Annotated in this window: 49 protein-coding genes (1 of these 49 only partly in view); 25 read left to right on the top strand and 24 right to left on the bottom strand. The window is 64.8% G+C overall.

Annotated features, from left to right (window positions below; genetic code table 11):
* Positions 1–163: 163 nt before the first annotated feature.
* The 8 genes from RFM52_RS11335 to RFM52_RS11370 all read right to left on the bottom strand — a co-directional run bounded on the left by RFM52_RS11335 (position 164) and on the right by RFM52_RS11370 (position 7,078).
* A complete protein-coding gene (locus RFM52_RS11335) occupies positions 164–328 on the bottom strand; it encodes a hypothetical protein (protein ID WP_320297586.1) in 165 nt (54 codons plus the stop codon).
* Between the two features lie 56 nt (positions 329–384).
* Entirely contained in the window at positions 385–792 is a 408-nt protein-coding gene (locus RFM52_RS11340) for a F0F1 ATP synthase subunit epsilon (RefSeq protein ID WP_320297585.1), read from the bottom strand.
* Between the two features lie 110 nt (positions 793–902).
* A complete protein-coding gene (atpD, locus tag RFM52_RS11345) occupies positions 903–2,468 on the bottom strand; it encodes a F0F1 ATP synthase subunit beta (RefSeq protein WP_320297584.1) in 1,566 nt (521 codons plus the stop codon).
* A gap of 65 nt (positions 2,469–2,533) precedes the next feature.
* Entirely contained in the window at positions 2,534–3,418 is an 885-nt protein-coding gene (locus RFM52_RS11350; protein ID WP_320297583.1) for a F0F1 ATP synthase subunit gamma, read from the bottom strand.
* A 34-nt stretch (positions 3,419–3,452) separates the two neighbouring features.
* Positions 3,453–4,982, bottom strand: coding sequence for a F0F1 ATP synthase subunit alpha (gene atpA, locus RFM52_RS11355; RefSeq protein ID WP_320297582.1), 1,530 nt, complete (start codon positions 4,980–4,982; stop codon positions 3,453–3,455).
* Positions 4,982–5,542, bottom strand: coding sequence for a F0F1 ATP synthase subunit delta (locus tag RFM52_RS11360; RefSeq protein WP_320297581.1), 561 nt, complete (start codon positions 5,540–5,542; stop codon positions 4,982–4,984). Before RFM52_RS11360 ends, atpA begins: the two co-directional genes overlap by 1 nt.
* 350 nt (positions 5,543–5,892) lie before the next feature.
* Positions 5,893–6,288 carry an AGROH133_08824 family phage infection protein gene (locus RFM52_RS11365; RefSeq protein WP_320297580.1) on the bottom strand — a complete coding sequence of 132 codons (396 nt, stop codon included), beginning with the start codon at positions 6,286–6,288 and terminating at the stop codon, positions 5,893–5,895.
* A 94-nt stretch (positions 6,289–6,382) separates the two neighbouring features.
* Positions 6,383–7,078 (bottom strand): aspartate/glutamate racemase family protein, encoded by a 696-nt coding sequence (locus tag RFM52_RS11370; protein ID WP_320297579.1) that lies wholly within the window; start codon positions 7,076–7,078, stop codon positions 6,383–6,385.
* A 66-nt stretch (positions 7,079–7,144) separates the two neighbouring features.
* On the opposite strand from RFM52_RS11370, the gene RFM52_RS11375 reads away from it, so the two are divergent.
* Together RFM52_RS11375 and RFM52_RS11380 are read left to right on the top strand one after the other, a co-directional pair.
* Positions 7,145–7,390, top strand: coding sequence for a type II toxin-antitoxin system Phd/YefM family antitoxin (locus RFM52_RS11375; protein ID WP_320297578.1), 246 nt, complete (start codon positions 7,145–7,147; stop codon positions 7,388–7,390).
* A complete protein-coding gene (locus tag RFM52_RS11380; RefSeq protein ID WP_320297577.1) occupies positions 7,387–7,842 on the top strand; it encodes a type II toxin-antitoxin system VapC family toxin in 456 nt (151 codons plus the stop codon). Before RFM52_RS11375 ends, RFM52_RS11380 begins: the two co-directional genes overlap by 4 nt.
* A 10-nt stretch (positions 7,843–7,852) precedes the next feature.
* On the opposite strand, the gene RFM52_RS11385 is transcribed toward RFM52_RS11380, so the two are convergent.
* On the bottom strand, positions 7,853–10,036 hold the full coding sequence (locus RFM52_RS11385) for a primosomal protein N' (RefSeq protein WP_320297576.1): 2,184 nt from the start codon (positions 10,034–10,036) through the stop codon (positions 7,853–7,855).
* A 90-nt stretch (positions 10,037–10,126) separates the two neighbouring features.
* On the opposite strand from RFM52_RS11385, the gene fsa reads away from it, so the two are divergent.
* The gene (fsa, locus tag RFM52_RS11390) at positions 10,127–10,783 is read left to right on the top strand and encodes a fructose-6-phosphate aldolase (RefSeq protein ID WP_320297575.1); all 657 of its coding nucleotides are present in this window, start codon (positions 10,127–10,129) and stop codon (positions 10,781–10,783) included.
* A 317-nt stretch (positions 10,784–11,100) separates the two neighbouring features.
* Here fsa and lptE read toward each other — a convergent pair whose 3' ends face one another.
* Positions 11,101–11,682, bottom strand: a complete 582-nt coding sequence (gene lptE / locus RFM52_RS11395; RefSeq protein ID WP_320297574.1) for an LPS assembly lipoprotein LptE — start codon at positions 11,680–11,682, stop codon at positions 11,101–11,103.
* The gene (leuS, locus tag RFM52_RS11400) at positions 11,669–14,296 is read right to left on the bottom strand and encodes a leucine--tRNA ligase (protein WP_320297573.1); all 2,628 of its coding nucleotides are present in this window, start codon (positions 14,294–14,296) and stop codon (positions 11,669–11,671) included. The genes lptE and leuS overlap by 14 nt, the downstream gene beginning before the upstream one ends.
* Positions 14,297–14,586: 290 nt before the next feature.
* Between leuS and RFM52_RS11405 the strand changes: the two genes are divergently transcribed.
* The 4 genes from RFM52_RS11405 to RFM52_RS11420 all read left to right on the top strand — a co-directional run bounded on the left by RFM52_RS11405 (position 14,587) and on the right by RFM52_RS11420 (position 17,178).
* A complete protein-coding gene (locus RFM52_RS11405) occupies positions 14,587–15,249 on the top strand; it encodes a YggS family pyridoxal phosphate-dependent enzyme (protein ID WP_320297572.1) in 663 nt (220 codons plus the stop codon).
* 82 nt (positions 15,250–15,331) lie between these two features.
* Complete coding sequence (locus RFM52_RS11410; protein WP_320297571.1) at positions 15,332–15,586, top strand: type II toxin-antitoxin system Phd/YefM family antitoxin; 255 nt, start codon at positions 15,332–15,334, stop codon at positions 15,584–15,586.
* The gene (locus tag RFM52_RS11415) at positions 15,586–15,987 is read left to right on the top strand and encodes a type II toxin-antitoxin system VapC family toxin (protein ID WP_320297570.1); all 402 of its coding nucleotides are present in this window, start codon (positions 15,586–15,588) and stop codon (positions 15,985–15,987) included. The genes RFM52_RS11410 and RFM52_RS11415 overlap by 1 nt, the downstream gene beginning before the upstream one ends.
* Positions 15,988–16,128: 141 nt before the next feature.
* On the top strand, positions 16,129–17,178 hold the full coding sequence (locus tag RFM52_RS11420) for an aldo/keto reductase (protein ID WP_320297569.1): 1,050 nt from the start codon (positions 16,129–16,131) through the stop codon (positions 17,176–17,178).
* A gap of 64 nt (positions 17,179–17,242) precedes the next feature.
* On the opposite strand, the gene RFM52_RS11425 is transcribed toward RFM52_RS11420, so the two are convergent.
* Positions 17,243–18,148 (bottom strand): LysR family transcriptional regulator, encoded by a 906-nt coding sequence (locus RFM52_RS11425; RefSeq protein WP_320297568.1) that lies wholly within the window; start codon positions 18,146–18,148, stop codon positions 17,243–17,245.
* Positions 18,149–18,326: 178 nt separating this feature from the next.
* On the opposite strand from RFM52_RS11425, the gene RFM52_RS11430 reads away from it, so the two are divergent.
* Both RFM52_RS11430 and RFM52_RS11435 read left to right on the top strand, forming a co-directional pair.
* A complete protein-coding gene (locus RFM52_RS11430; RefSeq protein ID WP_320297567.1) occupies positions 18,327–19,514 on the top strand; it encodes an MFS transporter in 1,188 nt (395 codons plus the stop codon).
* Positions 19,515–19,548: 34 nt separating this feature from the next.
* On the top strand, positions 19,549–20,583 hold the full coding sequence (locus RFM52_RS11435; protein WP_320297566.1) for an aldo/keto reductase: 1,035 nt from the start codon (positions 19,549–19,551) through the stop codon (positions 20,581–20,583).
* A gap of 175 nt (positions 20,584–20,758) precedes the next feature.
* On the opposite strand, the gene RFM52_RS11440 is transcribed toward RFM52_RS11435, so the two are convergent.
* Positions 20,759–21,031: an usg protein gene (locus tag RFM52_RS11440; RefSeq protein WP_320297565.1), complete on the bottom strand. Its 273-nt coding sequence runs from the start codon at positions 21,029–21,031 to the stop codon at positions 20,759–20,761.
* Between the two features lie 303 nt (positions 21,032–21,334).
* On the opposite strand from RFM52_RS11440, the gene acs reads away from it, so the two are divergent.
* Both acs and RFM52_RS11450 read left to right on the top strand, forming a co-directional pair.
* Complete coding sequence (acs, locus tag RFM52_RS11445) at positions 21,335–23,290, top strand: acetate--CoA ligase (RefSeq protein ID WP_320297564.1); 1,956 nt, start codon at positions 21,335–21,337, stop codon at positions 23,288–23,290.
* Complete coding sequence (locus RFM52_RS11450) at positions 23,290–24,048, top strand: MOSC domain-containing protein (protein WP_320297563.1); 759 nt, start codon at positions 23,290–23,292, stop codon at positions 24,046–24,048. The genes acs and RFM52_RS11450 overlap by 1 nt, the downstream gene beginning before the upstream one ends.
* Positions 24,049–24,060: 12 nt before the next feature.
* Here the strand turns inward: RFM52_RS11450 and RFM52_RS11455 are convergent, their stop codons facing one another.
* From RFM52_RS11455 to RFM52_RS11465, 3 genes are all read right to left on the bottom strand, one after another.
* Positions 24,061–25,329 (bottom strand): cyclopropane-fatty-acyl-phospholipid synthase family protein, encoded by a 1,269-nt coding sequence (locus RFM52_RS11455; RefSeq protein ID WP_320297562.1) that lies wholly within the window; start codon positions 25,327–25,329, stop codon positions 24,061–24,063.
* A 527-nt stretch (positions 25,330–25,856) separates the two neighbouring features.
* Positions 25,857–27,218 (bottom strand): pilus assembly protein, encoded by a 1,362-nt coding sequence (locus RFM52_RS11460; protein ID WP_320297561.1) that lies wholly within the window; start codon positions 27,216–27,218, stop codon positions 25,857–25,859.
* Between the two features lie 333 nt (positions 27,219–27,551).
* The gene (locus tag RFM52_RS11465) at positions 27,552–28,421 is read right to left on the bottom strand and encodes a transglutaminase-like domain-containing protein (protein ID WP_320297560.1); all 870 of its coding nucleotides are present in this window, start codon (positions 28,419–28,421) and stop codon (positions 27,552–27,554) included.
* 12 nt (positions 28,422–28,433) lie between these two features.
* On the opposite strand from RFM52_RS11465, the gene RFM52_RS11470 reads away from it, so the two are divergent.
* Together RFM52_RS11470 and RFM52_RS11475 are read left to right on the top strand one after the other, a co-directional pair.
* Positions 28,434–28,772 carry a hypothetical protein gene (locus tag RFM52_RS11470; RefSeq protein WP_320297559.1) on the top strand — a complete coding sequence of 113 codons (339 nt, stop codon included), beginning with the start codon at positions 28,434–28,436 and terminating at the stop codon, positions 28,770–28,772.
* 242 nt (positions 28,773–29,014) lie between these two features.
* Positions 29,015–29,680, top strand: coding sequence for an HAD-IA family hydrolase (locus RFM52_RS11475; RefSeq protein WP_320297558.1), 666 nt, complete (start codon positions 29,015–29,017; stop codon positions 29,678–29,680).
* Here RFM52_RS11475 and RFM52_RS11480 read toward each other — a convergent pair.
* Positions 29,677–29,898: a DUF1674 domain-containing protein gene (locus RFM52_RS11480; protein WP_320297557.1), complete on the bottom strand. Its 222-nt coding sequence runs from the start codon at positions 29,896–29,898 to the stop codon at positions 29,677–29,679. The genes RFM52_RS11475 and RFM52_RS11480 overlap by 4 nt on opposite strands.
* A 105-nt stretch (positions 29,899–30,003) precedes the next feature.
* Between RFM52_RS11480 and htpX the strand changes: the two genes are divergently transcribed.
* From htpX to RFM52_RS11495, 3 genes are all read left to right on the top strand, one after another.
* Positions 30,004–31,038 (top strand): zinc metalloprotease HtpX, encoded by a 1,035-nt coding sequence (gene htpX, locus RFM52_RS11485; protein WP_320297556.1) that lies wholly within the window; start codon positions 30,004–30,006, stop codon positions 31,036–31,038.
* Positions 31,035–32,411 carry an RsmB/NOP family class I SAM-dependent RNA methyltransferase gene (locus RFM52_RS11490; protein ID WP_320297555.1) on the top strand — a complete coding sequence of 459 codons (1,377 nt, stop codon included), beginning with the start codon at positions 31,035–31,037 and terminating at the stop codon, positions 32,409–32,411. Before htpX ends, RFM52_RS11490 begins: the two co-directional genes overlap by 4 nt.
* A gap of 126 nt (positions 32,412–32,537) precedes the next feature.
* Positions 32,538–34,283 (top strand): heparinase II/III family protein, encoded by a 1,746-nt coding sequence (locus RFM52_RS11495; protein WP_430699283.1) that lies wholly within the window; start codon positions 32,538–32,540, stop codon positions 34,281–34,283.
* Positions 34,284–34,294: 11 nt separating this feature from the next.
* Here RFM52_RS11495 and RFM52_RS11500 read toward each other — a convergent pair whose 3' ends face one another.
* Entirely contained in the window at positions 34,295–34,597 is a 303-nt protein-coding gene (locus RFM52_RS11500) for a putative quinol monooxygenase (RefSeq protein ID WP_320297553.1), read from the bottom strand.
* 178 nt (positions 34,598–34,775) lie between these two features.
* Between RFM52_RS11500 and purH the strand changes: the two genes are divergently transcribed.
* Positions 34,776–36,392, top strand: a complete 1,617-nt coding sequence (gene purH, locus RFM52_RS11505) for a bifunctional phosphoribosylaminoimidazolecarboxamide formyltransferase/IMP cyclohydrolase (protein WP_320297552.1) — start codon at positions 34,776–34,778, stop codon at positions 36,390–36,392.
* A 205-nt stretch (positions 36,393–36,597) separates the two neighbouring features.
* Here the strand turns inward: purH and RFM52_RS11510 are convergent, their stop codons facing one another.
* Both RFM52_RS11510 and RFM52_RS11515 read right to left on the bottom strand, forming a co-directional pair.
* Positions 36,598–37,971 (bottom strand): MFS transporter, encoded by a 1,374-nt coding sequence (locus RFM52_RS11510; RefSeq protein WP_320297551.1) that lies wholly within the window; start codon positions 37,969–37,971, stop codon positions 36,598–36,600.
* 260 nt (positions 37,972–38,231) lie between these two features.
* Positions 38,232–43,004, bottom strand: a complete 4,773-nt coding sequence (locus tag RFM52_RS11515) for an NAD-glutamate dehydrogenase (RefSeq protein WP_320297550.1) — start codon at positions 43,002–43,004, stop codon at positions 38,232–38,234.
* A 129-nt stretch (positions 43,005–43,133) separates the two neighbouring features.
* On the opposite strand from RFM52_RS11515, the gene RFM52_RS11520 reads away from it, so the two are divergent.
* The gene (locus tag RFM52_RS11520) at positions 43,134–43,697 is read left to right on the top strand and encodes a peroxidase-related enzyme (RefSeq protein WP_320297549.1); all 564 of its coding nucleotides are present in this window, start codon (positions 43,134–43,136) and stop codon (positions 43,695–43,697) included.
* A 267-nt stretch (positions 43,698–43,964) separates the two neighbouring features.
* Positions 43,965–44,288, top strand: coding sequence for a YciI family protein (locus tag RFM52_RS11525; RefSeq protein ID WP_320297548.1), 324 nt, complete (start codon positions 43,965–43,967; stop codon positions 44,286–44,288).
* Between the two features lie 61 nt (positions 44,289–44,349).
* Here RFM52_RS11525 and RFM52_RS11530 read toward each other — a convergent pair whose 3' ends face one another.
* Positions 44,350–44,961 (bottom strand): LysE family translocator, encoded by a 612-nt coding sequence (locus RFM52_RS11530; RefSeq protein ID WP_320297547.1) that lies wholly within the window; start codon positions 44,959–44,961, stop codon positions 44,350–44,352.
* A 344-nt stretch (positions 44,962–45,305) separates the two neighbouring features.
* The gene (gene typA, locus RFM52_RS11535; protein WP_320297546.1) at positions 45,306–47,135 is read right to left on the bottom strand and encodes a translational GTPase TypA; all 1,830 of its coding nucleotides are present in this window, start codon (positions 47,133–47,135) and stop codon (positions 45,306–45,308) included.
* 203 nt (positions 47,136–47,338) lie between these two features.
* Here typA and RFM52_RS11540 point away from each other — a divergent pair, with 203 nt between their 5' ends.
* Positions 47,339–47,620, top strand: a complete 282-nt coding sequence (locus tag RFM52_RS11540) for a hypothetical protein (protein WP_320297545.1) — start codon at positions 47,339–47,341, stop codon at positions 47,618–47,620.
* A 210-nt stretch (positions 47,621–47,830) separates the two neighbouring features.
* Here the strand turns inward: RFM52_RS11540 and RFM52_RS11545 are convergent, their stop codons facing one another.
* Positions 47,831–49,405, bottom strand: a complete 1,575-nt coding sequence (locus RFM52_RS11545; RefSeq protein ID WP_320297544.1) for an alkaline phosphatase D family protein — start codon at positions 49,403–49,405, stop codon at positions 47,831–47,833.
* A 309-nt stretch (positions 49,406–49,714) separates the two neighbouring features.
* A complete protein-coding gene (locus RFM52_RS11550) occupies positions 49,715–50,998 on the bottom strand; it encodes an MFS transporter (protein WP_320297543.1) in 1,284 nt (427 codons plus the stop codon).
* 78 nt (positions 50,999–51,076) lie between these two features.
* Between RFM52_RS11550 and RFM52_RS11555 the strand changes: the two genes are divergently transcribed.
* The 5 genes from RFM52_RS11555 to RFM52_RS11575 form a co-directional block, all read left to right on the top strand.
* Positions 51,077–51,685: a TetR/AcrR family transcriptional regulator gene (locus tag RFM52_RS11555; RefSeq protein ID WP_320297542.1), complete on the top strand. Its 609-nt coding sequence runs from the start codon at positions 51,077–51,079 to the stop codon at positions 51,683–51,685.
* Positions 51,686–51,730: 45 nt separating this feature from the next.
* The gene (locus RFM52_RS11560) at positions 51,731–52,321 is read left to right on the top strand and encodes a hypothetical protein (RefSeq protein WP_320297541.1); all 591 of its coding nucleotides are present in this window, start codon (positions 51,731–51,733) and stop codon (positions 52,319–52,321) included.
* Between the two features lie 103 nt (positions 52,322–52,424).
* The gene (locus tag RFM52_RS11565; protein WP_320297540.1) at positions 52,425–54,485 is read left to right on the top strand and encodes a 3-hydroxyacyl-CoA dehydrogenase NAD-binding domain-containing protein; all 2,061 of its coding nucleotides are present in this window, start codon (positions 52,425–52,427) and stop codon (positions 54,483–54,485) included.
* Between the two features lie 339 nt (positions 54,486–54,824).
* Positions 54,825–55,850 carry a BMP family protein gene (locus RFM52_RS11570; protein ID WP_320297539.1) on the top strand — a complete coding sequence of 342 codons (1,026 nt, stop codon included), beginning with the start codon at positions 54,825–54,827 and terminating at the stop codon, positions 55,848–55,850.
* A 231-nt stretch (positions 55,851–56,081) separates the two neighbouring features.
* Positions 56,082–57,150: the 5' portion of an ABC transporter ATP-binding protein gene (locus tag RFM52_RS11575; RefSeq protein WP_320297538.1), read on the top strand. 452 nt of this gene lie beyond the right edge of the window; 1,069 of the gene's 1,521 nt are visible here — the first part of the coding sequence; the start codon lies at positions 56,082–56,084; its stop codon lies beyond the right edge, outside the window.

Here is a 57,150-nt window from a genome sequence, read left to right on the forward strand (position 1 = left end):
GATTCCAGGGTCTGCGCGCGTCGCTTCGCTCCTTGCTCCGCCCTGGAATGACGAGGTTCAGGAGCCTCCAGTTCGTCACCAGCGTTTGCGCTGAATACTCCGAGCGGACGTTGATAGCCTTGCCCGACAAGCCTGCAATCTTCAAAATCACTGTGTTGAGGAACTAGTCGCCCGAACCGTTCACGACCTGGCGCGCGGCACAGTCGACCGCGTTTGAATTCCAGAACAGGCGCACCGCTTTGCCGACCACGTTTGCGTAGGGGACCGTGCCCACGGTGAAGCGGCTGTCGGGCAGGCGGACTGTCCCCCAAACGAAAAAGCGGGGCAAGGCCCCGCTTTCAATATCACGCCCGAGACGGCTCGACTTGCCGCCTTAAGCAAACGTCAGGCTGGCAGCAGCGCGCCTTCCAGCGTGGTGAGCTGGCTGAGGAACTGCTCGGCGCGGCTGCGCGCCACGTCGTCCTTGGCGTCTGCGGCGTCTTCCTTGGCGTCCTGGATGCGACGGGCAAGGTCCGCGCGGTCGATGTCGTTCACATGCACGGCCGATTCGGCAAGCAGCGTGCAGCCCGACGGCAGGATGTCGGCGAAACCGCCGAACACGACAAAGCGGTCTTCCTTGCCGGACGCGGCCTTGATCGTGACGACGCCGGGCTTGATCGTCGTCATGACCGGCGCGTGCTGCGCCATCACCGTCATTTCGCCTTCGGCGCCCGGGATGACGACGGACTCGACCTGCTCGGAAACGAGCAGCCGCTCCGGCGAGACCAGTTCGAACTTGAAAGCTTCAGCCATGATCAAATTAGTGAGTAGGGAATAGTGAGTAGGGAGTAGGGCTAGGACATTTGTCCTGATCACCCAGCTGCTATTCACTACTGACTACTGACTACTCCCTATTGCCTCAATTACGCTGCTTCAGCCGCCAGGCGCTGCGCCTTCTCGACCGCTTCGTCGATGCCGCCGACCATGTAGAAGGCGGCTTCCGGCAGGTGATCATAGTCACCGGCGCAGAGGCCCTTGAAGCCCTTGATGGTGTCGGCGAGGTCGACCAGCTTGCCCGGCGCGCCCGTGAACACTTCGGCGACGAAGAACGGCTGCGACAGGAAGCGCTCGATCTTGCGGGCGCGGGCCACCGTCTGCTTGTCCTCTTCCGACAGCTCGTCCATGCCAAGGATGGCGATGATGTCCTGCAGCGACTTGTAGCGCTGCAGGATCGACTGCACCTGGCGGGCGACCTGGTAGTGCTCTTCGCCGACGACCATCGGGTCGAGCATGCGCGAGGTGGAATCCAGCGGATCGACGGCCGGATAGATGCCCTTTTCCGAGATCGCGCGGTTCAGCACGGTCGTGGCGTCGAGGTGGGCGAACGAGGTTGCCGGCGCCGGATCGGTCAAGTCGTCAGCCGGAACGTAGATGGCCTGCACCGAGGTGATCGAACCCTTGGTCGTGGTCGTGATGCGTTCCTGCAGCGCGCCCATGTCGGTGGCCAGCGTCGGCTGGTAACCCACGGCGGAAGGAATACGGCCGAGCAGCGCCGACACTTCCGAGCCCGCCTGCGTGAAGCGGAAGATGTTATCGACGAAGAACAGCACGTCCTGGCCCTGGTCGCGGAAATATTCGGCGACCGTCAGGCCGGTCAGACCGACGCGGGCGCGCGCGCCCGGCGGCTCGTTCATCTGGCCGTAGACCAGCGCGGCCTTCGAGCCGGCGCCGCCACCCTTCTTGTTGACGCCCGATTCGATGAACTCGTGATAGAGGTCGTTGCCCTCGCGGGTGCGCTCGCCGACGCCGGCGAACACCGAGAAGCCGCCGTGAGCCTTGGCGACGTTGTTGATCAGCTCCTGGATCAGCACGGTCTTGCCGACGCCGGCGCCGCCGAACAGGCCGATCTTGCCGCCGCGGGCGTAAGGCGCGAGCAGGTCGAGAACCTTGATGCCGGTGACCAGGATCTGCGCTTCCGTCGACTGATCGACATAGGCCGGAGCGGGCTGGTGGATGGCGCGCATCTCGACGCCGTCGACCGGGCCTTCCTCGTCGACCGGCTCGCCGATGACGTTGATGATGCGGCCGAGCATGCCCGGACCGACCGGAACCGAGATCGGCGCGCCGGTGTCGTAGACGTTCTGGCCGCGGACCAGGCCTTCGGTCGAGTCCATGGCGATGCAGCGCACGGTGTTCTCGCCGAGATGCTGGGCGACCTCGAGCACCAGGCGGTTGCCGACATTTTCGGTTTCAAGCGCGTTCAGAATGGCGGGCAGATGATCTTCGAACTGCACGTCGACGACGGCGCCGATGACCTGGCGGACCTTGCCGGCGGCGCCGACCCGCTTCGTCGCTACGCTCGCCGCCTTGGCCGGAGCGGCTGCCTTCTTCGCCGGAACGGCGGCCTTTTCGGCTGCTTCCGGGGCCTTCGCCGCCTTGGGGGCCGGTGCCGCCTTGGCGGCGGTCTTCGGGGTAGCTGCTTTCGCCATCGTCTTTGCCCTTTTCGTCTATCCGTTGTTCACGCTGGCCGCCGGGTATCCCGCGCGGCGCGTGATTAGAGCGCCTCGGCGCCCGAAATGATCTCGATCAGTTCCTTGGTGATCTGCGCCTGCCGCTGGCGGTTGTAGGTGATCGACAGCTTGTTGATCATATCGCCGGCGTTGCGCGTCGCATTGTCCATGGCGCTCATCTTGGCGCCCATCTCGCCCGCCGCGTTTTCCAGCAGCGCGCGGAAGACCTGCACGGCGATGTTGCGCGGGATGAGGTCGGAGAGGATCTCGCCCGGCTCCGGCTCGTATTCATAGACGGCGCCGCCGCCATTGCCTGCTTCGGCGGTGGCCGAAGCCTGCGCCGCCGGGATGATCTGCTGCGCCGTCGGGATCTGGCTGATCACCGACTTGAACTGCGAATAGAACAGCGTGCAGATGTCGAAGCCGCCCTCGTTGAAGAGGTGGATGACCTTGCGCGCGATCGCATCGGCATTGACGAAGCCGAGCGTCTTGACCTCGCGCAGGTCGACGCGCTCGAGGATCATCGAGGCGTAGTCGCGGCGCAGGATGTCGTAGCCCTTCTTGCCGACACAGATGATCTTCACCTGCTTGCCGTCGGCGAGAAGCCGGCGGATGTGGTCGCGGGCAAGGCGCGCGATCTGCGAATTGAAGCCGCCGCACAGGCCCCGCTCGGCGGTGCAGACGATGAGCAGATGCACATCGTCCCTGCCGGTGCCCGTCATCAGCGCCGGGGCATCGCCGCCGCCGCCGATCGCCTGGGTGATGTTGGCCAGAACCGCGCCCATGCGCTCGGAATAGGGACGCGCCGCTTCCGCCGCCTCCTGCGCGCGACGCAGCTTCGCCGCGGCGACCATCTGCATCGCCTTGGTGATCTTCTGCGTCGCCTTGACCGAGGCGATACGGTTACGAAGGTCTTTTAATGAAGGCATGCTTCAAACCTGATCCCGTGCGTCCGGCTTGTTGTTAGGCGAAGGTCTTGGCGAAGGCGTCGATCTCCGCCTTGAGCTTGGCGCGCAGGTCGTCCGACAACGCCTTCTCCTTGCGGATAGCGTCGAGCACATCCTTGCCGGCCGAGCGCATGTGGCTGAGCAGGCCATGCTCGAACTTGCCGACCTGGTTCAGCGGCAGCTTGTCGAGATAGCCGTTGACACCGGCGAAGATCACCGAGACCTGTTCCTCGACCTTGAGCGGCGAGAATTGCGGCTGCTTGAGCAGCTCGGTCAGGCGCGAACCGCGATTGAGCAGACGCTGCGTTGCCGCGTCGAGATCGGAGCCGAACTGCGCGAAGGCCGCCATTTCGCGATACTGCGCGAGCTCGCCCTTGATGGAGCCGGCGACCTGCTTCATCGCCTTGATCTGCGCCGAGGAGCCGACGCGCGACACCGACAGGCCGACGTTCACCGCCGGACGGATGCCCTGGAAGAACAGGTTGGTCTCGAGGAAGATCTGGCCGTCGGTGATCGAGATCACGTTGGTCGGGATGTAGGCCGACACGTCGTTCGCCTGCGTCTCGATGATCGGCAGCGCGGTCAGCGAACCGTTGCCGTTGTCGTCGTTGAGCTTGGCGGCCCGCTCGAGCAGGCGCGAGTGCAGGTAGAAGACGTCGCCCGGATAGGCTTCGCGGCCCGGCGGGCGGCGCAGCAGCAGCGACATCTGGCGGTAGGCGACGGCCTGCTTCGACAGATCGTCATAGCTGATCAGCGCATGCATGCCGTTGTCGCGGAAATATTCGCCCATGGTGCAGGCGGTGAACGGCGCCAGGAACTGCATCGGCGCCGGATCGGACGCGGTGGCGGCCACGATGATCGAATATTCGAGCGCGCCGCGCTCTTCCAGCACCTTGACGAACTGCGCGACGGTCGAGCGCTTCTGGCCGACGGCGACGTAGACGCAGTAGAGCTTTTCCTTCTCGGGGCCGTTGTCGTGCACCGACTTCTGGTTCAGCATCGTGTCGAGGATGATGGCGGTCTTGCCGGTCTGGCGGTCGCCGATGACCAGTTCGCGCTGGCCGCGGCCGACCGGGATCAGCGCGTCGATGGCCTTGAGGCCGGTCGACATCGGCTCATGCACCGACTTGCGCGGAATGATGCCGGGCGCCTTGACGTCGACACGCTTGCGTTCGGTTGCCTTGATCGGGCCCTTGCCGTCGATCGGGTTGCCCAGCGCGTCGACGACGCGGCCAAGCAGGCCCATGCCGACAGGCGCGTCGACGATGGCGCCGGTGCGCTTGACGGTGTCGCCTTCCTTGATGTCGCGGTCGGCACCGAAGATGACGACGCCGACATTGTCGGCTTCGAGGTTCAGCGCCATGCCGCGGATGCCGCCCGGGAACTCGACCATCTCGCCGGCCTGGACATTGTCGAGGCCGTAGACGCGGGCGATGCCGTCACCGACGGACAGAACCTGGCCGACTTCGGAGACCTCGGCCTCCTTGCCGAAATTCTTGATCTGGTCTTTCAGAATTGCGGAAATTTCCGCGGCGCGGATGTCCATCAGCCGACCTCTTTCAGTGCAAGCTTGAGCGAATTGAGTTTGGTTTTGAGCGACGTATCGATCTGGCGCGAGCCCATCTTGACGATCAGCCCGCCGAGCAGCGACGGGTCGACGGTCATGGCGATGGCCACGTCCTTGCCGGCGATGCCCTTGAGCGTCGCCTTGAGTTCAGTCTGCTGCGCGGCCGTCAGCGCATGCGCCGAGGTGACTTCGGCCGAGGCCTCGCCGCGATGGTCGGCGGCGATCTGGCGGAACGCCTTGATCATGCCGGGCACCGCGAACAGGCGGCGGTTCTTGGCCACGACGCGCAGGAAATTGCCGACCAGGCCGGTGATCTTGGCCTTGTCGGCGATGGCGGCGATGGCCCTAGCCTGGTCCTCGCTGGAGAACACCGGGCTGTTGATCAGCCGCGAGAGATCGTCGCTGCCATTGAGCAGCGCCTCGAAGCTGGTGAGGTCGGCCTCGACCTTGGCGACTGAATTGTCCTGCAGCGCGAGCTCGAACAGCGAGCCTGCATAGCGTTCTGCGACAGCTGAGATTGGCGATGACGATTGGGCCACGGACCGTCTTTTCTCTTGTCTGACAGGCCGCAGATTGTTGGCGCGAGCAAAAACTCTGGCTAAATCTTTGACCTTATTACAAATTTTCAAGCACGGAGATGCGGCTTCCGCTATCCCCTGCCGAAAGTCGATTGCCGTCTAGCACAGGCTTTTTAAGACCGCAATGCATCGCCCGGCATGGTTTTCAGGCACTTTTGTCGCATCAGGCGGCGAAGGCCAACCTTAAGCGCAGGATTAATGCATGTCGCCCAAAAGTGTGTAGCGGTTTTGGGAGAACGACATGCATCGAAACAAGGAGCTAAAGCGCGTCGCTTGAATCCGTTTCAAGGCGGCGCGCTTTAGTCTCGAATTCAGGGCACGAAGCCGAAGGCAAAGGCCAGCGGCAGCGCCGCCAGCGCCAATTCAACCACGATGGAAGCCCAGTTGAAAGGGGTGTTGGCGCCGTCCGACATCATCGACAGGAGCCGGCCGAAGGCGGTGAACAGCCAGGAGAAGCCCAGCGCCATGTAGAGCAGCGGCTGTGCCAACAGGATGCAGCACAGGCTGACGCCGAGATAGAAGCCCGACATGCGGCCGCGTCCCTCGGCGATCGCCGCCGCTTTCTCCGGCCTTGGCTGCAGGCGCAGCACACGAAACGCAAGTCCCGGCGCCAGGAACAGGAACAGGCCGAGGGCCAGGGTCACGATGGCGCTCGACCAGGCCAGCCATTCACCCTGGCTCGCGGGCCACGGAAACGCAAAGTCCATATAATCCCCTCATATTTCTTGTTCTGAAACACCGGCATTCTAGCGAGGGAAAAACAGCGCGCCAGAGGACGGCGAGCACATTAGGAACCGCGCATCAGGCAAGCGCGAAGTCGACCGCGGCCTCGGCATGGATGCGCGTCGTGTCGAACACCGGAACGTCGAAATCGCCCTGGCCGATCAGCATGGTGATCTCGGTGCAGCCCATGATGACCCCGTCCACCCGGTCGGTGCGCCGCATCCGGCCGACTTCGTCGAGATAGGCGGATTTCGATTCGCCTTTGACGATGCCCTGGCAGAGCTCGTCATAGATCACCTTGTGCACCATGTCGCGCCCCGGCTGGTCCGGCACCACCGGCTGCAGCCCGTATTTGTCGGCAAGCCGACCCTTGTAGAAATCCTGCTCCATGGTGAAGCGCGTCGCGAGCAGCGCCGGCCGCTTCACGCCTGCATCGACGACGGCATGCCCAGTTGCGTCGGCGATGTGGATGAGCGGGATAGAGATAGCCGCCTGCACCGCGTCAGCCAGCTTGTGCATGGTGTTGGTGCAGATCACCAGGCCTTCGGCACCACCCGCCGCCAGTTGGCGTGCAGCCTCCACGAGAAGGGCACCGGCGCCTTCCCAGTCGCCCGCATGCTGCCGTTCGGCGATCTCGGCGAAATCGAACGACCACAGGAGGAGCTTGGCCGAATGTAGCCCGCCCAGGCGATCACGTACGATCTCGTTGAGCAGGCGGTAATAGATCGCCGTCGATTCCCAGCTCATGCCGCCGATGAGGCCGAGGGTTTTCATCTGGACTTGTTCCTTTCCTATGCAATCTCTATATTGTGACCACATGAGACTACAACGGAGATCGCCTTGAAAACCGTCCAGCTTCGGGAGGCTAAGGCAGGGCTTTCGGCACTTGTCGAGGCCGCGGGGAATGGTGAGCCTACTACCATCACCAGGCATGGCAAGGCGATTGCCATGGTTGTTCCGATTGATGAGGGGCGAAAGCTTTATCCGCAGGGCAGCCAAAAAGCCTTCGTCGACTTCCTGCTTCAGTACCCTGGCGGTATCGAATTTGAGCGAAACGAATCGCCGTCACGGGACGTCGACTTTTGAGCGGCTATCTGCTCGATACGTCCTTCCTGTCAGCCTTTGCGCCTGATCGCCCTCCCCTTCCCTCACACGTACTGACCTGGGTAGACGAACAGCGGGAGCGTGGCTCCTGGCACCTGTCGTCCATCGTCGTCTTGGAGTTGGAAAAAGGGATCGCGAAATTGAAGCGATCCGGTGCAAGTTCGAAGGCGTCGCGTATTGGGGTCTGGTTCGAACGGCTAATGACGGAATTCGACCAACGCATTCTGCCGGTGGACGTCGCAATCGCCCGAGACGCCGGGAAATTGGAAGATGCCGCAATCGCCAAAGGCTTCAATCCCGGTTTGGCGGACGTCGTGATCGCCTCGACTGCCCGTTTGAATAACATGTCCGTCCTAACGGCCAATGTGCGGCATTTTGCAATTCTCGATATACCCCATCTGAATCCCTTCACCGAAAGTGATCTGAGAGAGTAATCCCGCAAACTCACAAAAAGCTCTGCGGGTCGATGTCGACCTGCACCCTGACCGAGCCGCGCAGCTTCGGCCCCTCCGCCAGCATGGCGCGGATGAAGCCTTGCATATCGGCGCGCCGCTCGCCCTGGATCAGCAGGCGGAAGCGGTGACGCCCGCCGATCAAAGACAAGGGCGCCTCGGCAGGTCCAAGCACGAAGAGGTCGGAGGCAGTGGGCGCGGCACGCCTCAAGGCCCGCGCATGGCTTTCGGCCTCGCCCCGTGTCGCGGCGCTGACGATGATGCCGGCGAGCCTGCCGAAAGGCGGCAGCGCCGCGCGTTCGCGCTCGGCGATCTCGCGCTCGTAAAAGGCCTCCGAATCGCCCGACACGATCGCCCGCATCACCGGATGGTCCGGCTGGTAGGTCTGCAGCAGGCCGAGGCTCTTCTTGCCGGTGCGGCCGGCGCGCCCCGTCACCTGGCTGAGCAGTTGGAAAGTGCGCTCGGCGGCGCGCGGATCGCCATTGGCCAATCCCAGATCCGCGTCGACCACCCCGACCAGCGTCATGCCGGGAAAATTGTGACCCTTGGCGACGAGCTGCGTGCCGATGACGATGTCGGCCTCGCCATTGGCGACGGCCTCGAGCTCGAGCCGAAGCCGGCGCACGCCGCCCAGAAGGTCCGAGGACAGCACGATGGTGCGGGCATCGGGGAAATGCCCGACCACTTCCTCGGCGATGCGCTCGACGCCGGGACCGCAGGCCACCAGATGGTCGAGCGTGCCGCATTCCGGGCAGGCCTCCGGCCGCCGCTCATTGTGGCCGCAATGGTGGCAGACGAGCTGGCCGCGAAACCGGTGCTCGACCAGCCAGGCCGAGCAGACGGGACAGCCGAAGCGATGGCCGCAGACGCGGCAGAGCGTCAGCGGCGCATAGCCGCGCCGGTTGAGGAAGAGCAGCGACTGTTCTTGTCTCTCCAGCGTATGCCGCATCTGTTCCAGGAGGACCGGAGACAGGAAGCCGCCGCGCGCCGGCGGCGAGCGCCGCATGTCGATCGACTTGAGGTCGGGGAGCGCCGCCTCGGCGAAGCGCGACGACAACACGGCCCGGTCGTACCGGCCCTGGCTGGCGTTGACCCGGCTTTCCACCGAAGGCGTCGCCGAGGCGAGCACGACGGGGAAAGCACCGATATGGCCGCGCACAACCGCCATGTCGCGCGCATTGTAAAAGACGCGATCTTCCTGCTTGTAGGCGGGATCGTGCTCCTCGTCGACGACGATCAGGCCGAGTTCCTTGAACGGCAGGAACAGCGCCGAGCGCGCGCCGGCGACGACGCGCACGCCGCCTTCGGCCACCTGCCGCCAGACGCGTTCGCGCATCCGGGGCGGCAGGTCCGAGTGCCACTCCCCCGGCTTGGCGCCGAACCGGTCCTGGAAGCGTTCGAGGAAGGCATGCGTCAGCGCGATTTCCGGCAACAGGATCAGCACCTGCCTGCCCTTGTCGAGCGCCGCCGCCACCGCTTCGAAATAGACTTCCGTCTTGCCCGATCCGGTGACGCCGTCTAGCAGGGTGACGTTGAAGGCATCGGCGGCGACAGCGGCGCGAAGCTTCTGCGCCGCCGCTTTCTGGTCCGGCATCAAATCCGGCACGGCATGGCCGGGATCGGGCGCCGCCACCACCGGTCGCGGCGGGATCATCACCGTCTCGAACACGCCCTGCGCCCGCAATCCGTCGATGACGGTCGAGGACACACCCGCCGCATGCGCGAGCCCCGAGCGCGTCCAGGCGAGGCCGCCCTCCGCGGTTTCCAGCACCCGCCGCCGCGCGTCGGTCAATCGGTCCGGCTCGGCCAGCGTGCGCTGCAGCCCTTCGATCCACGGCTCCGGGTCGAAAGCCTCGGGGGCCCTGAGCAGCATGCGCGCCACCATGCCGGGCGCCGACAATGTGTATTGCGCGATCCAGGCGACGAAGCGGCGCATCGCCTTGTCGATCGGCGGGCAGTTGAACACCTCCTCGATCGGCCGCAGCTTCTTCGCATCGACGGTTTCGACGGCGCCGTCCCAGACGATGCCAGCGACCTGGCGCGGCCCAAGCGGCACGCGCACGATCGAGCCCGGCACCACGCGCATGCCCGGCGGCACGGCATAGGTGTAGGGCCGTTCGGCAGGCATCGGCACCAGCACCGGCGCGGCTGCGACAAAGGGCGAATCTTCCATCATCAGGCGTGACCTTGCCCTGACTTTGGTCTAGATCAAAGAGGACCCTCGCATATGCCTGGCGACCGCCGGGCGATCCCCAAGGAGACAGCCATGAAGTTTTTTGTCGACACCGCTGACATCAAGGAAATCAAGGAGCTCAACGATCTTGGGCTGCTGGACGGCGTCACCACCAACCCGTCGCTGATCCTCAAATCGGGCGGCAAGATCGCCGACGTCACCAAGCAGATCTGCGACATCGTCGAAGGCCCGGTCTCGGCCGAGGTCGTGGCGACCGAGTTCAAGGACATGATGGCCGAGGCCGAGGTGCTGGCCAAGATCGCGCCGAATGTCTGCATCAAGGTGCCGCTGACGCTGGACGGGCTGAAGGCCTGCAAGACGATCCGCACTCAGATGAACCGCATGGTCAACGTAACGCTCTGCTTCTCGGCCAACCAGGCGCTGCTCGCCGCCAAGGCCGGCGCCTCGTTCATTTCGCCCTTCGTCGGCCGCATCGACGACACCGGTTCCGACGGCATGGAGCTGATCTCGGAAATCCGCACCATCTACGACAATTACGATTTCAAGACCGAGATCCTGACCGCCTCGGTGCGCACGGTGAACCACGTCAAGCAGGCCGCGCTGATCGGCGCCGATGTCGTGACCGCGCCGCCGGCGACGCTGAAGGCGCTGGTCAGTCACCCGCTGACCGACAAGGGCCTCGCGCAGTTCCTTGCCGACTGGGCCAAGACCGGCCAGAAGATCGGCTGACGCCGGTTTTCCCGCCAGAACAAAAAAGGCCGGGCAACCGGCCTTTTTTAGTTGGCGGAGTGCCTATGCCTTGGCGATTGGCCGAAACGCCCATCACGATCGTCATCCACGGGCGGAGCAAGGAGCGAAGCGACGCGCGCAGACCCGAGGATCCATTCCGTGACATACGAGCGTCGCAACGGTGCAGAATTCTGCACCGCTGCACTTTTAGACTGAGGTAACGGAATGGATCCTCGGGTCTACGCGACGCCGCTTCGCGGCTGCTCCGCCCTAGGATGACGAGGTTCGGATGGCTTCAGCCAATCCCCGGCGGGGAACTAGGCTTTTTTGCCGTGCTTGGCCAAATCCTGCGCGATCGACAGTCGCAGCAGATCGGCAAGCTCCCGCGCGGCGCGGTTCTCGGCGTCGATCTGCGCCCGGTAGGCCGCGAATTCCTGGCGCGGCCGGTCGAAGGACGACGGGATCGAGCGCTTGCCGACGGCAATCACGGTGTTGGTCGCGGTATCGCGCAGCACGTAATTGGCGGTCAGCGTGACCGTGCCCGCCGTCGGCTCGTCTTCCTGGGTCTGCACCTGCACGATTGCAGCCGATTCGACCAACTCGGTGACGCCGAGATCGAGCACGTAGGCCGGGGAAGCCGGCTCACCCGAGCCTTGCCCGAAGGCGAAGATCAGATTGTTGCGCACCTGCTGCGCGTAGCGGGTGTTGACCGGCTTGATCGAGATCGAGGCGAGCTCGGCGGACGCGCTGAGCGTCGATCCGGGCGACAGCGGCTGGTTGGAATAGAGCGGCCGCACGGTGCAGGCCGAGACCAGCGCCAGCGCGGCGACCATGCCGCAGACCGCCAAGCGGCCGCGCAGGCGGGCCGCTTCTGACTTCACCGGATCAGGCAACGACATTGACGATCCTCTGCGGGACGATGATCACCTTGCGCGGAGCCTTACCTTCCAGTGCTTTTTGCACGAAGTCGAGAGCCAGAACCGCTTTTTCGACGGCACCTTGATCCGCGTCGCGGGCAATTGTCAAATCCCCGCGCTTCTTGCCGTTGACCTGCACCGGCAGCACGATCTCGTTGTCGACGACCAAGGCCGGATCGTAGACTGGCCAGGGCCGCTCGGCGACCATCTCGGCGCCGCCCAGCGCCTGCCAGCATTCCTCCGCCAGATGCGGCATGACCGGGGCGATGATGTGCACCAGGATTTCCACCGCCTCGCGGCAGGCGCTTTTCAGCGCGGCGTCCGCCTTGCCTTCGGCAACGTCGGCGAGCGGCGTCGCCAGCACGTTGGCAAGCTCGTAGATGCGGGCGATCGCCCGGTTGAAGCCGAGCTTCTCGATGTCCTCGCCGACCGCCTTCAGGATCTTGTGCGCGGCCTTGGAAACGGTCCCCGCATCGCCATCCTTCGCCGCCGCGGGCTTCACGCCTTCCAGCTGCTCGTTCGCGATCTGCACCAGGCGCCAGATGCGCTGCACGAAGCGGTGCGCCCCGGCGGCGCCGTCGTCGGTCCATTCGACGTCGCGCTCCGGCGGTGAGTCCGACAGCATGAACCAGCGCGCCGTGTCGGCGCCGTAGCCGTCGGTGATCTCTTCCGGACTCACCGTGTTCTTCTTCGACTTCGACATCTTCTCGAGCGCGCCGATCGTCGCCTCCTCGCCGGTGGCGATCTCCACGGCGCGGCGCTTGCCGCCGGCGTCCTCGATCCTGACCTCAGGCGGCGACAGCCAGCGGCCGTTGGTCGAAGGACCGCCGACCCGGTAGGTCTCGTGCACCACCATGCCTTGCGTGAACAGGCCCTTGAACGGCTCGGCCAGATTGAGGTGACCGGTCTCGCGCATGGCGCGGGTGAAGAAGCGCGAATAGAGCAGATGCAGGATCGCGTGTTCGATGCCGCCGATATACTGGTCGACGGCCAGCCATTCGTCGGCCGCTTTCGGCTCGGTCGGCTCGTTTGCCCAGGGCGCGGTGAAGCGCGCGAAATACCAGGACGAATCGACGAAGGTGTCCATCGTGTCGGTCTCGCGCCGCGCATCGCGGCCGCATTGCGGGCACTTGACATGCCGCCATGTCGGATGCCGGTCGAGCGGGTTGCCCGGACGGTCGAACTCGATGTCGTCGGGCAGCTTCACCGGCAGGTCGGCCTTCGGCACCGGCACCACGCCGCAGGCCTCGCAATGGATCATCGGGATCGGGCAGCCCCAGTAGCGCTGGCGCGAGATGCCCCAGTCGCGCAGGCGGAAATTCACCTTGCGCTCCGCCATCGGCCGGCCGCCGATACTTTTCTGCTCCAGCAGCTTCGCAACTTCATCGAAAGCCTTCTCGGGCTTCATGCCGTCGAGGAAGCGCGAGTTGATCATCACGCCGTCGTCGACATAGGCCTCCTCGATGATCTGGAAGGTCTTGGCGTCGGCGTGTTCCGGCATCACCACCGGGATCACCGGCAGGCCGTATTTGTTGGCGAAGTCGAGATCGCGCTGGTCGCCAGACGGGCAGCCGAAAATGGCGCCGGTGCCGTATTCCATCAGCACGAAATTGGCGACATAGATCGGCAGCGTCCAGTTCTCGTCGAACGGATGGACGACGCGGATGCCGGTGTCGAAACCCTTCTTCTCGGCCGTCTCGAGCGCCGCCACCGAGGTGCCCATATGGCGGACCTCCTCGATGAACTTCGCCAGCTCGACATTGCTCTCGGCGGCTTTTCTCGCCAGCGGATGGTCGGCTGCGACCGCCATGAAGGAGGCGCCGAAGATGGTGTCGGGCCGGGTGGTGTAGACTTCCAGCTCATGCGTATCGCCAACCGGCTTTGCCAGCGGCCAGCGGATCAGCAGCCCTTCCGAGCGGCCGATCCAGTTGTGCTGCATCAGCTTGACCTTTTCCGGCCATTCGTCGAGGCGGTTGAGCGAGTCCAGCAGGTCCTGCGCGAAGTCGGTGATCTTGAAGAACCACTGCGTCAGCTCGCGCTGCTCGACCAGCGCGCCCGAGCGCCAGCCGCGGCCGTCGATGACCTGCTCGTTGGCAAGCACCGTCATGTCCTCCGGGTCCCAATTGACCTTGGAGGACTTGCGCGTCACCAGCCCCTTCTCGACGAAGTCGAGGAACAGCATCTGCTGGCGGTGGTAGTAGTCGACGTCGCAGGTAGCGAACTCGCGCGCCCAGTCGAGCGACAGCCCCATCATCTTGAGCTGCTCGCGCATCACCGCGATGTTTTCATAGGTCCAGTCCTTGGGATGGACCTTGTTCTGCATGGCGGCGTTTTCGGCCGGCATGCCGAAAGCGTCCCAGCCCATCGGATGCAGCACGTTGAAACCCTTGGCGCGCTTGTAGCGCGCCACCACGTCGCCCATCGTATAGTTGCGGGTGTGGCCGATATGGATCTTGCCCGACGGATAAGGGAACATCTCGAGCACGTAATATTTCGGCTTCGGGTCGTCGTTGCGGGCCTCGAACAGCTTCTTTTCGGCCCAGGCCTTCTGCCATTTGGGCTCGGAGGTGCGCGGATTGTAACGTTCGGTTGCCATCGGATGTTTTTCACTTAAAAGCAGGGGCGCGGTGCTGGACCAAGGCGTGTTGATATTCAGGTCAGGCCGAGCCGAAAATGGCGGGTTCCAAGAACCGGAGCGGAGCGTACTTAAGGTACGCGAGCACCGGAAGCGCAGGAAACCGGCATTTGCAGGCCGGCATCACCTGAATATCAACACGCCTAGGCCGGCAGCCGAGACTATGTCGTCGCGGTGTTCACCATGGATTGCCGGACCCGTCAACTGCGGCGAGCCGGCGCCGGCGTTAAAACCATAGGCAGGATAGTGGCATGGCGAGCGCCGTAGAGCAGCTTCACGCCGTCAAGGCGAAGATCGCGGGCGCCGAACGCGAGGCGAAGCGCCAACCCGGCGCCGTCACGCTGGTGGCGGTATCGAAGACCTTCGCTGCCGAGGACATCCGCCCCGTCATCGAGGCGGGCCAGCGCGTCTTCGGCGAGAACCGCGTGCAGGAAGCGCAGGGCAAATGGCCGGCGCTGCGAGCGGCATTCGCCGATCTGGAGTTGCACCTGATCGGCCCGCTGCAGTCCAACAAGGCCAAGGAAGCGGTGGCACTTTTCGATGTCATCGAGACGGTCGACCGCGAAAAGATAGCCGCCGAACTGGCCAAGGAGATGACCCGGCAGGGCCGGACACCCAAGCTTTACGTGCAGGTCAACACCGGCTCCGAGCTGCAGAAGGCCGGCATCGAGCCGCGCGAGGCGGTCGCTTTCGTCAAGCGCTGCCGCGATGGTTATGGTCTCGCCATCGAAGGCCTGATGTGCATTCCGCCGGCCGATGAGAACCCTGGCCCGCATTTCGCGCTGCTGGAAAAGCTCGCCCGCGAAGCCGGCGTCGCAAAGCTTTCGATGGGCATGTCCGGCGACTACGAGACCGCCATCGCCTTCGGCGCGACCAGCGTAAGGGTCGGCTCGGCGATCTTCGGCAGCCGGTAGCGAAGGGCGGCATGCTCGCTCACCTCGATTGATAATGAGGGATATCAGCATTATATCTAGCCAAGCTAGCTAGGAGCGATGCATGAACTGGCATCTTCAGGACGCGAAGAACAATTTTTCAAAGGTGGTACAGCGCGCGAGGACGGAGGGGCCCCAAACGGTGACACTTCGCGGCGAACGGGCTGCGGTCGTGCTGTCCGTGGAGGACTATGATCGCCTTGCCGGGAAGAAGAAATCGCTCGCCGAATATCTTTTGGCCGGCCCGGGCTGGGACGATGAGTTTGACAAGGAAATCACCCGTCGCTCGGCTACGATGATCCGGGATATTGATCTTTGATGTACCTGCTCGACACGAACGTGGTTTCGGACGTGCAAAGGCGGCTGCCCAAACCAACCGCCTGGCTCGCTTCGGTTGATCCGACCTCGATCAGTCTCAGTGTTATCACCATTGGTGAGATCGAACGTGGAATCGTCAAGCAACGCAACACCGATCCCGACAGGGCAGCGCGGCTTGATGTCTGGCTGCGGGAACTGCGCCGAGACAATGCGGACCGCATCCTCGCGATCACGGAAGAGGTCGCCCTCGCATGGGGCCGCATTACGGCGGGACGTACGCGAGGGAGCGCCGACACCCTCATCGCGGCAACCGCCCTCGTGCACGACCTGATACTCGTCACACGAAATGTCGCCGACTTCGAAGGCGTGGGCGTGACAGTCGTCAATCCCTGGGAAGTCTGACCGTTCCAAATCCGCTGATGGGCAACTTCACGCCAAGTTGACCACTACGCTTGCGCCCGGGCTTGAAACGAAACGGTCCGTTCCTATTTGCCTCTTGTCATTCGATCCTGTCATTCAATCCTGTTCTCGGGGAAGCTCACCATGCGCTACAACCAGCTTGGCAACACCGGCCTGTTCGTTTCCGAACTCTGCCTCGGCACCATGACCTTCGGCGCCGCCGGCCAGAACGCCCAATGGGGGCTGATCGCCAGCCTCGACCAGAAGGGCGTTAACGAAATCGTCGGCCGCTCGATTGCCGCCGGCGTCAATTTCTTCGATACGGCCGACGTCTATTCCGTCGGCCAGTCCGAGCAGTTGCTGGGCCAATCGCTCAAGGACCTCGGTGTCAAAAGGTCCGACGTCATCATCGCCACCAAGGTGCATGGCACCATGGGCAACGGGCCCAATGAGCGTGGCTCGTCGCGCGGCCACATCATGGACTCGGTCGACGGCAGCCTGGAGCGGCTACAGCTCGACCATATCGACCTTTACCAGTTGCACGGCACCGACACCGTGACGCCGATCGACGAGACCCTGCGCGCGCTCGACGATCTCGTCGCCAGCGGCAAGGTGCGTTATGTCGGCGTCTCCAACTGGCAGGCCTGGCGCATCGCCAAGGCGCTTGGCATTGCCGAGCGCAAGGGCTTTGCCCGCTTCGAGACCATCCAGTCCTATTACTCCATCGCCGGCCGCGATCTCGAACGCGAGATCGTGCCGCTGATCAACGAGGAAAAGCTAGGCCTGATGGTCTGGTCGCCAATGGCCGGCGGGCTGCTCTCCGGCAAATACGGGCCCGGCGCACCGGGCAATGGCGAAGGCCGCCGTGCCTCCTTCAACTTCCCGCCGGTCAACGAGGACCGCGCCTGGGCGGCCGTCGCCGTCATGCGCGAGGTCGCGAAGAAGCACGACGTCAGCGTCGCCACGGTGGCGCTGGGTTATGTGCTGGCCAAGCCCTTCGTCATGAGCGTCATCATCGGCGCCAGCCGCATGGACCAGCTCGAACAGAATCTCGCCGCGACCGGCTTGAAGCTCGACGCCGATGATCTCGCCAGGCTCGACGAGGTCAGCGCGCTGCCCGCCGAATATCCCGGCTGGATGCTGGAGCGGCAAGGCGCCGGGCGCCGGCCGGCGCCGTTCGTGCCGAAGACGTAATTCCTTTCACTTTGAGCAGACAGGTCAGAGCCGCGTGCCCTTGGACACGCGGCTCTTTCCTTATTCAGAGACGAACGGTCTCCGCCAGAAAGTCGAGGAAAGCACGCACCCGCGCCGGCAGATGCTTGCCCTGGCCGACATAGACGGCATGCGTCGGCTCTTCGTCGCCGGGGTTGAACGCCTCCAGCAGTTGCACGAGCCGCCCGGCGGCCATATCGGGCTCGACATGCCAGCGCGCCAGCCTTGCGATGCCTGCTCCCGCCAACGTCGTCAGCCGCATCGCTTCGCCGTCGCTGACCGTCGAATTCCCGGCGATCGGAACCATGACTGACGCGCCTTTTGCATCGACGAATGGCAGGCCGTCTATATGCCGCACGAAGCCGAAGGCGAGCAGATTGTGGCTGGCCAAATCGGCCGGCGTTTGCGGCGTGCCGCGCGCTTCGAGATAGGCCGGTGCGGCGACCACCACCATCCGGCTCTGGCCGAGCTTGCGCGCCACCAGCCGTGACTCGCGCAGCGGGCCGGCGCGGATGGCGACATCGGCGCGCTCCTCCATCAGGTCGATGACGCTGTCGGTCAGCACCGCCTCGACCGAGATTTCCGGGTAGCGTTCGAGGAAGCGCGGCAACAGCGGCATCAGCCGGTGCTGGCCGAACGGCACATAGCAATTGACCCTCAGCCGGCCACGCGGCGCAGCGCCCGCAGCCGCTTCCCGTTCAGCCGCGTCGAGATCGGCGAGGATGCGCAGGCCGCTGTCGTGGAAGGCCGCGCCCTCCGGCGTCAGCTGCAGCTTGCGCGTCGAGCGGCTGATGAGCCGCGCGCCAAGCCGCGCCTCCAGCCTCGCGATCAGCTTGCTCACCGCTGACGGCGTCATGCGCAACGCCCGCGCCGCGGCGGAAAAACTGCCCGCCTGAACGACGCGGACGAACACCTCGATCTCGCCGGAGCGGTTGATGTCGGGTCTCGCCATTCGTGAATCTATTTCACAGAAAATATGCCTGATGCAAGGCTGGTTCACAGCTTGGCGGATCACGATCTTCCGGTCGATGCATGATCCCGAAAAGTGGGGAACCGGTTTTCGGCAAAGATCATGTTCCAACAAAAGGGGCGCGGGGACTGCGTCCACTCAGATCAACCGGACCACCGCCATGCCTCTTGCTCTTTATGCCCTCACCGCCGGCGCCTTCGGCATCGGCGTCACCGAATTCGTCATCATGGGCCTGCTGCTCGACGTCAGCGCCGATCTCGGCGTTTCGATCTCGGCGGCGGGCCTGCTCATTTCCGGCTATGCGCTGGGCGTCGTCGTCGGCGCGCCGCTGCTTGGCGCACTGACCGGCCGCCTGCCGCGCAAGACCTTGCTGCTTGCGCTCATGGTGGTCTTCACCGTCGGCAACCTCGCCTGCGCGCTGGCGCCCGACTACTGGACGCTGATGGCGGCGCGTGTGCTGACCGCCTTCGCCCACGCCTCCTTCTTCGGCGTCGGTTCCGTCGTCGCCACCAGCCTGGTCGCCCCGAACAGGAAGGCCTCGGCGATCGCGCTGATGTTCACCGGCCTCACCGTCGCCAACATCCTCGGCGTCCCCTTCGGCACCTGGCTCGGCCAGGCCTATGGCTGGCGTTCGAGCTTCCTGGCCGTCACGCTGGTCGGCGTCGTCGCCTTTGCCGTGATCGCGTTGCTGGTGCCGCGCGACGAGCCGGCCGCCACGGACGAGGAGGAAAGCTCCGAAGGCACGCTCGCCGTGCTCGCCCGCCGGCCGGTGCTGCTCGGCCTGTTGACCACGGTGCTGAGCTGGGTCGGCGTCTTTGCCGCCTTCACCTATCTGGCGCCGATCCTCACCCGCGTCACCGGCTTTTCCGAAGCCTCGGTGTCCCCGATCCTGCTTGTCTTCGGCGGCGGACTGGTCGCGGGCAACCTGCTTGGCGGACGCCTTGCCGACCGGCACTTGGTGCCGACGGTCGTCGGAACGCTGGTCGCGCTGTCGGCGGTGCTGTTCGTCATGACCGTGGCGATCCATCAGCCGATCGCGGCGATCGTCGCCGTCGGCCTGCTCGGTGCTGCCGCCTTCGCCACCGTCGCGCCGCTGCAGATGTGGGTGCTGGAGAAGGCCGAGGGCGCCGGCCAGGGCCTGGCGTCCTCCTTCAACATTGCCGCCTTCAATCTCGGCAACGCCATCGGCGCCTGGCTTGGCGGCTTCGTCATCGACCACGGCCCCGGCCTCGGCGCTGTCCCCCTCGTTGCCGGCCTGGTGCCGCTCGCCGCGCTCGGCGTGGTGCTTCTGGCGCTGCGCCTCGAACGCGGCCGCGCGATCGGCAAGCCGGTCACGGCTCAGGGCTGAGCGCTGATTCCTTCATCCAATCAGGAGAAAAAACATGGACTATCGACCTCTCGGCGCCTCGGGCCTGAAAGTGCCCGCCCTTTCCTTCGGCGCCGGAACCTTCGGCGGCTCCGGCCCGCTCTTCAGCCATTGGGGCAACAGCGACGCCAAGGAGGCGCGCCGGCTGGTCGACATCTGCCTGGAGGCGGGCGTCAACCTCTTCGACACAGCCGATGTCTATTCCAACGGCGCTTCGGAGGAAGTGCTTGGCGAGGCGATCAAAGGCCGCCGCGACGCGGTGCTGGTCTCGACCAAGACGTCCCTGCCGATGGGCGACGGCCCGGCCGACTGGGGCTCGTCGCGCTCGCGCCTGATCCGCTCCGTCGACGCGGCGCTGAAGCGCCTCGGCACCGACTATATCGATCTCTTGCAGCTTCACGCCTTCGATGCCTCGACGCCGATCGAGGAGGTGCTGTCGGCGCTGGACGACCTCGTGCGCTCCGGCAAGCTGCGCTATGTCGGCGTCTCCAATTTCTCCGGCTGGCAGGTGATGAAGTCGCTCGGCCTGGCCGACAGGCACGGCTACCCGCGCTATGTCGCACATCAGGTCTATTATTCGCTGGTCGGCCGCGACTATGAATGGGAGCTGATGCCGCTCGGCCTCGACCAGGGCGTCGGCGCGCTGGTGTGGAGCCCGCTCGGCTGGGGCCGGCTGACCGGCAAGATCCGCCGCGGACAGCCCTTGCCGGAAAAGAGCCGGCTGCACGACACCGCCGATTTCGGCCCGCCGGTCGAGGACGAGCAGCTTTTCAAGGTGGTCGATGCGCTGGAAGCGGTCGCCGCCGAGACCGGCAAGACCGTGCCGCAGGTCGCCATCAACTGGCTCCTCCAGCGGCCGACCGTATCGTCGGTGATCATCGGCGCCCGCAACGAGGAGCAGTTGCGGCAGAATCTCGGCGCCGTCGATTGGGCGCTGACGCCTGAGCAGATCAAGGCGCTCGATGAAGCGAGCGCCGTGACGGCGCCCTACCCGTACTTTCCCTATCGGCGTCAGGAAGGTTTCGCCCGGCTGAACCCGCCGGCGGTGTGAGTGTGTTGCGACCGTCCCTATCGGTGCGGTCGCGAACGTATGCGATTAGCCGCGGCTCCTGAACTTCGTCATCCACGGGCGAAGCAGTCGCGAAGCGGCGTCGCGACGACCCGAGGATGACGAAGTGATGGGCGTTTCCGCCAAACGTTCGACGTCCGGAGAGTCCTGCGACGCCTCAGTGCACCAGAAACTCCCCGTCCACCTTGCGCCACTCATTCGGCGCGATCAGCTTGTGATGCGTGTAGGTGACCGAATGCAGCGGGCCGTCGAGCCTGGTCTTCCAGAACTCGATGAAGCGGATCAGGACCGGGAACTTCGGCGCTATGTCGTAATCCTGCCAGACGAAGCTTTGCAGCAGGTGCGGGTGGTCCGGGTAGTGATAAAGGATCTTGGCCGTGGTCAGCCCGTATCCCCTGAGCATCAGGTCCATTTCGGAATTGTCGCGCATTGCGTTTCCTTGGTTGATTCTCCTTCCTCCCAACGCCGAATTGTGCGCACGGTTGCTTAACTGTCTATGGATTTTTTCGCCGTCCTTCAAAATTTTTCTCGTTAAAACAGGCAGTTAGCAGCCGCACAGCGAGACTGCTAATAGCGCGTAGGGTTGCCCCTGCGTCATCCCGCCGCGCGAATCCAACGTCTAATATTGCCGTCACGGCGGAACTGTTAATAATGGCCGCGAATTCGCGGCCGCTTCGCCGCGATACCGCCGGCGACCCAAGCCGGCGGAATGGTTCGGGAGGAAAGCTGAAAAATGTCCGATGTGCATGTCCACCGCGTCCAGCCGGCGTGGAAGAAGAACGCGTTGATCGACAACGATACTTATCTCAAATGGTATGCCGACAGCGTGAAGTCACCGGACAAGTTCTGGGGCAAGCACGGCAAGCGCATCGACTGGTTCAAGCCTTTCACCAAGGTCAAGAACACCTCCTTCAACGGCAAGGTCTCGATCAAGTGGTTCGAGGACGGGCTGACCAACGTCTCCTACAACTGCATCGACCGGCATCTGAAGAAGCGCGGCGACCAGACCGCGATCATCTGGGAAGGCGACAACCCTTACGACGACAAGAAGATCACCTACAACGAGCTCCACGCGCATGTCTGCCGGCTCGCCAATGTGATGAAGAAGCACGGCGTCAAGAAAGGCGACCGCGTCACCATCTACATGCCGATGATCCCGGAGGCCGCCTACGCGATGCTGGCCTGCACGCGCATCGGCGCCATCCATTCGATCGTCTTCGGCGGCTTTTCGCCGGATGCGCTGGCCGGTCGCATCGTCGATTGCGAATCGACCTTCGTCATCACCGCCGATGAAGGCCTGCGCGGCGGCAAGCCGATCCCGCTGAAGGACAACACCGACAAGGCCATCGACATCGCGGCCAGGCAGCATGTGATGGTCGACAAGGTCGTCGTGGTCCGCCGCACCGGCGGCAAGGTCGGCTGGGCGCCGGGCCGCGATGTCTGGTACCACGACGAGATCGCCACGGTGAAGGCCGACTGCAAGCCGGAGAAGATGAAAGCGGAAGACCCGCTTTTCATCCTCTACACCTCTGGTTCGACCGGCAAGCCGAAGGGCGTGCTGCATACCACGGCCGGCTATCTCGTCTATGCCTCGATGACGCACCAATATGTCTTCGACTACCATGACGGCGACATCTACTGGTGCACGGCCGATGTCGGCTGGGTCACCGGCCACAGCTACATCGTCTACGGGCCCTTGGCCAACGGCGCCACGACGCTGATGTTCGAGGGCGTGCCGAACTATCCCTCGCAGTCGCGCTTCTGGGATGTCATCGACAAGCACAAGGTCAACATCTTCTACACCGCGCCGACGGCGCTGCGCGCGCTGATGGGCGCCGGCGATGCCCACGTTACCAAGACGTCGCGAAAATCGCTGCGCGTTCTGGGCTCGGTCGGCGAACCGATCAATCCGGAAGCCTGGGAGTGGTATTACAACGTCGTCGGCAACGCCAAGGTGCCGATCGTCGACACCTGGTGGCAGACCGAGACCGGCGGCATCATGATCACGCCGCTGCCGGGCGCCACCGACCTCAAGGCCGGCTCCGCCACGCGGCCCTTCTTCGGCGTCCAGCCTGAGCTGGTCGACGGCGAAGGCAAGGTGCTGGACGGCGCCACCGACGGCAATCTCTGCATTACCGATTCCTGGCCGGGCCAGATGCGCACCGTCTATGGTGACCACGACCGCTTCGTGCAGACCTATTTCTCGACCTACAAGGGCAAGTATTTCACCGGCGACGGCTGCCGCCGCGATGCCGACGGCTATTACTGGATCACCGGCCGCGTCGACGACGTCATCAACGTCTCCGGCCACCGCATGGGAACGGCAGAGGTCGAATCGGCGCTGGTCAGCCACGACAAGGTCTCCGAAGCTGCCGTCGTCGGCTACCCGCATGACATCAAGGGGCAGGGCATCTACTGCTACGTGACGCTGATGGCCGGCGCCACGTCGAGCGAGGAGCTGCGCAAGGAACTCGTCGCGCATGTGCGCAAGGAGATCGGCGCCATCGCCACGCCCGACAAGATCCAGTTCGCGCCGGGCCTGCCCAAGACCCGCTCGGGCAAGATCATGCGCCGCATCCTGCGCAAGATCGCCGAGGATGATTTCGCCGCGCTCGGCGACACCTCGACGCTGGCCGATCCGGCCGTGGTCGACGACCTCGTCGCCAACCGGCAGAACAAGAAGGGCTGATGACCGGCGAGCTCGGCACCGTCAGCCAGCTCTGGCGCTATCCGGCGAGCTCGCTCGCCGGCGAGCGGCTGGATGTCATCTCCGTCGGGCTGAAGACCGTTGAGGGCGACCGGCTGTTCGGCCTGGTCGATGCCGACGGCGAGATCGCCAGGCCCGACCGCGAGGCGAGATGGCACAAGGTGCCGCTGATCCGCACCCGGCTGAGCGAAGCCCTGCCGAGCAAGGAATGGCGGCTCGACGTGGCCGTGCCCGGCGGCGACTGGCTGCCGGCGCCCGATCCTCGAAGCGACCGCGCCATATCCGCCTTTCTCGGCTTCGACGCCGCGATCCGGCCGTTCGGCGCGCCGAACGCGACGCCCTTCTATGCCGGCCCGCTGACCGAGGCCCGCTACACCAAGGCGCCGATCCACCTGCTCACCACCGCCTCGCTCGCCAGGCTGAAGGCACTGCATCCCGAGGGCACGCCCGATCCGCGCCGCTTCCGCCCCAACATCGTCGTCGACATGGACCCGGTCGAAGGCGCCTTTCCGGAGACGGAATGGATCGGCAGGAAACTGGCCGTCGGCGAATTGCTGCTCACCGTCTCCGAGCCTTGCCGCCGCTGCGGCTTCACCATCATCGCCCAGGACGGTTTCGACACCGATCCCGGCATCCTGCGCAACCTGGTGCGCCACAACGCCCACAATCTCGGCGTCTATTGCACCGTCGACCGGCCCGCGCGGATCGAAGTCGGCGTGCCGATGCGCTTGATGGATTGAAGCCGGCCGGACCTACCGATAAAGATCCGCCCGTGTCGGCGGCAGGCCGCTCGGGCCGCGGGCTCGCCTGGTGGCGACGGTCTGGAAAATCTGCGCCGAGGCGCGCTCGAAGGTGATCGAGCAACCGGTCAAATAGAGCAGCCAGAGCCGCGCCTTGGCCTCTCCCACCTCGGCGACGGCCTCGTCGAACCGCGCATGCAGGCGCTCCGCCCACAGCCTGCAGGTGCGGGCATAGTGCTCGCGCAGGTTCTCCACGTCGTAGACGAGGAATCCATGCGCCTCGAGATTGCCGAGCGTCATGCCGATCGTGTCGAGTTCGCCTCCGGGGAAGATGTATTTGATCAGCGCCTTGTATTCCGGCCCCTTGCGCAGCGTCTTCCTGATGTCGCCCTTGCTGCGCCTGGTGATGGCGTGGTGGAGATATATGCCGCCGGGCTTCAGCAAGCGGTGGACAGCCGAGAAGTAGGTGGCGTGGTTGGCGAGCCCCAGATGCTCGAACATGCCGATCGACGAGATCTTGTCGAATGTGCCCGACAGCTCGGCATAGGACTTTATCTCGATTGTGATGCGATCCTCCAGCCCCTCGGCGCGAATGCGCTCGCGGGCAAGGTCGGTCTGGGCTTGCGACAGCGAGACGCCGTGGCCGACGACGCCGTAATTCTTCGCCGCGTGAATGAGCATGGCGCCCCAGCCGCAACCGATGTCGAGCAGCCTTTCGCCCGGTTTTAGTCTCAGCTTGCGGCAGATGTGGTCGAGCTTGTCGACCTGCGCCTGGTCGATGCCGTTGGCGAAATCCCTGAAATAGCCGCAGCTGTAGACCATGCGCTCGTCGAGGAAGAGCCGGTAGAAATCATTCGAAATGTCATAATGATGCCGGATCGCCTCCTTGTTCGAGCCGCTGACGAAAGGCTTGCGGCCGGAAAGATCGCTGCGCGCCGTCATCTGCTTGCGCGAAAACAGCACAGCCGGCAGGTCGCGCAGGATTGCCAGCTTGGGCAGGGATTTGAGCTTCGTCTTGAGCTTGCCTTGCGACGGCAGGGCATAGAGATCGAACAGCGTCCCTTCTTCGATATCGACCGTCTTGGAAATCCACATCTCCACCAGGGTCGAGAAGGTCGGCCGCCGGACCAGCTGCCAGACAATGTCCTGGTCGTTGATGGCGAGCACCGGGCCGCCGGCTGGCCCGATCCGCTCGCCGGTCCACAGCCTGACCGCAAAACCCGGCTTCAGCGTTTCGACAACCTTGCGTACGATCCGCGCGGCTCTGTCGGCGGCGTCCATTCCACCTCCCGTTATATAGCCTCCGCCCCATTCCCAGGCCGCACTGTCGTCCACCGGCCTGTGGACCGCAATCCCGATCTGTTGCGCAAAAGCACCGCAAGAGCAGGTTTCCCGGCTCGAAGCATGGCCATTCCGTCACGTCATCTTGTCTTTCGTCGCGACACACCCCATCATCTGGGTGTGTTCAACGAACTGAAAGGAGGTGATCCGATGTCGAGTGATTTCGTTTCCTATAACGTGAGCTCAGCGGATTGCACTTCCGGGAAGCAGTCTTCCCGTTAAGGCGCGAGACGCGCGGCAGGTAGCCCGAAGGGGTTGCCGCCAGGAGCCGCGTCATGGACGGAAACACGGAAGGCCGCCGGCTTCATCGAGAAGCGGCGGCCTTTTCCTTTTGCGCTAAAGCATGTCTCCCGAAAGTGGGAACCGGTTTCGGGATAAATTCATGCGTAAAATCAAAAACCTAAAGCGCATGGAGCGAATCTGAAAGATCGCGACGCGCTTTAGCGCTGCAGTCAGCGGCCTGGCCGCTATCTGGTCACCGTCAGCTTGTCGATGTTGCGCACGATATCCTGAAACGCCTGGTCGAGCTCGGCGCCATTGGCCGCCTGGTAGAAATGCTTGGCATTGCCGGTATCCGGGCTGGCGCAGGATTGCAGCGTCGACTTGGCGTTCTTCTCGGTGAGCGCGAAGCCGATGGTGAAGATCTCGATGCCCTGGTCGCGCATCGCCGCGCAGAGTGTCGTCGCAGCGGTTCGTGTCTGAACCTTGCCGGCGTCGTTGTAGACCTGGTCCGGGCCGCTGGCGTCGAAATAGGACAGGTTGAATTCGCCATCGGTCATCAGGATTACATATTTGGCGACCTTCTTCGGATCCATCTTGGCCGGCCGTTGCGAGGCGTTCATGACGCTGCCCCAGTTTTCCGAGAGCAAGTACCAAGCCCACTGCACGCCGATATGGCCGGCGGTGCCGCCCGAGGCCTCAAGGTCCTTGATAACATTGTTCAGAGCCGAAGCGTCTGTGGTCAGCGGCTGTATTGTCGCGACGGGACACGCTCGCGTGCGGCTGTCCCTGGCGAAATCCGACAGATACAGGTCGCGGTTGACCATGCTGACATCCGGGCCCGCATCCGAATACTGATAAGGGCCCTTGCGCTCGGTGGCGCAATTGTCCGGTCGCGTCGACGTGGAGACATATTTCGGGTCGCCATTGCCCGGCGCCTGCTTGCGGTCGCTGGCCTTGGTCTCGACAAAGACCGTGCTTGCGGCAAGCGATCCGGCATTGACCGAATTGGCGTAAGGGACGATCGCCACCCGCACCCGTGGCCGGGAGGCGTTCTGGCCGTCGAGGAACGAATCGACCGCGTTGCTAGCCGCTATCCTCAGGTCCTTGATCTTCTGGCCCGCCATGGAGCCGGTGACGTCGAGCATCATCGCCACCTCGACCGTCTTGTCCGAATAGAGCGCGGTGGTCGAGGACTTAACCCGTTGCATGTCGCCGATGCTGAAGACCGGGAAGTAGAGGCTGACATCGGTGTGCACATCCGCCCTTACCGTGTTGGCTGTCCTGTCGACGGTGAGCTTGTCGAGCACGACCTGATTGGCCTGCAGGATGCCGGCCGCGCTGTTGGCGTCGAGGAATGCCTGCACCGTCTTGTTGGCGTCGGCCTCGGTGATGACGCCGAGGGTGAGATCCCGGGCCGTCGAGGTCACAGCGGCGTCGACGACGCCCTGCAAGCTCGACCTCGCATTGTAGAGCTGCGAGATATTGACCGCGAATCCCACCCCCAGCGCGAGGATCGATGCGGCAGCCCCGAACAGAACCGCGAAATTGCCCTGGCGATTGCGGGCAAAGCCGTCCACCCCACGAACGACGCCTCTGAACTGCCGCATCCCTTCCGCCTCCACTGCTTGCGGCACCGTGCCGCTCGACCGAGGCATTGCAGGATTTCGGCCAGACGCGGCCGGCAGCCGCGAGAAGACGCTTAACGGGAGGTTAATCCATTGTTTTTGCTGGCTTTCGGCAAATTCGAGGGTGAACAGGAAGTAAACGAAAATGCGCTGGCCAAGCGACGTTCATGAAGCGCTTACCATGGTGCCGGCGGCGGTCGCGCCCGGTCCCGCTTAGGCACAAACGGGCTGTGCCGAAGCGGGTCAGCGGCAGCCATGAAACAGGTGCGGCGCAGGGTCTGTTGAGATTCAGGCCAGGCCGGCATCACCTGAATGTCAAAAGAGCATCTGCGCGCTGACCGTCCGATCGACGCCATGATGCGGAGGATTGAAGCGGTTGCCTTCCTGCTCGTAGGTCCAGACCCTGAACAGGCTGAGCCGGTGCGGACCGAAACTGTGCAGCAGCGGCACGTCGGTGGCGTCGCGGCCGCGCGCGATGACGACGCGGCCGATGCGCGGCCGGTTGTGGCGCGGATCGAACGTGTACCATCTGCCGTCGAGGAAGACTTCCATCCAGGCCGAGAAGTCCATCGGCGCCGGATCGGCCGGCACGCCGATATCGCCGAGATAGCCGTTCACATACCGCGCCGGAATGTTGATGCATCGGCAGAGCGTGATCGCCAGATGCGCGAAATCGCGGCAGACGCCGACGCGCTCCTCATGCGCCTGGGCCGCCGTGCGGTTGGCGCGCGCATAGCCGTAGCCGAAGGAGAGCCTGCTGTTGACATAGTCGACGATCGCCTGGACGCGCGCCCAGCCGGGCGGCAGATGGCCGAAAAGCTGCCAAGCGATGTCGCTGAGGTGGTCGGTCTCGCAGTAGCGGCTGCCGAGCAGATAGACCAGCACATCGTCGGGCAATTCCGCCACAGGCGTTTCATGCGCCAACGTATTGACTGCGTCGGTCTCGCCGCTGTCCTCGATCGCCGCGTCGTAGAGGATGCGGAAGCTTCCGGGGGGCGCCGTGAAGCGGCGGCAGATATTGCCGTGGCGGTCGCGATAGGTCCGGGTCGGAACCGAGGGCGAGGTCAGAACCCGCGTCTGCCGCTTGATGTCGGCATGCCGGTCAGGATGGATGTCGAGAAGCGAGATGATCGGCGTCACCGCCGCGCATTCGATGGCGATTTCATAACCGAGCCGGATCAGCATCGGATGCCCCCCTTGGTGATTTTGGAAAGACAGCCTGTTCAACGCCGCGAGCCGGAGCTGGTTCCAGTGCCCGAGTCGAAATGGCGGCGGGTAGTGTCTCAGTTTGGCCGCGATCTGCGCGATCTGGCGCGACTTCAGGACGCTTTTGCGCCGAACCAGGCAAGCGCGGCCTCTACAAAAGAGACGCAACATCTAGCCGTCGTCTTCGATAGTGCCGCCAACCTTATCTTGGAGCAATCGCAGCAGGCGCAATACGACTTGATCTTTCGAATGGTGCCGACCGCTAACATCGACTTGGACATCCCCGTTGGCTTCCAAGCTGACGTAGGCGATAGCGTCGCTTCCGCCTAATGTAGGTAGCAGCCAAGGATGCCGTCGGCCGGGGAGTTGTCGGTCCAACTCCGCTTCGGTTGGGACCTTCCCTTTCGTCCCAACCAAGAAATATGACTTCATGCATTCTGATAGGCCGACCGGTCCGAAATTTCAAACTGAGACCCTACCCGGCGGCGTCTCGCCTTCTCAGGCGGTGTTGCCCGGTCTAAACTGTGTTTTGCGTTTCGCCCCTCCCCGAAAACGATTCTCCAGGACATCCGATGTTTGCAGGCTCAAAATTCGCCGCCTTTCTATTCGACATGGACGGCACGGTACTCAACTCGATCGCCGCCGCGGAACGGGTGTGGACGACATGGGCAAACCGGCATGGCCTCGATGTGGCGGCCTTCCTGCCCACGATCCATGGCAGGCGCGCGAGAGAGACGATCGCCGCGCTGAAGCTTCCGGGTGTCGATCCGCTGGCGGAGGCGGATTTGCTGCTCAAGGCCGAGGCGGACGATCTCGAGGGCATCGTCCCGATCCCCGGCGCCGTCGCGTTCCTGCAATCGTTGCCGCCGGAGCGCTGGGCCATCGTCACCTCGGCGCCGCGCGAGCTGGCGCTGCTGCGTATCCAGGCGGCCGGCATCCCGGTTCCCGCCATGATGCTGACAGCCGAAGATGTCACCCATGGCAAGCCGGCGCCGGATTGTTTTCTCCTGGCTGCAAAGCATCTTGGCGTCGAGGCGCGCGATTGCCTGGTCTTTGAGGATGCGCCGGCAGGCATCGCGGCGGGCGAAGCTTCCGGCGCATCGGTGATGGTGATCAGCGCCACGCACGTCCACCCGCTCGTCACGCCGCACCCGACGATCCGATCCTATGACGAGATCAGCATTGCGACGGACGGCAACGGCTGGATTGCGCTCGCGCGGGAGCGTGCGGTCGCTTAGAAGTCGCTGGTGAGGCCCTTCACCTCCCAATCGCCGTAGCGGCCGGGTTCCTTGCCGCCGCGGCCGCCGATCTCCTTCGGCAATTTCGCTTCGGCCTCGCGATATTCCCTGCGCCTGGCCTCGGCCTCCGCCAGCGCGCGGCTCGCGGCCGGCGTCAGCATCTTTCGCGGCCCGTCACCCTCGCCCGCGATTTCGGTCTTGTTGGTCAGTTCGGTCATGCGATATTCCCTGCCGATTGAAACGGGGCCCGGCCTTTCCCATCATATAGCCATGACCACGAAAGGATCGACCCCAATTCTCCATCGCTCCGGACGGATGACACAATGAACACGCTTCGCACCGCCATGCTTCTTGCCGCGATGACGGCGCTGTTCATGGGCGTCGGCTATCTGATCGGCGGCTCGGGCGGTATGGTCATCGCGCTTCTGATTGCCGCCGGCACCAATCTGTTCAGCTATTGGAACGCCGACAAGATGGTGCTGTCGATGAACCGCGCCGTCGAGGTCGACGAGAAGAACGCGCCCGAATATTACACGATCGTCCAGGCGCTGGCCAAGCAGGCCGGCCTGCCGATGCCGAAGACCTATCTGATCGACAACCCGCAGCCCAACGCCTTCGCCACCGGCCGTAATCCCGAAAATGCCGCGGTGGCAGCGTCCACGGGCCTGCTCCAGCGCCTCTCCCATGAAGAGGTCGCGGCGGTGATGGCGCATGAGCTTGCTCATGTGCAGCATCGCGACACGCTGACCATGACGATCGTGGCAACGCTCGCCGGCGCCATCTCGATGCTCGGCAATTTCGCCTTCTTCCTCGGCGGCAGTCGGGAGAACAACAATCCGTTCGGCTTTGTTGGCGTGCTTGTGGCGATGATCGTTGCGCCCTTCGCCGCGATGATCGTGCAGATGGCGGTGAGCCGCACGCGCGAATACGAGGCCGACCGGCGCGGCGCCGAGATCTGCGGCAATCCGCTGTGGCTGGCCTCGGCGCTCAACAAGATCGCGCGCGGAGCCGAGCAGATTCCCAATGAGGATGCCGAGCGCAACCCGGCTATGGCGCATCTTTTCATCATCAACCCCCTGCATGGCGAGCGCATGGACAATCTGTTCTCGACCCATCCGAGCACCGAGAACCGCATCGCCGCCCTGCAGGAGATGGCGCGAGCGATGGGTGGCGTATCGCCGGCCGCTCGACGCCAGGCTTCGCCGCCGCCCATCCAGCCCGAAGAGCCATCGGCCGGGCCATGGGGCAAGCCGGCTGAGCCCGCGCCGCCTGCCAAGTCGGCGCCGCCGAAAGCCAATCCCTGGGGCCGCAACCCGACCGGGCCGCGCAATGTCCGGTCGAAAGGTCCCTGGTCGTGACGCCGCCGAGGCGCGGACAGCCAGGCAATCCGCAACGCAAGGCCGATGACGAGAGCGTCGCCGGCCTTGCCGCGCGCAAGGCGGCGGCGCGCCTGCTTGCCGCCGTCATCGATGCCCGCACGCCGCTTGACGGGTTGACCGACAATGAGCATGGCCACCCGCAATACAAGGCGCTGGACGGCCGCGACCGCGCGCTGGTGCGCGCCATCCTGGTCACGGCGCTGCGCCATCGCATGACCATTGCCGGGCTGCTGTCGAAGCGGCTGGAAAAGCCGCTGCCGGCCAACGCCACGGCGCTCTCGCACATCCTCAATGTCGCCGCCGCGCAGATCCTGTTCCTCGACGTTCCTGACAGCGCCGCCGTCGACCTTGCCGTCACCCACGCCAAGTCCGATCCGCGCACAGTGCGTTTCTCCGGCCTCGTCAATGGCGTGCTGCGTTCGCTGGCGCGCGCCAAGGAGGCCGAGCTCGCCCCGGCGCTTGCCGCGACCAGCGAGGCGCCGCAATGGTTTTCCGAGCGGCTGACCGCCGCCTACGGAGCCGACAAGGCGCGCGCCATCCTTGCCGCGCATCGCCACGAGGCGCCGGTCGACTTCACCGTCAAGGCCGATCCGGCGCTCTGGGCCGAGCGCCTTGGCGGCATCGTGCTGGCCACCGGCACGGTGCGCGTCGAGAAGCTTTCCGCCAACGTCATCGACCTGCCCGGTTTCGCCGACGGCGCCTGGTGGGTGCAGGATGCCGCGGCAAGCCTGCCGGCGCGACTGTTCGGCGACATCCGTGGACAGCGCGTCGCCGACCTGTGCGCCGCGCCCGGCGGCAAGACGGCGCAGCTTATCCTGGCCGGCGCCGAAGTGACCGCGGTCGACACCTCGAAGAACCGGTTGGCGCGGCTGAAGCAGAATCTCGACCGCCTCGGCCTGGCCGCCGAACTCGTCCAGACCGACCTCCTGGATTACCGGCCGGCGCAATTGTTCGACGCCGTCCTGCTCGACGCGCCCTGCTCCTCGACCGGCACGGTGCGCCGCCACCCCGACGTGCCCTGGACCAAGACCATGGCCGATGTCGAAAAGCTCGCCGACCTCCAGCGCCGGCTGCTTGCCCACGCCGTCGGCCTCGTCAGGCCCGGCGGCCGTATCGTCTTTTCCAACTGCTCGCTCGACCCGATCGAAGGCGAGGAGCTCTATCGCGATTTCCTCGCCGGGAACCCCGGCGTGGCCGCCGATCCGATCCGTCCCGGCGAATTTGCCGGTGTAGACCCATTCCTGACGCCGCAGGGCACGCTGCGCACCACGCCCGCGGACCTGGCCATGGGATCACCGGGGTTATCGGGTCTCGACGGCTTCTTCGCCGCCAGGATGAAGCGGGCCGGATAAGTCGTTGTCGTATTGAACCTGCTGACTTTTTTAGGGACGGCCCGGCTGCGGCCGCGTGAATTGGTTCACTTCGGCGAAATCCGCCTTCGCATAAGTTCTTGAATCGCATAAGCTTGTGCTCGGGTTATGGGGACATCAGGAGGGCTATTGGCACTTGTTGCCGGCAGCACGACACGTCTATGGACGCTTGTCGCGAAGGAGTTCTGGCGCAAGACGCGCCGGCGTTTGCGCGCCGGCCCTGTCTATCGCTGGCGCTATTCCGGACGCACGCCCGAACGTGTCCTGATCGCCCCTCCGGATCTGCGGCTCGCCGATCCGCAGATCGCGCTGGATATCTATTACGGCCGCTACCCGCTGTCCGGCCACCTGGTCGAAACCGGCGGCACGTCGCCCTTCCAGCTCGACGTACCCAATCGCGGCTGGCAGAAATCGCTGCATGGCTTCCGCTGGCTGCGCCACATGCGCGCCACCGGCACCGAGCTTGCCGCCGCCAACGCCAGAGCCCTGGTGACCGACTGGATCGCCATGCACGGCAACCAGATCTCCGGCATCGCCTGGGAGCCGGGAACGACGGCCAAGCGGGTGATCGCCTGGCTGCAGCATTCCTCGGTGGTGTTGCAAGGTGCCGAATTCCCTTTCTATCGCGCCTTCCTGAAATCGCTTGCCGTGCAGATCCGCTATCTCCGCTCGATGGCGCGCGAGATGCCGGATGGCGAGGCCAGGCTGCGCGCCCGCATCGCGCTTGCCTTCGCCGCGCTGTCCTTGCCGGCGCCGGCCTCGGCGCTGCGAGCGGCGACACGCGACCTCGCCGAGGAGCTCGACCATCAGATCCTGCCCGATGGCGGCCATATCTCACGCAAGCCGATGGCGGTGCTGGAGCTGCTGGCCGACCTTCTGCCGCTGCGCCAGACCTATGCCAACCAGGCCGAGGCGCCGCCGGCGGCCCTGATCGGCGCCATCGACCGCATGTTGCCGGCGCTGCGTTTCTTCCGCCACCAGGACGGCAGCCTCGCCCGCTTCAACGGCATGGGCGCCACCATCCACGACCGCATCGCCACCATCATGCGTCATGACGACACGGCGGGCGCGCCGCTGCTGCATGCGCCGCACTCCGGCTACGAGCGCCTGTCGATGGGCGGCGTGACGGTGATCGCCGACACCGGCCTGCCGCCGCCGGTCGACGTCTCCAACGCCGCGCATGCCGGCTGCCTCGCCTTCGAGCTCTCCTCCGGGCGCCAGCACTTCATCGTCAATGCCGGCATCGACACCTACGGCGCCCCGGAATTCCGGCCGCTGGCGCGCGCCACCGCCGCGCATTCGACCGCCACCCTCAACGACACGTCGTCGGCGCGCTTCAGCCACTCGCTGCGCGTCAGCGACCTGCTGGGATCGCCGCTGATCGGCGGCCCGCAGCATGTGCCCTGCAAGCGCCTCGACCAGAAGGGCGTGCACGGCTTCGTCGCCCGCCACGACGGCTATGCCCAGCAATTCGGTTTCCTGCATGAGCGCGAGCTGAAGCTTGGCACAAACGGCAACGTGCTGGCCGGCCGCGACCGTTTCCTGCGCCCGGGCAATGCCGCGATCCGCAACAACGGCCGCGACTTCGTCACGGTGCGCTTCCACGTCCACCCCGACGTCAACCTGCTGCAGGACAACCACGACCGCCTGACGCTTGCCGCCACGCAGGGCGACACCTGGGTCTTCACCTGCGCCGAAGTGGTGCCGGAGGTCGAGGAATCGATCTATTTCGCCGGACTGAGCGGCCCGCGCCGCAGCCGGCAGATCGTGCTCTCCTTCAAGGCCTCGGAGATTGCCGAGGTCCACTGGCAGCTGACCCGCACCGACATCGCCGGCTATCCCGAGAACAACTGATCTGTCGGCCGTCAGCAAGGAATCCCGAAGGCATCGTATGTAGCGAGCGACGGCGGTCCGGCGAACGCAAAACGGATCTTGTCGACCATAGCCGCTGCCTGACCGCTTTGATCGTAGCGTTCGGCGTCCTCGGCCGTGCCCCAGATAGTGATGGCCATGAAGGAATCCCGCGCCTGATGCTGCTGTAGCAGCACAGCGCTGATATTGCCTGGCGCGGCGCGAATGGCGGGGATCGCTTCCGTCTCGTAGATGGAGCGCAACGCCTCAACCCGCTCCGGTAACGCTTTGAACTGGCCGACACGCACGAATGCCATGGCTGTTTCCTCCAGTGATGAGCGCGCCTAATCCCGCAAACGATGGAACGCCCTTCGGCGAAACTTCACTCTTTCGGGAAGCTGGCATGCAGTCGCAAAGGACGCACGGCGCTTGATTTCCAAGCCTCATATGCTACGGCCCGCGAACGCTCTCCAACCAGCCGTGAAAGGCCTCCGCATGGCCGTACCCACAAAAAACATTCCGGCGCCCGATCTCGTTCCGGTGCGCCGGGCGCTGCTTTCCGTCTTCGACAAGACCGGCCTGATCGATTTCGCCAAGGCGCTCGCCGCCGCCGGCGTCGAGCTGGTTTCGACGGGCGGCACGGCGAAGGCCATCGCCGAGGCGGGCCTGGCGGTCCGCGACGTTTCCGAGCTCACCGGCTTTCCCGAGATCATGGATGGGCGGGTCAAGACCTTGCATCCTTCAGTGCATGGCGCGCTGCTCGGCATCCGCGACGATGCCGAGCACGCCAAGGCCATGCGCGACCACCGCATCGAACCGATCGACCTCGTCGTCTCCAACCTCTACCCGTTCGAGGAAGTCCGCCGCTCCGGCGCCGGCTATGCCTCGATCGTCGAGAACATCGACATCGGCGGGCCGGCGATGATCCGCGCCTCGGCCAAGAACCACGCCTATGTCGCCATCGTCACCGACCCATCCGATTATGCGTCCGTCGTCAACGCGCTGGAGATGAATCTCGGCTCGCTGTCGCTCGACTTCCGTAAGATGTTGGCGGCCAAGGCCTTTGCCCGCACCGCCACCTATGACGCGGCGATCTCGGGCTGGTTCGCCGAGGCGCTCGAAATCGAGCACCCGACCTGGCGCGCTTTCGGCGGCCGGCTCGACCAGGTGATGCGCTATGGCGAGAACCCGCATCAGGGCGCCGGGTTCTACCTGTCGGGCGACAAGCGGCCGGGGGTGGCGACAGCAAGGCAATTGCAGGGCAAGCAGCTCTCCTACAACAACATCAACGACACCGACGCCGCCTTCGAGCTGGTCGGCGAGTTCGATCCCGCCCGCTCGGCGGCGATCGCCATCATCAAGCACGCCAACCCATGCGGCGTGGCCGAAGGCCCGTCGCTGAAGGCTGCCTACGCCAAGGCGCTGGCCTGCGACCCGGTCTCGGCCTTCGGCGGCATCGTCGCCATGAACCGCATCCTCGATGCCGAGGCGGCGGAGGAAATCGTCAAGACCTTCACCGAGGTGATCATCGCGCCCGACGCCACCGACGAGGCGGCCGCGATCGTCGCGGCGAAGAAGAATTTGCGCCTGCTGGTCACCGGCGGCCTGCCCGACCCGCGCGCCGCCGGCACGACAGCGAAATCCGTCGCCGGCGGGCTGCTTGTCCAAAGCCGCGACAATGCCGTGGTCGACGACCTCGAGCTGAAGGTCGTGACGAAGCGCGCGCCGACGCCGGCTGAACTGGCCGATCTCAAATTCGCCTTCCGCGTCGCCAAGCACGTCAAGTCGAACGCCATCGTCTATGCGAAGGACGGAGCGACGGTCGGCATCGGCGCCGGTCAGATGAGCCGCGTCGATTCCTCGCGCATCGCCGCCCGCAAGGCGCTGGACGCGGCCGAAGCCGCCGGCCTCGCCGAGCCGCTGACCAAGGGCTCGGTCGTCGCCTCGGACGCCTTCTTCCCCTTCGCCGACGGCCTGCTCTCGGCAATCGAGGCCGGCGCCACCGCCGTCATCCAGCCCGGCGGCTCGATGCGCGACGAGGACGTCATCGCCGCCGCCGACGAGCACGGCATCGCCATGGTGTTCACCGGGGTAAGGCATTTCCGGCATTAGCACCCTTTCCTTCTCCCCTTGTGGGAGAAGGTGGATCGGCGCGTAGCGCCGAGACGGATGAGGGGTGTTCCAGCGGAGTGAGACGTCGGAAAACTGAAAGATTCCAGGCGCTTACTTCTTCCGCGCAGCGAACCTTCCAACACCCCTCATCCGACCGAGCTTCGCTCGGCCACCTTCTCCCGCAAGGGGAGAAGGTGAGATCGCGCTACCGCTTGTCCGCCGGATAGGGCGTCCCCGCCAGGATCGCCATGCCGATGCCGAGGAAGAGGATGATCGCCGCCATGCCGAGCCGGGGCGAATCGCTCATGGTGGTGATGGTCGCCACCATGAACGGTGCCAGGAAGCTGGTCGCCCGACCTGCCAGCGCATAGATGCCGAAATAGCGGCCGGACTCGGCGGCGGTCACGCTGCGCGCCATGTAGGAACGCGACGAGGCCTGCACCGGGCCGAACGCCAGACCGATCAACAGGCCGTAGAGGATATAGGCTTTCTCCGCCGCGGTGCCGAACAGGCCGCCGGAATCGGCGGTCGACAGCGGGATCAGGCCGAGCAGCGTGAAGCCCGGGCCGGTCGAGACCACACCGATCGTGGCGACCGAAAGCATCACCAGCGCGATCATCACCACATGCTTGGAGCCGAGCGCGGTATCGAGCCGCGCCGCGATCCAGCAGCCGAAGATGGCGACGACGTTGAGGATGATGCCGAACAGGCCGATCTCGGTGATCGACCACTGGAACATGCCGGCCGCGAACGTGCCGCCAAGCGCCAGCAGCGCGTTGACGCCATCCTGATAGATCATGCGGGCCAGCAGGAAGCGCAGGATGCCGCTGCGCTGGCGCACCTCGGCAAGCGTCGACTTGAGTTCGGACAGGCCCTCGCGCACCGCCGGGCCGATCGGGATCCCTTTGATGGCGTCCGGCGTGAAGAAGAACATCGGCAGGATGAACAGGAAATACCAGCCGGCCGACATCGGCCCGGTGAAGCGCGCATCCTCGCCGAGCTTCGGGTCGAGCCCGAAGAGCGGGTCGAGCCCGATGAGCGTCTTGCCGGTTTCGAGATTGCCGGCCAGGAACAGCACCACGAAGATCAGCGCGATCATGCCGCCGAGATAGCCAAGACCCCAGGCCATGTTGGATATCCGGCCGATCTCGTCCTTCGGCACCAGCCGCGGCATCATGGAATCATTGAACACGGTAGAGAATTCCGCCGCCACCGAAGCCAGCGAGAACAACAGCACGACCAGGAAGAGGTTCGAGCCGGGCGCGGCGAACCACAAAAGCGTGAGGCTCACGATCTTGATCGTGGCGAAGAAGGCGATCCACGGCTTGCGCGGTCCGGTCTGGTCGGCGATCGAGCCGAGCACCGGCGACAGCACCGCGATGATCAGGCCCGCGGCGGCGATGCCGTAGCCCCAGGCCGCCTGTCCGGCGGTCGGATCGCTCGCCATGCGCGAGACGAAATAGGGCCCGAAGATGAAGGTGGTGACGACGGTGAAGAAAGGCTGCGCCGCCCAGTCGAAGAACATCCAGCCCCAGATGCCGCGCCCCGATGCCCGCTGCACTGTCTCTACTGCCGCCATGCTGATTCCCCTGGCATCGCTCGCGTCGGGCGCCATGTCTGCATGTTTTCAGGCAGCGATGCAAATGAACAAGCGCGGGTTCCTCGCCCCACGAAGTGGGGAGAGGTGGCTCGGCGAAGCCGAGACGGAGAGGGGAATGCGTCGGCCTATGACAGGTTGATCATCAAAGAAGGGCTCCGCTCTACGAAGCCCCTCTCCGCCTCGCAGCGCTCGGCACCTCTCCCCGCTCTGCAGGGCGAGGAACCAAGCCTGCCGAAGCTTCACATCCCCGTCAGGTCGCTCATCAGGCCCGACGCCACCGACAGCCGCGACACGGTGATGTCGCCGCCTTCGGTCAGCGCCTGCAGCCGCTCGCGGATGCGTGCGACGCGCTCGCCACCGGCCTCCAGCCAGGCCGCGACCGGATCCGCCGCCGTGCCGTGCGCGGTGAGCGCCGCCACCGCGATGCCGCGGCGCGCCACGCCGATCGTGTCGGTGGCGCGCGACAGCGCCAGCTGATCGTAATAGTCGGGCGGCATGATCGAGCGCGCCGCTTCCTCGACGCGCGGGATGCGGAAGGCGTCGCTGACGGCGAAGAAGGCCTTGGCAGCGCTGACGATGTCGGCATTGGCCGTGCGCGCGGTGAGCGCGACATCCGGGATCAGCTCGGCCACTTCGGTCAGAGCGAGCTGCCCGGCGAGCTTCTCCGGCGCGCCGCCCTTGAACAGGCCGTGGCGCCGATCCTCGACGCGCTCGCGCGAGAAGGCCGGCAGCAGCGAGGTAAGCTTCGGCTCCAGCGCCTTGCGGGCTTCCTGCAATTCGGCGATGCGCTGGCCAAGCGGCACGGAACCCGCTTCGTTTTTCAGGTACCAGCCGCTGGTCACGAAGATAAGCCGGCTGATCGCCTGGTAGAGATCGAGCTGGATCTGGCCGTCGATCTGGTTGTCGAGCGCGTCGATCTCCTTGTAGAGCGCCGGCAGCGCAAAGCCGTCGCGGACCACCGCGAAGGTGCGCACGACATCGGCCGCCGTGCGGCCGGTAGCTTCCTGCAGTCGGTTGACGAAGGACGGACCGCCGCGATTGACGAGGTCGTTGGCGACGACCCGCGCGATGATCTCGCGGCGCAGCCGGTGGTCGCGGATCTCGCCGGCGAACTTCTTCGCCATGCGTTCCGGGAAATAGCCCATCAGGTCGCGGTCGAAATGCTGCTCGTCCGGCACGTCGCTGGCGACGATGTCGGAGAACAGCACGATCTTGGCATAGGCGAGCAGCACGCCGAGCTCGGCCCTGGTCAGCGGCTCGCCGCGCGCCTCGCGTTCGGCAAGCACCGCCGGCGAAGGCAGCGTCTCGACCGCGCGGTCGAGCAGGCCGCGCGATTCCAGCGCCGTCATGAAACGCGCCTGGTGCGCGATGTCGGCAAGTCCGCGCTTGCGCGCCAGCGACAGCGCCAGCGTCTGCTGGTAGTTGTTGGAGAGCACCAGCGCGCCCACCTCGTCGGTCATCTCGGCGAGCAGCTTGTTGCGCGCAGGCCTGGTCAGCGAGCCTTTGCGCATGGCCGAGGCCAGCGCGATCTTGATGTTGACCTCGACGTCGGAGCAGTTGACGCCGCCCGAATTGTCGATGGCGTCCGAATTGCAGCGGCCGCCATTCAGGCCGAACTCGATGCGCGCCCGCTGCGTGACGCCGAGATTGGCGCCCTCGCCGATCACTTTCGCTCGAACATCGAGCGCGGTGACGCGTATTGCATCGTTGGCGCGGTCGCCGACATCCTGGTTGCTTTCGCCTGAGGCCCGCACATAAGTGCCGATGCCGCCGAACCACAAAAGGTCGACCGGCGCCTTGAGGATGGCGCTCATGATCTCGACCGGCGTTGCCGTGGTCTTGGACAAGCCGATGGCGGCAGCCGCCGCCTGCGGCAGCGTGATCGATTTCTGGTTGCGCGAGACGATGACGCCGCCTTGCGACAGCTTCGACTTGTCATAGTCCTGCCAGGACGAGCGCGGCAGCGCGAACATGCGCACCCGCTCGGCCATCGAGGCGGCCATGTCCGGATCGGGATCGATGAAGATGTCGCGATGGTCGAAGGCGGCGATCAGCCTAGTCTGCGGCGAGAGCAGCATGCCGTTGCCGAACACGTCGCCCGACATATCGCCGACGCCGACCACGGTGAAGGGCGAGGTCTGGATGTCGCGGTTGATCTCGCGAAAATGCCGTTTCACCGCCTCCCAGGCGCCCTTGGCGGTGATGCCCATCTTCTTATGGTCGTAGCCGGCCGAACCGCCGCTGGCGAAGGCATCGTCCAGCCAGAAATGGTGCTTCTCGGAAATGGCGTTGGCGGTGTCGGAGAAGGTCGCCGTGCCCTTGTCGGCGGCGACGACGAAATACGGATCGTCAGGATCGCGCCGCACCACGCCGGCCGGCGGGATGACGCCGTCGACGCCGATATTGTCGGTGATCGAGAGCAGGCTGGAGACGAAGTTCTTGTAGGCCGAGGTGCCGGCCTCGAAGATGGCGTCTCGGCTGCCGCCAGCCGGCAGGCGCTTCGGGAAGAAGCCGCCCTTGGCGCCGACCGGCACGATGACCGCGTTCTTGACCTGCTGCGCCTTGACCAGTCCCAGCACCTCGGTGCGGTAGTCCTGGGCGCGGTCCGACCAGCGCAGGCCGCCGCGCGCCACCGGGCCGAAGCGCAGATGCACGCCCTCGACCTCCGAGCCATAGACGAAGATCTCGCGCCATGGCCGCGGCGCCGGCAGCCCCTCGACCGCCTGCGAATCCAGCTTGATCGCCAGGGACTGCCCCTTCGCTTTCGTATCGGCTACGAAATGATTGGTGCGCAGCGAGGCTTCGATGAGGTTGAGGTAGCGGCGGATGATGGTGTCGTCATCGATATTGGGCACCTCTTCCAGCGCGTCCTTGATCTTGGCCTTGAGGTGCTTGGCCGCGACCGTGCCGTCGCCTTCCGCCGACGGGCCGAGACGGGCGACGAACAGCGCGTGCAGGCCGCGCGCGATCTCCGGATAGCGGTTGAGGGCTGCGGCGATGAAATCCTGGCTCTGCGGGATGCCGGCCTGCTGCAAATAGCGGCCATAGGCGCGCAGGATGGCGATCTCGCCCGACCACAGGCCGGCGGTCTGGGCCAGGCCGTTATAGCCGTCATTGTCGACATTGCCGCGCCAGACCGACAGGAACGCGTCCTCGAACAGCGCGCCGCCATCGGTAAGCTCGATCGGCTTGCCGTAGCTGTTCTCCAGCTCCATGTCGTGGATAAACACCGTGCCGGCTGGATCGTTGCCGACCTCGAAGGTGCGCTCGCTGATGACGCGGAAGCCGATATTCTCCAGCACCGGCACGCGCCGCGACAGCGCCACCGGGCTGCCATGGTGATAGATCTTCAACGCCGCCTGCTCCGGCTTCTTGTCGGCATGGCGGTAATAGTCGATGGCGATCGGATTTTCGGCGCTGATCTTTGCGATGCGCCCGGCATCGGCCAGCGCCACGGCGGCCGAGAAGGTATCGCGATAGCTTTCGGGGAACCGCGCCGCGATCGCCTTCAGCGCCGGATCGCTGCCGGCCGCTTCCGCGGCTTCGGACAGTGCGTCCTCCCAGGTGCGCACGATGTCGCGGATCGCCGCTTCGATCGTCGACTGCTCGACCTTCGGCGTCTTGCCGCCGGAACGGCCGATGATGAAGTGCACGCGCGCCAGACCGCCTTCCGGGAAGGCCGGGTAATAGGCCGACAGCCGGCCCTCGAACACGGTCTTGAGATAGGCGCCGACCTTCTCGCGCACGACGCTGTCATAGCGGTCGCGCGGCACGAAGACGATGATGGAAACGAACCGATCGAACTGATCCACGCGCACCAGCGCCCTGATCCGCGGCCGCTCGACCAGCCCGAGAATGGCATGGGCGTGCTTTCTGAGGACCGGCACCGGAACCTGGAAGAGTTCGTCGCGCGGATAGCTTTCCAGCACGTTGATCAGGGCCTTGCCCGAATGGTCGTTCGGATTGAAGCCGGACTTGGCAATGATCGTTTCGGCCTTCGAGCGCAGATACGGTATCTTCATCACCGAGCGCGTGTAGGCGGTCGAGGTGAACAGACCGACGATGCGCAGTTCGCCCGCGAGCGCGCCTTTCGACGTGTAGGTCTTGATGCCGACATAGTCGAGATAGATGCGGCGGTGCACTAGGGACTTGGCGTTGGCCTTGGTGACGATCAGCGGCTCCGGTCCATGCAGGAAGGCGCGGATCTCCGGCGTCGTCGTCACCGCCTCGGTGCCACGCCTCAGCACCAGCACGTCGGGATCGGACAGGATGCCGAGGCCGGGCTTTTCGGCGCGCTCCAGCGAGCCGCTTTCCTCGCCGCCGACATATTTGAACTCTCGCATGCCGAGGAAGGTGAAATTGTCGTCGCGCAGCCATTCGAGGAAGGCGATCGCCTCGGCGACGCTCTTCTTGTCGAGCGGCACTGCCGAATAGCGGAATTCGGAAATCGCCTGGTCGAGCCGGGCGAGCATCCGCTTCCAGTCGACGACGGCGGCGCGGACCTGGGAAAGTACCTTGCGCAAACGCTCGGCAAGGCTCTTCGCCTGCTCGGCGTTCAGCCTTGGAATGTGGACATGGACGACGCTCAGCCTGTCGTCATCGTCCTTGCCGCCATCGCCAAGGACCTCGACGACGCCGGCCTTGCCGTGGCGCACGGTGACGATCGGATGGGTGACCAGCGTCGGCTCGCTGCTGGTTTCGGCGATCTCGCCGAGGATGGAATCGAACAGGAACGGCATGTTGTCGTTGACGACGGTGATGACCGTGACCGGCCGGCCGTCGCAGGCAACGCCCGAATCCGCCTCGACGGCAACGACGCTTTCGCCCTTCCTGTGGCTGGCGACCGCTTGGGCGGCGAGCTCGCCGGCGCGTTCGAGGTCGGCCACGTCATAGGCCGCGATGTCCTCGGCGGGCGCCCGTGCAAGCAGATAGTCGGCAAGCCTTGTGGGTTTCTCCTCCGCTTTCGCGGCGGCGGCGACTTTCTTCTTCGGCTTGGATTTCACGCTGGCCATGACGCTTATTCCCTCCCGTCGTATGCTTTTGTGACTATGGTAGCCAGATGAGCGCCGTTTGGCGACAAAGGTTTGACGACGCTTTAAAAAATTCGAACCGACGCCATCGTCCTCGCGAGGAGAGACCATATGACCGGCAAAATAATCGCGCTCGACCTTGTCCAGGCGGAGCTCAGCGACGCGACCAAGGCCTATTTCGCCAAATGCGAGGAGAAGCTCGGCCTCGTGCCCAATGTGCTCACCGCCTACGCCTTCGACGAAAAGAAGCTGCGCGCCTTTACCGATATGTACAACGATCTGATGCTGGGAGAGTCCGGCCTGTCGAAGCTGGAGCGCGAGATGATCGCCGTGGTGGTTTCCTCGATCAACCACTGCTTCTATTGCCTGACCGCGCATGGCGCGGCGGTGCGTCAGCTGTCGGGCGAGCCGGCGCTCGGCGAGATGATGGTGATGAATTTCCGCGCCGCCGATCTCTCGGACCGCCAGCGCGCGATGCTCGAATTCGCCGTCAAGCTGACCGAGGAGCCGGCCAGGATCGTCGAGGCCGACCGCGCCGCCTTGCGCCAGGCCGGCTTTTCAGACCGCGACATCTGGGACATCGCCTCGACCGCCGCCTTCTTCAACATGTCGAACCGGGTGGCAGCCGCGGTCGATATGCGGCCCAATCCCGAATACCACGCCATGGCAAGGTAGCCTCCGCGGGCCTTCTATTAGCAATATAGAATTTTTCATTGCCCATCCCGCCATTTGGTCCGATGATCAGGATTGCGGCTTGGCCGCATATCCAGGATTGCGGCGTAGCTGCATATCCATGATTGCGGCGTAGCCGCATATCAACGATCGCAGCGCAGCTGCGTATCGGATTGCAGCGTAGCTGCATTTCGGATTGCAGCATGGCTGCACATCACGACTGCGGCGTGGCCGCATGCCGGTTCGACGCCGCCGACAAGGGAGGAGAACATGGCGAAATTTCTCTATGTCTATCACGGCTCCGGCAAGATGCCGACCGACGACGCCGAACGGAAAGCGGCTATGGACGCCTGGACCGGCTGGTACGGCAAGCTCGGTTCGGCCGTCGTCGATGGCGGCAATCCGGTCGGCATGTCGAAGACGGTGCTGCCGAGCGGCAAGATCGAGAACAATGGCGGCAGCAACCCGACCGCCGGCTACACCATCGTCGAAGCCAGTGACATCGACGACGCCGTCGCCAAGGCCAAGGACTGCCCGATCCTGATGGACCCTGCCTTCAGCGTCGAGATCGCGCCGATCATCGAGATGATGTGAGGCAAGAGGTCTCGGGCCGGGGCGCCCGCAGGCAGCCTCGCCTGAACATCAGCGCGTCTTTCTACCGGGCGGCGATTGCCGCGGCCGCACCCGCCATCGTGGTGGCGCTGACGCGGTTGGCGATCTTCATGGCGCGCTTGCTCTTCAAGAGCCGGCGCGCCTGCGAAGCGGCCAGCACCCAGGCGAGGTCGATGACGACCAGCACGATGGCCATGGTCAGCGTCAGCTCGACCCAGCCGACCATGCTGACCGAGGCAAGATAGATGATGGTGGGCAGCAGCGCCAGATAGAACATCATGATCTTCGGGTTGCCGAGCGTCACTGCCATGCCGGCGAAGAACAGTTTTAGGGCCGAGTCCTCGCGCGGCATCTCGCCTTCCTTCGCCTCGACCGGCGCCGTCCACATCTTGAACGCCAGATAGGCGAGGTAGGCGACGCCAACCCATTTCACGGTGACGAAGGCGTAGTGGAAGTTCTGCGCCACGACGGCCAGTCCGAACACCGCCAGCGACAGCCAGATCGCCTCACCGATCCACATCGCCAGCAGGAACGGGAAGACGTCGCGGAACCCCTTCGAGATCACGCGCGCCACCAGAGCGGCGATCGACGGGCCAGGTGAGCCGGCCGCGACGAAGAGCGCGGCGGCAAAGATCAGCAGCGAGGCGAGATGCATGAGGGACCTCTTGGATTGGGATTGGCTGTCATACTAGCCAGCGGGAGCAACGTTGGCAAAGATGGGACAATCGCTGACGCCGGCGCCGCCCCTCATCTGGCTGCCGCCATCTTCTCCCCGTAAACGGGGCGAAGGGGCTGTCGTCGCCGGTTTCGCCAATCGTCGGCGCCGCGCCAAGGTCCCTTCTACCCGTTTACGGGGAGAAGGTGCCCGAAGGGCGGATGAGGGGCAGCGCCGACCTCGGCCGATAATCGAAGCCAGCGGCGAAGCACTATTTCGGCCGCATGCCGCTGAAACGAAAAGAGGGAGCAAATGCTCCCTCTTTTGAACCCTGGCCTGAAACCTTACGCCGCGCCCATCACCTTGGCCGCCTTCTCGAAACGCTTGCGCTCGTTCGGGTCGAGATAGAGCTTGCGGAGCCGGATGGTCTTCGGCGTCACCTCGACCAGCTCGTCGTCCTGGATCCAGGCCAGCGCCCGCTCCAGCGTCATGCGGATCGGCGGGGTCAGCTTCACCGCCTCGTCCTTGCCGGCGGCGCGGATGTTGGTGAGCTTCTTGCCCTTGAGCACGTTCACTTCGAGGTCGTTGTCGCGCGAATGGATGCCGATGATCATGCCCTGATAGACCTTGACGCCCGGATCGATGATCATCGGGCCGCGGTCTTCGAGGTTCCACATCGCATAGGCGACGGACTCGCCCTGCTCGTTGGAGATCAGCACGCCATTGGTGCGGCCGGGCAGCTCGCCCTTATAGGGCTCGTAGGCGAAGAAAAGCCGGTTCATCACCGCTGTGCCGCGCGTGTCGGTCAACAGTTCCGACTGGTAGCCGATCAGGCCGCGCGTCGGCGCGTGGAAGACGAGGCGCTGGCGATTGCCGCCGGAGGGACGCAGCTCGACCATCTCGGCCTTGCGCTCCGACATTTTCTGCACGACGACGCCGGCGTGCTCCTCGTCGACGTCGATGACGACTTCCTCGACCGGTTCGAGCAGCTGGCCGTCATCGCCCTTCTGCATGACGACGCGCGGACGCGACACGGCGAGCTCGAAGCCCTCGCGACGCATCGTCTCGATCAGCACCGCGAGCTGCAATTCGCCACGGCCGGAGACGAAGAAGGAGTCCTTCTCTGACGATTCCTCGATCTTGAGCGCGACGTTGCCCTCGGCCTCGCGCAGCAGGCGGTCGCGGATGACGCGGCTGGTCACCTTGTCGCCCTCGGTGCCGGCAAGCGGGCTGTCATTGACGAGGAAGGACATGGTCACGGTCGGCGGATCGATCGGCTGCGCATGCAACGGCTCGCTCACCGCCAGATCGCAGAAGGTGTCGGCGACGGTGCCCTTCGACAGGCCGGCGATGGCCACGATGTCGCCCGCCTGCGCTTCGTCGATCGGCTGGCGCTCGAGGCCGCGGAAGGCGAGGATCTTGGAGACGCGGCCGGTCTCGATCTGGGTGCCGTCATGGTGCAGCACCTTGACCGCCTGATTGGCCTTCAGCGTGCCGGACTCGATGCGGCCGGTGATGATGCGGCCGAGGAACGGGTTGGCTTCGAGGATGGTGCCGATCATCCGGAACGGGCCGGGATGGACCGTCGGCGCCGGCACATGCTTGACGACCAGGTCGAACAGCGGGGCGAGACCCTGGTCCTTCGGACCCTCGGGGTTTTCCGACACCCAGCCGTCGCGGCCCGAACCGTAGAGGATCGGGAAGTCGAGCTGCTCGTCGGTGGCGTCGAGCGCGGCGAACAGGTCGAACACCTCGTTGACAACTTCGATATGGCGGGCATCCGGACGGTCGATCTTGTTGATGACGACGATGGGGCGCAGGCCGACCTTGAGCGCCTTGCCGACGACGAACTTGGTCTGCGGCATCGGCCCTTCGGCGGCGTCGACGAGCACGATCGCCGAATCCACCATCGACAGGATGCGCTCGACCTCGCCCCCGAAATCGGCGTGTCCGGGCGTGTCGACGATGTTGATGCGGGTGCCGTGCCAGTCGACCGAGGTCGCTTTGGCGAGGATGGTGATGCCGCGCTCTTTTTCGAGGTCGTTGGAATCCATGGCGCGTTCGGCGACACGCTGGTTGTCGCGGAAGGCTCCCGACTGTTTCAGAAGCTGGTCGACCAGCGTGGTTTTGCCATGGTCGACGTGCGCGATGATCGCGATATTACGGAGGTTCATTTTGTCTGGTCTCGGGAACGTTGCAGGCGGCAGGCTTAACAAGCGCCGCCTTTTTCGGTTGCGCGGCTCATACAAGGTTTTTCGCAATTGCGAAAGGGGAGGCCCGACCCCAAATAAATGGTCACTGATTCTTAAACGTCTTGGTGTGAAATGATTCTGTTAACCAAGGCGGAACCTTTGAGGGGCCGGACAGTTCGATGTTCATGAGCGATCATACGTCCAGATTGCGTCCGGTTTTTGCGTGGGCAGCGCTTGGCATGCTCGTCGCGGCCGGCGCCGCGCAGTCGGCGGCCACGCTCAGGGAAGCCGACCCGATCACGCCACCCGACGCCAGGACCGCGCAGCAGATGTTCGCCGACGCCCCCGACGGCGTCGACCCGATCGTCACCGGCCCGGTCAGCGCCTCCTTCAAGCAGCGCCAGAAGGATGCCAACTGCGACACCGCCGTCTGGCCGAAAATCCCCACAACCTGCTATCCGGATTGATTTCGCCTTGCCGTAGCGCGGGAAACGCCGGCGGGACAGCACCCCCCTCTGCCCTGCCGGGCATCTCCCCCGCAAGGGGGGAGATCAGATGTCACATGGGCTTTCGCTAATCGCCGACGTGGGAGAGAAAGCGCCGACGACGGAGCTGCCAATCTCCCCCCTTGCGGGGGAGATGTCCGGCAGGACAGAGGGGGGTGCCTCGCGCCGACCTTACGCAGACCGCACGGGGTCCAATGTCACCTTGTAAAGCTCGTTGTCGTCGCGATCCATCAGCCGCACCGTGAGCTGTTCGGTGGCGCCGGAGATATCGACCAGGCCGAAGAACTGCAGCCCGGCCGACGGCGGCAGGTTCTGGCCCTGCTCGGCGGTCGGCGCCTTGATGAATTTCAGCTCGGGCCCAAACGTCATGTCGAGGTCGTTGGGGCCGAAGGTGCCGGCATGGATCGGGCCGGAGACGAATTCCCAGAACGGATTGAAATCCTGGAACTGCGCCTTGTCGGGATTGTAGTAATGCGCCGCGGTGTAGTGGACGTCGGCGGTGAGCCACACCGTGTTGGTGATGCCGGCATTCTTGATGAAGCGCAGCACATCCGCGAATTCGAGCTCGCGACCCTTCGGCGCGCCATTGTCGTTGTTGCTGACGGCCTCGAAGCCGACCTTCTTCGCCGCGTCGTCCCAGACCACGAGGCTGAGCGGCATGTCGGCGGCGATGATCTTCCAGGTCGCCTTGGAGTTGGCCAGCTCGCGCTTCAGCCACTTGGACTGTTCCTCGCCGATCATGCGCGACTTCGGCGTCAGCGTTTCATCCAGATTGGGGCCGTTGGGGCCGCGATAGGAGCGCATGTCGAGGAAGAACACGTCGAGCAGCGGCCCGTGCGAGATCTTGCGGTAGACGCGGCCCGGCTCCGACGGCTCGTAGCGGATGGTGGTCATTTCGTGGAAGGCGCGCGCCGCCCGGGCGGCCAACACATGGATCGACTTTTCCTTGTAGCGGTCGTCGGCGGCGAGATTCTTCGAATCCGACCAGTTGTTGAGCACCTCGTGGTCGTCCCACTGGTAGAAGGTCGGGCATATGGCGGAGAGGCCAAGCACATGCTTGTCCATCATGTTGTATTTCCACTGGTCGCGGTACTCGTCCAGCGTCTCGGCGACCTTGCGCTTGCCGTCGAGCATGACGACGTTCTTCCACTTACCGCCGCCGGGGAGGTCGACCTCATCCTTCATGGCGCCGTCGGCATAGATCGTGTCGCCGGAATGCAGGAAGAAGTCCGGCGTGTGCTTGGCGATGGTCGAATAGGTCTTCATGCCGGTCTCGTCGATGCCCCAGCCCTGGCCGGCCGTGTCGCCCGACCAGGCGAAGCGCACGTCGCGCTTTGACGACGGCGCGGTGCGGAAGCGGCCGACGATCGGCTCGGAGACAGCGTTGATGTCGGAAAGATCGGCGGCAGTCATGCGATAGAAGATGTCCTGGTCCGATGCGAGGTCGGTGAGCAGCCGCTTCACCGTATAGTCGCTGGCCGGCGAGGTATCGAGCGCAGCCAGCCTGGTGGCGTTGGCGAAGCTTTCGGTCGTCGACACTTCATACATCACGCGCGCCGGGCGGTCGGTGCGGGTCCACACCATGCCGGACGTGGCGTCGACGTCGCCCGACTGGACGCCATGCGTGAAGGCCGGCCGCTGGCTGGCGCGGGAATAATAGGGCAATGCCAGCCCGGAGGCGCCGACAAGGCCAAAGGCGCTGGCCGAGGTGACGAAAGCGCGGCGGGTCAACGAGAGCTTGTTCATGGCTGTCTCCGGATGGCGTTGAACGGGACCGCCAAGCTCACGCCTCAATGTTTCAGGCACATTTCGGAACCATGAAGTTTTGATAACAGTCGACAGCTCTTCCCTTCTCCCCTTGTGGGAGAAGGTGGATCGGCGCGTTAGCGCCGAGACGGATGAGGGGTGTTCCAGCGGAGTGAGGCGTTGACGTTCCTATGGGTGAGGCGTCGCCGGCGTTCCAGCTGAGTGAGACGCTGGCTTTCCCTGGAGCACCCCTCATCCGACCGCTTCGCGGCCACCTTCTCCCACAAGGGGAGAAGGAAAAGTCGCGCCTTAAGCCGCCTGCGGCTCCGGCTCGAACGCCGGCTTGCTGGTATTGATCAGCAGCGAGATGCACGCCGCCGCGATACCGGTCATTCCGGCGATCAGGAAGGCCAGCTCGTAATTGCCCTGCAGCTCGCGCATCGTGCCGCCGAAGGCCGCGGCCGCCGCCGCGCCCACCTGGTGGCCGGCGACGATCCAGCCGAACACGATCGGCCCGCTGCGGTCGCCGAACGCCTCGTTGGCGAGCCTGAGCGTCGGCGGCACCGTGGCGATCCAGTCGAGGCCGTAGAGCACGGCGAAGATGACCAGGCTGGTCGCCGAGAAACCGGAATAAGGCAGGTAGATCAGCGACAGCCCGCGCACCGCGTAGTAGACGCCGAGCAGCTTGCGCGGATCGAAGCGATCGGTGAGCCAGCCGGACAGCGTCGTGCCGATCAGGTCGAAGATGCCCATCATCGACAGCAGCCCGGCCGCCTGCACCTCACCGATGCCCATGTCGCCGCAGAAGGCGATGAGATGCGTGCCGACGAGGCCGTTGGTGGTGAAGCCGCAGACGAAGAAGGTGGCGAACAGATACCAGAACACCCGTGTGCCGGCGGCGCGCCGCAACGTGTTCAGCGTATGCGCCAGGAAATTGCCCTGCGATGCGGGCGACACCGGCGGCACGTCGTCGGCATCCGCGCCGTAGCGCACCTGGCCGATGGAAGCGGGACGCTCCGGCACCAGCAGCAAGACGAACGGGATCAGCGCCGCCGTCGCGATCGCGACCGCTATCGCCACCGGCTTCCAGCCGCCGCTCTGCGCCAGAGAAGCGATGAGCGGCAGGAACACAAGCATGCCGGTGGCGCTGGAGGCCGACATCAGACCCATCATCAGGCCGCGATTGGTCTTGAACCAGCGATTGACGATGGTGGCGCCCAGCACGCTCGCTACCGCGCCCGAACCGATGCCGGAAAACACGCCCCAGGTGATGAAGAGGTGCCAGGGCTCGGTCATCAACAGGCTGAGCGCGGTCGATCCCGACATCACCAGCAGCGCGCCGAGCAGCGTGCGGCGCAGCCCGATGCGTTCCATCAGCGCGGCGGCGAACGGTCCGGTCAAGCCGTAAAGCAGGATGCCGACGCTGGCGGCCCAGGAGGTGACGTCGCGCCGCCAGCCGAAGCTTTCTTCCAGCGGAACCATCATCACCGACGGCGCCGAACGAAGCCCCGCCGCGATCAGCAAACAGAAGAAAATGACGGCAACGACGACGAAAGCGTAACGCTGGCCAAACGGGCGGGACTGGACTATCATGTTACTGACCGGTACGTTGCAATGGGATAGCGCCATACATACGTACCGGTCAGTAACATTGTCAAGCGAGTTGTTTGCATGCCATCGGACAATAAAATTGAAGCGTCGTTGAACGCGCCCCCCGCCCCAAGGGCGGCGGACAAGATCCTGGACGTGGCGCGCGACCTCTTTTATCGCGAGGGCATCAGGGCGATCGGCGTCGACGAGATCGTCAAGCGCGCCGGCGTCACCAAGCCGAGCCTCTACCGCAGCTTTCCGTCCAAGGACGAGCTCGCCGCCTCTTATCTGCGCAAATATGACCTGGAATTCTGGGAGCGGTTCGACGAGGCCGTCGACGCGCATCCGGGCAATCCGCGCGCTCAGATCATCGCATTCCTGACCCGGGTCGGCAAACGCACCCAGAAACCGGACTATCGCGGCTGCGGCATGACCAACGCTGCGGTGGAATATCCCGAGCGCGGACACCCCGCGCGAGTGGTGAGCGAGAACAACAAGGTGGAATTGCGCCGGCGCCTGCGCGCCATGGCTGCAGCAATGGGCGCCGCCGATTCCGACACGCTGGGCGACGGCCTGCTGCTCCTCATCGAGGGCGCCTATATCAGCGGCCAGCTGTTTGGCCTCGGCGGACCGGCGGCCGCCGTCGCCCGCAACGCCGACCTCTTGATCGAAGCCAGCTTGAAGAAATAGCAAACGACGTTACGCTTTCGGCAACTCGAAACGGAGTTGCCTGCCATGCGCGCTCTTCTGATCCCGCTCGCCCTCGCCGGTTTGTGCCAGGCGGCCCAGGCCGGCGAAATCTCCAGCGCCTATACTGATCTCGACTCGAAGAAGGACTGCGTAACCTACGCCCAGGCCGGGCAAGGCGACGGCGACTGGGCGAACCTCGTCTGCTCCGGCTATCGCGGCTACCCGGTGCTGATCGGCTATGACGATGCGCGAGAGTCCGTCTATTACGGCTTTCCATCCGACGACATGACCGCGGTCTGGGAGAGTTTCACCGCCTTCAACGGCTCCGGTCCGAAGGTGGAATGGCGCATCGAGACCAATGGCGATATCGCCATCCCCTTCGCCGCCATCCACCGCCGCTCGATCAGCGACCCGCAGGACGAGAAGAAATCGACCGACGTGCTGGTCGTCGCCAAGGTCGCGCAACCGGAAGAGCATCAGGGCTGCACCGTCGGTCTGGTTTTGGCCACCGGCAACCCGCAAGCCAACGACCAGGCCCGCAAACTCGCTGACGAAAAGGCGAAGACCTTCACCTGCGGCAAGGACAAGCGCGAAGTGATCGGCGACGTGCCGCCCTTCGGCCGGGTTGATAACTAGCCGCTCCGCGTCAACGATTGGGCCAGCGCCGCATCGGGTTCCCATCCGGGTCGCTGCCTAGTAAACCCTTGTTCCGATTGCAGCCGGTCTCGGGAGGTTCCGCTTGTCCAGTTCTGTCAGCGTCGCAAACGAGAACGGCATCGCGGTGGTCACCATCGACAACCCGCCGGTCAATGCGCTGAGCTTTCACGTCCGCAAACCGCTTTATGAGGCGCTTGCCGCGCTGCGCGACGATCCCGCCGCGAGCGCGATCGTCATCGCCTGCGCCGGGCGCACCTTTGTCGCCGGCGCCGACATCACCGAATTCGGCAAGCCGCTCCAGCAGCCGGAACTGCGCGCCATCATCGCCTTGCTGGAGACCATCGCCAAGCCAACGGTCGCCGCCATTCACGGCACGGCGCTGGGCGGCGGGCTGGAACTGGCATTAGGCTGCCATTTCCGCGTCGCCGACAGGAGCGCCAAGCTTGGCCTGCCGGAAGTGAAGCTCGGCCTTTTGCCGGGCGGCGGCGGCACGGTGCGCCTGCCGCGCCTTGTGGGTGCGGCGAAAGCGCTCGGCATGATCGTTTCCGGAACGCCGGTTTCAGCCGGCGAGGCGAAGGCCGCCGGCTTCGTGGATGCGGTATTCGACGGCGATCTGCTTGCCCAGGCCATTCGTTTCGCCAACGAAATGGTCGCACAAGGCGGACCGTTCGTGCCGGTACGCGACCGCAATGACCGCCTTGCCGCGACCGATCTCGCCGCTTTCGACGCCCAGGCGGCGGAACTCGCCAGGAAGGCGCGCGGACTGGAAGCGCCGCTTGCCTGCGCCGAGGCCGTGCGCAATGCGATCACCTTGCCGTTCGACGAAGCGCTGGCGGCGGAGCGCCAGCTTTTCCTGAAACTCGTCTCCGGAGACCAGTCGCGCGCGCAGCGGCATTTGTTCTTCGCCGAGCGCGAGGCGGCGAAGCTGCCGGGCAAGGACCTGCAGAGGCGCCGGATCGAGCGCATCGGCGTCATCGGCGCCGGCACGATGGGCGGCGGCATCGCCATGGCCTTCGCCAATGGCGGCCTTCCGGTGACTTTGCTCGAGACCAGCGAAGAGGCGCTGCGGCGCGGGCTGGCGACAATCGACAAGAACTATGCCGTTTCGGTCAGCCGCGGCTCGTTGACGGACGAGGCCAAGCAGAAGCGGCTCGGACTGTTCAAGGGCAGCACCGACTATGCCGACCTCGCCGATTGCGATTTGATCATCGAGGCCGTGTTTGAGGACATGGCGGTGAAGAAGGAGGTGTTCGGCAAGCTTGACGCCATCGCCAGGCCCGGTGCCATCCTCGCCACCAACACCTCTTATCTCGACGTCGACGCGATCGCTGCCTCGACGTCGCGGCCGCAAGACGTGCTCGGCATGCATTTCTTTTCGCCGGCAAACGTCATGAAGCTGCTGGAGATCGTGCGCGCCGAAAAGACCGCGCCCGAGGTGCTGGCGACGGTCGCCGATCTCGCCCGGCGCATTGGCAAGGTGGCGGTGGTCGTCGGCGTCTGCCATGGTTTCGTCGGCAACCGCATGCTCTCCGCGCGCGGCGCGGAAAACGAGGCGCTGTTGCTTGAGGGTGCGGCGCCGGATGAGGTCGACAAGGCGTTCACCGATTTCGGCTGGCCGATGGGGCCGTTCCAGATGGGCGACCTCGCTGGCCTCGACATCGGCTGGCGCAACCGCAAGGCCCGCGGCCAGACGGCCGTGATCGCCGATACACTGTGCGAACAGGGCCATTTCGGCCAGAAGACCAGACGCGGCTGGTACCGCTACGAGAGCGGCTCGCGTGAGCCGCTCTCGGATTCGGAAGTCGAGGCGCTGATCCGCGCCAAGGCGGCCGAACTGGGCATCCCCCGACGCGAGATTGGCGCCGATGAGGTCATCGAGCGTACCCTCTATCCCCTGGTCAACGAGGGCGCGAAGATTCTCGAGGAAGGCATCGCCGCGCGGGCGTCCGATATCGACGTCGTCTGGGTCAACGGCTACGGCTTCCCCATCGGCAAGGGTGGGCCGATGTTCTGGGCCGGGCTTGAGGGCGCCGGCAGGATCGTCGAGCGGCTGGAGCATTGGCATGGGCGGACCGGCAGGGCGATCTTCGAGCCGGCGCCGGCGCTGAGGCGATTTGCCGAGACTGGGGCGTGGGAGAGTTAGCCATCCGGAACGAGCGCCGGAGTTCCTTCGCACTCCCCTCTGTCCTGCCGGGACATCTCCCCCACAAGGGGGGAGATTGGCAGCTCTGGCGTCTCGCTCCTCTTGCAACGTTGGAGATTAGCGAAGGCCGTCATGACAGCTGATCTCCCCCCTTGCGGGGGAGATGGCCGGCAGGCCAGAGGGGGGTGCTGTCCCGCCGATCTTCCCGGCTTGTTCGCCGCAGCGCCACACACCAAATTTGACCATGTGGACAAATCTCAGGCGCCGTTCCATAGTCCCGGGCGTCTGACATTCTTGAACGGCCGGCTCGACACGGCTGTCGAACAGAGGGGCACTCCAATGGAACACGAACGTAGCAAAACGCAACGCGCCGGCCTGTCGCGGCGCAGCGTGCTGGAACTCGGCGCACTCGGCCTCGCGGCCACCGTGCTGCCCGGCGCGGCCTTCGCCAAGGACAAGAAGCTGAAGGTGGCGGCGATCTTCGCCACGCCGATCGAGGAGCCGTGGGACAACCAGATCCATGTCGCGCTGCAGAAGGCGGAGAAGGAACTGGGCATCGATTACAAATGGTCGGAAAAGGTGCAGACCGCCGACTTCAGCCGCGTGATGCGCGAATATGCGCAGGGCGGCTACCAGCTGGTGCTGGGCGACGCCTTCGCCGCCGAGCGTGAATCGCGCAAGACCGCCAAGCAGTTCCCGAAGACGGCCTGGCTGTTCGGCTCCGGCGCCGGCCCGGCCGAACCCAATTTCGGCGTCTTCGACAACTGGATCCATGAGCCCGCCTACCTCTCCGGCATGATCGCCGGGAAGATGTCGAAGTCGGGCACGGTGGGCGCCGTCGCGGCGATGGGCATTCCGGAGGTGAACCGGCTGGTCAACGCCTTCTTCGCCGGCGCCAAGGAGGTCAATCCGAACGTCAAGAAGAAGGTCGCCTTCATCGGCTCCTTCTTCGATCCGCCCAAGGCCAAGGAAGCGGCCGTGGCGCAGATCGACGCCGGCGTCGACGTCATCTATGCCGAGCGCTTCGGCGTCATCGAGGCGGCGGTCGAGAAGAAGATCTTCGCAATCTCCAACATGTCCGACCAGTCCAGTCTAGGGCCCGACACGGTCATCACCGGCCCGGTCTGGGACATGTACCCGACGGTCGAGCAGGCGATCAAGCTGGTCAAGGCCGGTGTCTTCACCGCGCAGGACTATGGCGATTTCTCGCGCATGGCCAAGGGCGGCTCGTATCTGGCGCCCTACCACAAATTCGACAAGACGCTGCCCGCCGACGTCAAGGACCTCGTCGAGAAGAAGAAGGCCGAGATCCTCGAAGGCAATTTCCGCGTCGACGTCGACGAGAACACGCCGGTTTCGGATTGACGCCTTGTTGAGGGGCGGCGTGAGGCCCCCTCTCTGTCCTGCCGGACATCTCCCCCTCGAGGGGGAGATTCGCAGTTCCGTCGACGGCGCTCGATCTTTTCAACGTTGAAAGGTGGCGAAGGCCGCGGTGTCATCTGATCTCCCCCCTTGAGGGGGAGATGGCCGGCAGGCCAGAGAGGGGGCCTCGCGCTGCCCTTCGCGGTTAGCCGGATCGCAAGTCAGGGAGCACCCTTGCCCGCCCCACTCATCGAAATGCGCGGCATCACCAAGAGCTTCGGCGCCGTCAAGGCGAACGAGGCCGTCGATCTTAGTGTCGCGCCCGGCGAGATTCTCGGCCTTTTGGGCGAGAACGGCGCCGGCAAGACGACGCTGATGAACGTGCTGTTCGGCGCCTATGCGCCGGACGCCGGCGAGATCCTGGTCGAAGGCAGGCCCGTCGCCATCCACAATTCGGCCGACGCCCTGGCCGCCGGCATCGGCATGGTGCACCAGCATTTCCACCTCGCGCCGCGCCTGACGGTGCTGGAGAACCTCCTGATCGGCATTCCCGGCAAGTCCGGCCGCATCGATCGCGCCGGCGGGTTGGCGCGACTGAAGGAGATCAGCCGCCAGCATGGGCTGAGCCTCGATCCGAACTTGCCGGTGTCGGCGCTGTCGGTCGGCGAGCAGCAGCGGCTGGAAATCATCAAGGCGCTGTTTCGCGGCGCGAAGCTCCTGATCCTCGACGAGCCGACGGCGGTGCTGGCGCCTTCGGAGGTCGAAGGGCTGTTCGCCGCCCTGCGCTCCATGGCGGCGCAAGGGCTCGGCATCATCTTCATCTCGCACAAGCTCAACGAGGTCCGAGCGCTTACCCATCGCTGCGTCGTCCTGCGCCTCGGCAAGGTCGCCGGCCGCGTCGATCATCCGGCAAGCACCACATCGGCAGAAATGGCGAAGCTGATGTGCGGCCACGAGATCGTGCCGCCGATCAGGGAAGCTTCCGCGCCCGGCGCTGCCGTCATGACGCTGGACGGCATTTCCACCGCCGGCCATGCCGGCACGCCGTTGCGTGACGTCTCGCTTTTTGTCCGCGCTGGCGAGATCCTCGGCATCGCCGGCGTTTCCGGCAACGGCCAGCGGGCGCTCGCTGACGTCATTTCCGGCATGCTGCCGCCCAGAGCCGGCACGATGACGATAGCCGGCAAAGCGGTCGCGCAATTCTCGGCGCGCGAGCTGCAGGCGCTCGGCCTCGGCCGCATACCCGAGGACCGCATGACCACCGGCCTCGTCACCAACCTGCCTTTAGCCGACTCCATGGTGT

It is taken from the genome of Mesorhizobium humile, from assembly GCF_033977215.1.
GTDB lineage: Bacteria > Pseudomonadota > Alphaproteobacteria > Rhizobiales > Rhizobiaceae > Mesorhizobium > Mesorhizobium humile.

Excerpts from the sequence above, each read along its gene's own strand:
- purH (WP_320297552.1), top strand. The coding sequence starts at position 34,776 with ATGGCCGTACCCACAAAAAACATTCCGGCGCCCGATCTCGTTCCGGTG.
- RFM52_RS11430 (WP_320297567.1), top strand. The coding sequence starts at position 18,327 with ATGCCTCTTGCTCTTTATGCCCTCACCGCCGGCGCCTTCGGCATCGGC.
- RFM52_RS11460 (WP_320297561.1), bottom strand. The coding sequence starts at position 27,218 with ATGCGGCAGTTCAGAGGCGTCGTTCGTGGGGTGGACGGCTTTGCCCGC.
- lptE (WP_320297574.1), bottom strand. The coding sequence starts at position 11,682 with ATGTCGTTGCCTGATCCGGTGAAGTCAGAAGCGGCCCGCCTGCGCGGC.
- RFM52_RS11405 (WP_320297572.1), top strand. The coding sequence starts at position 14,587 with ATGGCGAGCGCCGTAGAGCAGCTTCACGCCGTCAAGGCGAAGATCGCG.
- fsa (WP_320297575.1), top strand. The coding sequence starts at position 10,127 with ATGAAGTTTTTTGTCGACACCGCTGACATCAAGGAAATCAAGGAGCTC.
- htpX (WP_320297556.1), top strand. The coding sequence starts at position 30,004 with ATGAACACGCTTCGCACCGCCATGCTTCTTGCCGCGATGACGGCGCTG.
- RFM52_RS11550 (WP_320297543.1), bottom strand. The coding sequence starts at position 50,998 with ATGATAGTCCAGTCCCGCCCGTTTGGCCAGCGTTACGCTTTCGTCGTC.
- RFM52_RS11365 (WP_320297580.1), bottom strand. The coding sequence starts at position 6,288 with ATGGACTTTGCGTTTCCGTGGCCCGCGAGCCAGGGTGAATGGCTGGCC.
- RFM52_RS11475 (WP_320297558.1), top strand. The coding sequence starts at position 29,015 with ATGTTTGCAGGCTCAAAATTCGCCGCCTTTCTATTCGACATGGACGGC.
- RFM52_RS11515 (WP_320297550.1), bottom strand. The coding sequence starts at position 43,004 with ATGGCCAGCGTGAAATCCAAGCCGAAGAAGAAAGTCGCCGCCGCCGCG.
- RFM52_RS11415 (WP_320297570.1), top strand. The coding sequence starts at position 15,586 with ATGTACCTGCTCGACACGAACGTGGTTTCGGACGTGCAAAGGCGGCTG.
- RFM52_RS11500 (WP_320297553.1), bottom strand. The coding sequence starts at position 34,597 with ATGGCATTCGTGCGTGTCGGCCAGTTCAAAGCGTTACCGGAGCGGGTT.
- RFM52_RS11370 (WP_320297579.1), bottom strand. The coding sequence starts at position 7,078 with ATGAAAACCCTCGGCCTCATCGGCGGCATGAGCTGGGAATCGACGGCG.
- atpD (WP_320297584.1), bottom strand. The coding sequence starts at position 2,468 with ATGGCGAAAGCAGCTACCCCGAAGACCGCCGCCAAGGCGGCACCGGCC.
- RFM52_RS11545 (WP_320297544.1), bottom strand. The coding sequence starts at position 49,405 with ATGAACAAGCTCTCGTTGACCCGCCGCGCTTTCGTCACCTCGGCCAGC.
- RFM52_RS11540 (WP_320297545.1), top strand. The coding sequence starts at position 47,339 with ATGAGCGATCATACGTCCAGATTGCGTCCGGTTTTTGCGTGGGCAGCG.
- RFM52_RS11410 (WP_320297571.1), top strand. The coding sequence starts at position 15,332 with ATGAACTGGCATCTTCAGGACGCGAAGAACAATTTTTCAAAGGTGGTA.
- RFM52_RS11525 (WP_320297548.1), top strand. The coding sequence starts at position 43,965 with ATGGCGAAATTTCTCTATGTCTATCACGGCTCCGGCAAGATGCCGACC.
- atpA (WP_320297582.1), bottom strand. The coding sequence starts at position 4,982 with ATGGACATCCGCGCCGCGGAAATTTCCGCAATTCTGAAAGACCAGATC.
- typA (WP_320297546.1), bottom strand. The coding sequence starts at position 47,135 with ATGAACCTCCGTAATATCGCGATCATCGCGCACGTCGACCATGGCAAA.
- acs (WP_320297564.1), top strand. The coding sequence starts at position 21,335 with ATGTCCGATGTGCATGTCCACCGCGTCCAGCCGGCGTGGAAGAAGAAC.
- RFM52_RS11440 (WP_320297565.1), bottom strand. The coding sequence starts at position 21,031 with ATGCGCGACAATTCCGAAATGGACCTGATGCTCAGGGGATACGGGCTG.
- RFM52_RS11520 (WP_320297549.1), top strand. The coding sequence starts at position 43,134 with ATGACCGGCAAAATAATCGCGCTCGACCTTGTCCAGGCGGAGCTCAGC.
- RFM52_RS11465 (WP_320297560.1), bottom strand. The coding sequence starts at position 28,421 with ATGCTGATCCGGCTCGGTTATGAAATCGCCATCGAATGCGCGGCGGTG.
- RFM52_RS11530 (WP_320297547.1), bottom strand. The coding sequence starts at position 44,961 with ATGCATCTCGCCTCGCTGCTGATCTTTGCCGCCGCGCTCTTCGTCGCG.
- RFM52_RS11560 (WP_320297541.1), top strand. The coding sequence starts at position 51,731 with ATGCGCGCTCTTCTGATCCCGCTCGCCCTCGCCGGTTTGTGCCAGGCG.
- RFM52_RS11350 (WP_320297583.1), bottom strand. The coding sequence starts at position 3,418 with ATGCCTTCATTAAAAGACCTTCGTAACCGTATCGCCTCGGTCAAGGCG.
- RFM52_RS11455 (WP_320297562.1), bottom strand. The coding sequence starts at position 25,329 with ATGGACGCCGCCGACAGAGCCGCGCGGATCGTACGCAAGGTTGTCGAA.
- RFM52_RS11570 (WP_320297539.1), top strand. The coding sequence starts at position 54,825 with ATGGAACACGAACGTAGCAAAACGCAACGCGCCGGCCTGTCGCGGCGC.
- RFM52_RS11555 (WP_320297542.1), top strand. The coding sequence starts at position 51,077 with ATGCCATCGGACAATAAAATTGAAGCGTCGTTGAACGCGCCCCCCGCC.
- RFM52_RS11480 (WP_320297557.1), bottom strand. The coding sequence starts at position 29,898 with ATGACCGAACTGACCAACAAGACCGAAATCGCGGGCGAGGGTGACGGG.
- RFM52_RS11510 (WP_320297551.1), bottom strand. The coding sequence starts at position 37,971 with ATGGCGGCAGTAGAGACAGTGCAGCGGGCATCGGGGCGCGGCATCTGG.
- RFM52_RS11495 (WP_430699283.1), top strand. The coding sequence starts at position 32,538 with ATGGGGACATCAGGAGGGCTATTGGCACTTGTTGCCGGCAGCACGACA.
- RFM52_RS11420 (WP_320297569.1), top strand. The coding sequence starts at position 16,129 with ATGCGCTACAACCAGCTTGGCAACACCGGCCTGTTCGTTTCCGAACTC.
- RFM52_RS11450 (WP_320297563.1), top strand. The coding sequence starts at position 23,290 with ATGACCGGCGAGCTCGGCACCGTCAGCCAGCTCTGGCGCTATCCGGCG.
- RFM52_RS11385 (WP_320297576.1), bottom strand. The coding sequence starts at position 10,036 with ATGATGGAAGATTCGCCCTTTGTCGCAGCCGCGCCGGTGCTGGTGCCG.
- RFM52_RS11340 (WP_320297585.1), bottom strand. The coding sequence starts at position 792 with ATGGCTGAAGCTTTCAAGTTCGAACTGGTCTCGCCGGAGCGGCTGCTC.
- RFM52_RS11435 (WP_320297566.1), top strand. The coding sequence starts at position 19,549 with ATGGACTATCGACCTCTCGGCGCCTCGGGCCTGAAAGTGCCCGCCCTT.
- leuS (WP_320297573.1), bottom strand. The coding sequence starts at position 14,296 with ATGGCAACCGAACGTTACAATCCGCGCACCTCCGAGCCCAAATGGCAG.
- RFM52_RS11425 (WP_320297568.1), bottom strand. The coding sequence starts at position 18,148 with ATGGCGAGACCCGACATCAACCGCTCCGGCGAGATCGAGGTGTTCGTC.